Source organism: Geodermatophilus maliterrae (assembly GCF_041018925.1).
GTDB classification, from domain to species: Bacteria; Actinomycetota; Actinomycetes; order Mycobacteriales; family Geodermatophilaceae; genus Geodermatophilus; species Geodermatophilus maliterrae.
The window spans coordinates 57,672-110,135 of record NZ_JBFNXQ010000006.1 but is presented as its reverse complement, the minus strand read 5'-3'; the positions used below and the strand labels follow the sequence as shown (position 1 = coordinate 110,135).

At 75.6% G+C, this 52,464-nt stretch carries 49 protein-coding genes, 1 tRNA gene and 1 pseudogene; 25 read left to right on the top strand and 26 right to left on the bottom strand.

Annotation, left to right across the window (positions count from 1 at the left end; all coding sequences use genetic code 11):
* Nucleotides 1–959: pseudogene (locus tag ABQ292_RS03765) on the top strand (hypothetical protein); the annotation flags it as partial.
* Nucleotides 960–1,006: 47 nt separating this feature from the next.
* On the opposite strand, the gene ABQ292_RS03760 reads toward ABQ292_RS03765, so the two are convergent.
* A complete protein-coding gene (locus tag ABQ292_RS03760) occupies nucleotides 1,007–1,630 on the bottom strand; it encodes an SACE_7040 family transcriptional regulator (protein WP_369203363.1) in 624 nt (207 codons plus the stop codon).
* A 147-nt stretch (nucleotides 1,631–1,777) separates the two neighbouring features.
* Between ABQ292_RS03760 and ABQ292_RS03755 the strand changes: the two genes are divergently transcribed.
* Together ABQ292_RS03755 and ABQ292_RS03750 are read left to right on the top strand one after the other, a co-directional pair.
* Complete coding sequence (locus ABQ292_RS03755; RefSeq protein WP_369203361.1) at nucleotides 1,778–2,932, top strand: acyl-CoA dehydrogenase family protein; 1,155 nt, start codon at nucleotides 1,778–1,780, stop codon at nucleotides 2,930–2,932.
* A gap of 247 nt (nucleotides 2,933–3,179) precedes the next feature.
* The gene (locus ABQ292_RS03750) at nucleotides 3,180–4,010 is read left to right on the top strand and encodes a cyclase family protein (protein WP_369203359.1); all 831 of its coding nucleotides are present in this window, start codon (nucleotides 3,180–3,182) and stop codon (nucleotides 4,008–4,010) included.
* Between the two features lie 204 nt (nucleotides 4,011–4,214).
* Here ABQ292_RS03750 and ABQ292_RS03745 read toward each other — a convergent pair whose 3' ends face one another.
* The 3 genes from ABQ292_RS03745 to ABQ292_RS03735 are packed head-to-tail and all read right to left on the bottom strand — an operon-like array spanning nucleotide 4,215 to nucleotide 6,200.
* On the bottom strand, nucleotides 4,215–5,237 hold the full coding sequence (locus tag ABQ292_RS03745; protein WP_369203357.1) for an NADPH:quinone reductase: 1,023 nt from the start codon (nucleotides 5,235–5,237) through the stop codon (nucleotides 4,215–4,217).
* A 54-nt stretch (nucleotides 5,238–5,291) separates the two neighbouring features.
* Nucleotides 5,292–5,816: a GNAT family N-acetyltransferase gene (locus tag ABQ292_RS03740; protein ID WP_369203355.1), complete on the bottom strand. Its 525-nt coding sequence runs from the start codon at nucleotides 5,814–5,816 to the stop codon at nucleotides 5,292–5,294.
* A gap of 48 nt (nucleotides 5,817–5,864) precedes the next feature.
* On the bottom strand, nucleotides 5,865–6,200 hold the full coding sequence (locus ABQ292_RS03735) for a hypothetical protein (RefSeq protein ID WP_369203353.1): 336 nt from the start codon (nucleotides 6,198–6,200) through the stop codon (nucleotides 5,865–5,867).
* A 137-nt stretch (nucleotides 6,201–6,337) separates the two neighbouring features.
* Between ABQ292_RS03735 and ABQ292_RS03730 the strand changes: the two genes are divergently transcribed.
* On the top strand, nucleotides 6,338–7,240 hold the full coding sequence (locus ABQ292_RS03730; protein WP_369203350.1) for an ATP-grasp fold amidoligase family protein: 903 nt from the start codon (nucleotides 6,338–6,340) through the stop codon (nucleotides 7,238–7,240).
* Nucleotides 7,241–7,281: 41 nt separating this feature from the next.
* Here the strand turns inward: ABQ292_RS03730 and ABQ292_RS03725 are convergent, their stop codons facing one another.
* Nucleotides 7,282–8,796 (bottom strand): ArnT family glycosyltransferase, encoded by a 1,515-nt coding sequence (locus tag ABQ292_RS03725; RefSeq protein WP_369203348.1) that lies wholly within the window; start codon nucleotides 8,794–8,796, stop codon nucleotides 7,282–7,284.
* A 412-nt stretch (nucleotides 8,797–9,208) separates the two neighbouring features.
* Between ABQ292_RS03725 and ABQ292_RS03720 the strand changes: the two genes are divergently transcribed.
* Nucleotides 9,209–11,062 carry a putative bifunctional diguanylate cyclase/phosphodiesterase gene (locus tag ABQ292_RS03720; protein ID WP_369203346.1) on the top strand — a complete coding sequence of 618 codons (1,854 nt, stop codon included), beginning with the start codon at nucleotides 9,209–9,211 and terminating at the stop codon, nucleotides 11,060–11,062.
* An 82-nt stretch (nucleotides 11,063–11,144) separates the two neighbouring features.
* On the opposite strand, the gene ABQ292_RS03715 is transcribed toward ABQ292_RS03720, so the two are convergent.
* The gene (locus tag ABQ292_RS03715) at nucleotides 11,145–13,748 is read right to left on the bottom strand and encodes a bifunctional FO biosynthesis protein CofGH (RefSeq protein WP_369203344.1); all 2,604 of its coding nucleotides are present in this window, start codon (nucleotides 13,746–13,748) and stop codon (nucleotides 11,145–11,147) included.
* 91 nt (nucleotides 13,749–13,839) lie between these two features.
* A complete protein-coding gene (locus ABQ292_RS03710; protein WP_369203342.1) occupies nucleotides 13,840–14,343 on the bottom strand; it encodes a flavin reductase family protein in 504 nt (167 codons plus the stop codon).
* Between the two features lie 35 nt (nucleotides 14,344–14,378).
* Here ABQ292_RS03710 and ABQ292_RS03705 point away from each other — a divergent pair, with 35 nt between their 5' ends.
* From ABQ292_RS03705 to ABQ292_RS03695, 3 genes are read left to right on the top strand one after another with little or no spacing between them, the layout of a single operon-like run.
* Entirely contained in the window at nucleotides 14,379–15,803 is a 1,425-nt protein-coding gene (locus tag ABQ292_RS03705; RefSeq protein WP_369203340.1) for a dihydrolipoyl dehydrogenase family protein, read from the top strand.
* On the top strand, nucleotides 15,791–16,750 hold the full coding sequence (locus ABQ292_RS03700; RefSeq protein WP_369203338.1) for an NAD(+)/NADH kinase: 960 nt from the start codon (nucleotides 15,791–15,793) through the stop codon (nucleotides 16,748–16,750). The genes ABQ292_RS03705 and ABQ292_RS03700 overlap by 13 nt, the downstream gene beginning before the upstream one ends.
* Before the next feature lie 45 nt (nucleotides 16,751–16,795).
* Complete coding sequence (locus ABQ292_RS03695; protein ID WP_369203336.1) at nucleotides 16,796–17,596, top strand: SGNH/GDSL hydrolase family protein; 801 nt, start codon at nucleotides 16,796–16,798, stop codon at nucleotides 17,594–17,596.
* Nucleotides 17,597–17,659: 63 nt separating this feature from the next.
* On the opposite strand, the gene ABQ292_RS03690 is transcribed toward ABQ292_RS03695, so the two are convergent.
* A complete protein-coding gene (locus ABQ292_RS03690; RefSeq protein ID WP_369203334.1) occupies nucleotides 17,660–19,654 on the bottom strand; it encodes a putative bifunctional diguanylate cyclase/phosphodiesterase in 1,995 nt (664 codons plus the stop codon).
* A 132-nt stretch (nucleotides 19,655–19,786) separates the two neighbouring features.
* Here ABQ292_RS03690 and ABQ292_RS03685 point away from each other — a divergent pair, with 132 nt between their 5' ends.
* The gene (locus ABQ292_RS03685) at nucleotides 19,787–20,833 is read left to right on the top strand and encodes an LLM class flavin-dependent oxidoreductase (RefSeq protein WP_369203332.1); all 1,047 of its coding nucleotides are present in this window, start codon (nucleotides 19,787–19,789) and stop codon (nucleotides 20,831–20,833) included.
* A 90-nt stretch (nucleotides 20,834–20,923) separates the two neighbouring features.
* Here ABQ292_RS03685 and ABQ292_RS03680 read toward each other — a convergent pair whose 3' ends face one another.
* On the bottom strand, nucleotides 20,924–21,601 hold the full coding sequence (locus ABQ292_RS03680; protein WP_369203330.1) for a DUF4333 domain-containing protein: 678 nt from the start codon (nucleotides 21,599–21,601) through the stop codon (nucleotides 20,924–20,926).
* 217 nt (nucleotides 21,602–21,818) lie between these two features.
* Here ABQ292_RS03680 and ABQ292_RS03675 point away from each other — a divergent pair, with 217 nt between their 5' ends.
* A complete protein-coding gene (locus ABQ292_RS03675; protein WP_369203328.1) occupies nucleotides 21,819–22,523 on the top strand; it encodes an NRDE family protein in 705 nt (234 codons plus the stop codon).
* A 379-nt stretch (nucleotides 22,524–22,902) separates the two neighbouring features.
* Here ABQ292_RS03675 and ABQ292_RS03670 read toward each other — a convergent pair.
* Nucleotides 22,903–22,975: transfer RNA gene (locus ABQ292_RS03670), tRNA-Arg, on the bottom strand.
* A 190-nt stretch (nucleotides 22,976–23,165) separates the two neighbouring features.
* Between ABQ292_RS03670 and ABQ292_RS03665 the strand changes: the two genes are divergently transcribed.
* Both ABQ292_RS03665 and ettA read left to right on the top strand, forming a co-directional pair.
* Nucleotides 23,166–23,684 carry a single-stranded DNA-binding protein gene (locus ABQ292_RS03665; protein ID WP_369203326.1) on the top strand — a complete coding sequence of 173 codons (519 nt, stop codon included), beginning with the start codon at nucleotides 23,166–23,168 and terminating at the stop codon, nucleotides 23,682–23,684.
* Between the two features lie 106 nt (nucleotides 23,685–23,790).
* Nucleotides 23,791–25,461 carry an energy-dependent translational throttle protein EttA gene (gene ettA / locus ABQ292_RS03660; protein ID WP_369203324.1) on the top strand — a complete coding sequence of 557 codons (1,671 nt, stop codon included), beginning with the start codon at nucleotides 23,791–23,793 and terminating at the stop codon, nucleotides 25,459–25,461.
* A gap of 73 nt (nucleotides 25,462–25,534) precedes the next feature.
* Here ettA and ABQ292_RS03655 read toward each other — a convergent pair whose 3' ends face one another.
* Nucleotides 25,535–25,963, bottom strand: a complete 429-nt coding sequence (locus tag ABQ292_RS03655) for a protein-tyrosine phosphatase family protein (RefSeq protein WP_369203322.1) — start codon at nucleotides 25,961–25,963, stop codon at nucleotides 25,535–25,537.
* A 70-nt stretch (nucleotides 25,964–26,033) separates the two neighbouring features.
* Here ABQ292_RS03655 and ABQ292_RS03650 point away from each other — a divergent pair, with 70 nt between their 5' ends.
* On the top strand, nucleotides 26,034–26,456 hold the full coding sequence (locus tag ABQ292_RS03650; protein ID WP_369203320.1) for an acyl-CoA thioesterase: 423 nt from the start codon (nucleotides 26,034–26,036) through the stop codon (nucleotides 26,454–26,456).
* Between the two features lie 21 nt (nucleotides 26,457–26,477).
* Here ABQ292_RS03650 and ABQ292_RS03645 read toward each other — a convergent pair whose 3' ends face one another.
* The 9 genes from ABQ292_RS03645 to ABQ292_RS03605 all read right to left on the bottom strand — a co-directional run bounded on the left by ABQ292_RS03645 (nucleotide 26,478) and on the right by ABQ292_RS03605 (nucleotide 34,552).
* Nucleotides 26,478–26,897, bottom strand: a complete 420-nt coding sequence (locus tag ABQ292_RS03645; RefSeq protein WP_369203318.1) for a YccF domain-containing protein — start codon at nucleotides 26,895–26,897, stop codon at nucleotides 26,478–26,480.
* A 191-nt stretch (nucleotides 26,898–27,088) separates the two neighbouring features.
* Nucleotides 27,089–27,619, bottom strand: a complete 531-nt coding sequence (locus ABQ292_RS03640) for an MOSC domain-containing protein (RefSeq protein ID WP_369203316.1) — start codon at nucleotides 27,617–27,619, stop codon at nucleotides 27,089–27,091.
* The gene (locus ABQ292_RS03635) at nucleotides 27,616–28,275 is read right to left on the bottom strand and encodes an energy-coupling factor transporter transmembrane component T family protein (protein WP_369203314.1); all 660 of its coding nucleotides are present in this window, start codon (nucleotides 28,273–28,275) and stop codon (nucleotides 27,616–27,618) included. Before ABQ292_RS03635 ends, ABQ292_RS03640 begins: the two co-directional genes overlap by 4 nt.
* Nucleotides 28,272–29,012 (bottom strand): energy-coupling factor ABC transporter ATP-binding protein, encoded by a 741-nt coding sequence (locus tag ABQ292_RS03630; protein ID WP_369203312.1) that lies wholly within the window; start codon nucleotides 29,010–29,012, stop codon nucleotides 28,272–28,274. Before ABQ292_RS03630 ends, ABQ292_RS03635 begins: the two co-directional genes overlap by 4 nt.
* Entirely contained in the window at nucleotides 29,009–29,572 is a 564-nt protein-coding gene (locus ABQ292_RS03625; RefSeq protein WP_369203310.1) for a biotin transporter BioY, read from the bottom strand. The genes ABQ292_RS03630 and ABQ292_RS03625 overlap by 4 nt, the downstream gene beginning before the upstream one ends.
* Before the next feature lie 90 nt (nucleotides 29,573–29,662).
* Nucleotides 29,663–30,097, bottom strand: a complete 435-nt coding sequence (locus tag ABQ292_RS03620; protein WP_369203308.1) for a globin — start codon at nucleotides 30,095–30,097, stop codon at nucleotides 29,663–29,665.
* Entirely contained in the window at nucleotides 30,094–31,401 is a 1,308-nt protein-coding gene (locus ABQ292_RS03615) for an MFS transporter (RefSeq protein ID WP_369203306.1), read from the bottom strand. Before ABQ292_RS03615 ends, ABQ292_RS03620 begins: the two co-directional genes overlap by 4 nt.
* Nucleotides 31,398–32,417, bottom strand: a complete 1,020-nt coding sequence (locus ABQ292_RS03610) for a mechanosensitive ion channel family protein (protein ID WP_369203304.1) — start codon at nucleotides 32,415–32,417, stop codon at nucleotides 31,398–31,400. The genes ABQ292_RS03615 and ABQ292_RS03610 overlap by 4 nt, the downstream gene beginning before the upstream one ends.
* Nucleotides 32,418–32,449: 32 nt before the next feature.
* Complete coding sequence (locus ABQ292_RS03605) at nucleotides 32,450–34,552, bottom strand: prolyl oligopeptidase family serine peptidase (protein WP_369203302.1); 2,103 nt, start codon at nucleotides 34,550–34,552, stop codon at nucleotides 32,450–32,452.
* Nucleotides 34,553–34,782: 230 nt separating this feature from the next.
* Between ABQ292_RS03605 and ABQ292_RS03600 the strand changes: the two genes are divergently transcribed.
* The 4 genes from ABQ292_RS03600 to ABQ292_RS03585 all read left to right on the top strand — a co-directional run bounded on the left by ABQ292_RS03600 (nucleotide 34,783) and on the right by ABQ292_RS03585 (nucleotide 38,331).
* The gene (locus ABQ292_RS03600) at nucleotides 34,783–35,310 is read left to right on the top strand and encodes an HNH endonuclease (RefSeq protein ID WP_369203300.1); all 528 of its coding nucleotides are present in this window, start codon (nucleotides 34,783–34,785) and stop codon (nucleotides 35,308–35,310) included.
* A gap of 64 nt (nucleotides 35,311–35,374) precedes the next feature.
* Nucleotides 35,375–36,235, top strand: a complete 861-nt coding sequence (locus ABQ292_RS03595) for an SCO6745 family protein (protein ID WP_369203299.1) — start codon at nucleotides 35,375–35,377, stop codon at nucleotides 36,233–36,235.
* A 285-nt stretch (nucleotides 36,236–36,520) separates the two neighbouring features.
* Nucleotides 36,521–37,675, top strand: coding sequence for an LPXTG cell wall anchor domain-containing protein (locus tag ABQ292_RS03590; protein ID WP_369203297.1), 1,155 nt, complete (start codon nucleotides 36,521–36,523; stop codon nucleotides 37,673–37,675).
* Complete coding sequence (locus tag ABQ292_RS03585; protein WP_369203295.1) at nucleotides 37,675–38,331, top strand: class F sortase; 657 nt, start codon at nucleotides 37,675–37,677, stop codon at nucleotides 38,329–38,331. The genes ABQ292_RS03590 and ABQ292_RS03585 overlap by 1 nt, the downstream gene beginning before the upstream one ends.
* Before the next feature lie 104 nt (nucleotides 38,332–38,435).
* Here ABQ292_RS03585 and ABQ292_RS03580 read toward each other — a convergent pair whose 3' ends face one another.
* Entirely contained in the window at nucleotides 38,436–39,701 is a 1,266-nt protein-coding gene (locus ABQ292_RS03580) for a kynureninase (RefSeq protein ID WP_369203293.1), read from the bottom strand.
* 37 nt (nucleotides 39,702–39,738) lie between these two features.
* Here ABQ292_RS03580 and ABQ292_RS03575 point away from each other — a divergent pair, with 37 nt between their 5' ends.
* From ABQ292_RS03575 to ABQ292_RS03565, 3 genes are read left to right on the top strand one after another with little or no spacing between them, the layout of a single operon-like run.
* Complete coding sequence (locus tag ABQ292_RS03575; protein ID WP_369203291.1) at nucleotides 39,739–41,178, top strand: amidase; 1,440 nt, start codon at nucleotides 39,739–39,741, stop codon at nucleotides 41,176–41,178.
* A gap of 30 nt (nucleotides 41,179–41,208) precedes the next feature.
* The gene (ctaJ, locus tag ABQ292_RS03570; protein WP_369203289.1) at nucleotides 41,209–41,574 is read left to right on the top strand and encodes an aa3-type cytochrome oxidase subunit CtaJ; all 366 of its coding nucleotides are present in this window, start codon (nucleotides 41,209–41,211) and stop codon (nucleotides 41,572–41,574) included.
* A gap of 60 nt (nucleotides 41,575–41,634) precedes the next feature.
* On the top strand, nucleotides 41,635–42,087 hold the full coding sequence (locus ABQ292_RS03565) for a DUF5130 family protein (RefSeq protein WP_369203287.1): 453 nt from the start codon (nucleotides 41,635–41,637) through the stop codon (nucleotides 42,085–42,087).
* 124 nt (nucleotides 42,088–42,211) lie between these two features.
* Here ABQ292_RS03565 and pepN read toward each other — a convergent pair whose 3' ends face one another.
* Nucleotides 42,212–44,761 carry an aminopeptidase N gene (gene pepN / locus ABQ292_RS03560; RefSeq protein ID WP_369203285.1) on the bottom strand — a complete coding sequence of 850 codons (2,550 nt, stop codon included), beginning with the start codon at nucleotides 44,759–44,761 and terminating at the stop codon, nucleotides 42,212–42,214.
* Between the two features lie 132 nt (nucleotides 44,762–44,893).
* Here pepN and ABQ292_RS03555 point away from each other — a divergent pair, with 132 nt between their 5' ends.
* Both ABQ292_RS03555 and ABQ292_RS03550 read left to right on the top strand, forming a co-directional pair.
* The gene (locus ABQ292_RS03555) at nucleotides 44,894–45,556 is read left to right on the top strand and encodes a mycothiol-dependent nitroreductase Rv2466c family protein (protein ID WP_369203283.1); all 663 of its coding nucleotides are present in this window, start codon (nucleotides 44,894–44,896) and stop codon (nucleotides 45,554–45,556) included.
* A 72-nt stretch (nucleotides 45,557–45,628) separates the two neighbouring features.
* Entirely contained in the window at nucleotides 45,629–46,384 is a 756-nt protein-coding gene (locus tag ABQ292_RS03550; protein ID WP_369203281.1) for an SDR family oxidoreductase, read from the top strand.
* Nucleotides 46,385–46,387: 3 nt separating this feature from the next.
* On the opposite strand, the gene ABQ292_RS03545 is transcribed toward ABQ292_RS03550, so the two are convergent.
* The 3 genes from ABQ292_RS03545 to ABQ292_RS03535 all read right to left on the bottom strand — a co-directional run bounded on the left by ABQ292_RS03545 (nucleotide 46,388) and on the right by ABQ292_RS03535 (nucleotide 48,406).
* A complete protein-coding gene (locus tag ABQ292_RS03545) occupies nucleotides 46,388–47,236 on the bottom strand; it encodes an alpha/beta fold hydrolase (protein WP_369203279.1) in 849 nt (282 codons plus the stop codon).
* Nucleotides 47,233–47,592, bottom strand: coding sequence for a MarR family winged helix-turn-helix transcriptional regulator (locus ABQ292_RS03540; RefSeq protein WP_369203277.1), 360 nt, complete (start codon nucleotides 47,590–47,592; stop codon nucleotides 47,233–47,235). Before ABQ292_RS03540 ends, ABQ292_RS03545 begins: the two co-directional genes overlap by 4 nt.
* A gap of 145 nt (nucleotides 47,593–47,737) precedes the next feature.
* Complete coding sequence (locus ABQ292_RS03535) at nucleotides 47,738–48,406, bottom strand: DUF429 domain-containing protein (protein WP_369203275.1); 669 nt, start codon at nucleotides 48,404–48,406, stop codon at nucleotides 47,738–47,740.
* A gap of 26 nt (nucleotides 48,407–48,432) precedes the next feature.
* On the opposite strand from ABQ292_RS03535, the gene ABQ292_RS03530 reads away from it, so the two are divergent.
* Complete coding sequence (locus ABQ292_RS03530; protein WP_369203273.1) at nucleotides 48,433–48,924, top strand: ribose-5-phosphate isomerase; 492 nt, start codon at nucleotides 48,433–48,435, stop codon at nucleotides 48,922–48,924.
* Here ABQ292_RS03530 and ABQ292_RS03525 read toward each other — a convergent pair.
* The gene (locus ABQ292_RS03525) at nucleotides 48,921–50,159 is read right to left on the bottom strand and encodes a GNAT family N-acetyltransferase (protein WP_369203271.1); all 1,239 of its coding nucleotides are present in this window, start codon (nucleotides 50,157–50,159) and stop codon (nucleotides 48,921–48,923) included. The genes ABQ292_RS03530 and ABQ292_RS03525 overlap by 4 nt on opposite strands.
* Nucleotides 50,160–50,231: 72 nt before the next feature.
* On the opposite strand from ABQ292_RS03525, the gene ABQ292_RS03520 reads away from it, so the two are divergent.
* Nucleotides 50,232–50,654 (top strand): winged helix DNA-binding protein, encoded by a 423-nt coding sequence (locus ABQ292_RS03520; protein ID WP_369203269.1) that lies wholly within the window; start codon nucleotides 50,232–50,234, stop codon nucleotides 50,652–50,654.
* A 140-nt stretch (nucleotides 50,655–50,794) separates the two neighbouring features.
* Nucleotides 50,795–52,411, top strand: coding sequence for a hypothetical protein (locus ABQ292_RS03515; RefSeq protein WP_369203267.1), 1,617 nt, complete (start codon nucleotides 50,795–50,797; stop codon nucleotides 52,409–52,411).
* Nucleotides 52,412–52,464: the final 53 nt, after the last annotated feature.

Sequence of the window (52,464 nt, the reverse complement as noted above, 5' to 3'; positions counted from 1 at the left end):
TCGGCGCCCTGCCCGTCCCGGTCGGGGCACCGTCGGCCCCCGCGGCGCCTCCCTCCGCCCCGGCCGCGTCCCGGGGGTGGGCGCCCACCGCCCGCTTCGCCACGCCCGAGCCCGACGTGCTCCCGGCCGCGGGCGCGCCCGAGGTCCCCGCCGACGAGACCGGCGGCATCGGCGGGCTCTTCGGCGGCGGCGGGCACGACCCCGGGCCGGCCGCGCCCGGATGGGCTCCCGCGGCGCCGCCTCCCGAGCCCTCCGTCCTGCCGGTCGACGGGCCCGCGGACCCGCCGGTCCCGCTGGTCGGCCCGCGCCGCCGGTCCCCGGCCGTTCGGCGCCGGCTCGCGCTGCTGGTCGCCGGGGCGCTGGCCCTGCTCGTCGGCGTGGTCGGCACGGTCGTCGGCCTGACCGGCGACGACGACAGCGCCTCGGCGACACCGGAGCAGCCCACCTCGGTCAGCGCGTCGCCGGCCGCCCAGGTGCCGCCCGGGCCGCAGCCGGGCCAGCGCACGGTGCTCGACGGCACGACGTTCGTCCTCCAGCAGGTGCGCACCGAGGGCACCTGCACCGGCAACGCCTACGGCGCGGTGGCCGACTTCTTCGAGCGGCGCGACTGCGCCGGCCTGTCGCGGGTGCTCTACGCCACGGACGTCGCCGGCCGGGCCGCGGTGGTCTCGGTGGTGGCGGTGGACATGGGCGACCCCGCCGGTGCCGGCGCGCTGCGGGCCCTGGCCGACCGCGACGGCAGCGGCAACGTCAGCGACCTGCTGCGCGAGGGCGCCCGCTACGCCGGCGGCCCCGCCGAGCTCTCCGGCGCCGAGTACGCCAGCGCGGTGGAGGGGTCCGTCGTCACCATCGTCGAGACCGCGTGGGCCGCTCCCGGCGGGACCGGCACCTCGGCCGACCTCGACCTGGTGGCCGGCACCGCCCTCGCCCTGCCGATGCCCGCCCCCGCCGGCGGCTGACGCCCGGACGCGCCTCGCGCGCTGACGGCACCTCCCGGCCACGCGGGTCAGGCGGTGGCGGCGGCCTCGGCCATCGTGGCGAGCAGGGCGGCCATCGCCGGCCGCGGCAGCCGCCCGGCGCTGTGCGGCGTGGAGTTGACCAGCCCGAAGACGGCGTGCGCGCGGGCCCGGCTGGCGTCGGTGCCCTCCTCGGGTCGCAGCCGGGTCAGGACGTCGACCCACACCTCGACGTAGCGGCGCTGCAGCCGGCGCACGGTCGCGGCGTCGGCGGGCGGCAGCGAGCCCAGGTCGCGGTCCTGCACGGTGATCAGCGCGGGGTTGTCGAGGGCGAAGTCGACCTGGAAGGCGACCAGCGCCCGCAGCTGCGCGGCCGGGTCCGGGCCGGCAGCGGCCACCTGGTCGCTCGCGCCGGCCAGCAGCCGCTCGCTGATGCGCAGCAGCATCTCGGCCAGCATCGCGTCCTTGCTGGCGAAGTGGCGGTAGATGGCCGGTCCGGTCACACCGACGGCGGCCCCGACGTCGTCGACCCCGACCGACCGGGACCCGCGCTCGGCGAACAGCTGCGCGGCCGCCCGCAGGATCTGCTCGCGCCGGGAGGGCCGGGCCGCATCGGCCGCCAGCGCCGTGTCGGTCCCGGCCCCGGTCCCGCGGTCGGGCGCGCTGGCGATCACGCCGCGGATGCTAGCCGCCGTCCCGCCGGCGCTGGACCCCGATGTGAACCGTCGTTAACCTGGCGTCGAGTGGCCGGCCGACCGGGCCGGCCGCACGGGCGGCACCGCGGTGACCCCGCCGGCGCCCGCGATCACCAGGGAGCACACGTGCTGGACTACCGGCTCGACGAGGAGACCGAGGCCCTGCGGCGGACCGTCCGCGACTTCGCGCAGGAGGTGGTGGCGCCGCAGATCGGGGACTTCTACGAGCGCGAGGAGTTCCCCACCGAGATCGTGCGGCAGATGGGCGAGCTGGGGCTGTTCGGCCTGCCCTTCCCCGAGGAGTACGGCGGCTCGGGCGGCACCTACTTCGACCTCTGCGTGGCGCTGGAGGAGCTGGCCCGCGTGGACAGCTCGGTGGCCATCACGCTGGAGGCCGGCGTCTCGCTCGGCGCCATGCCGGTCTACCGGTTCGGCTCCGAGGCGCAGAAGAAGCAGTGGCTGCCCCGACTGTGCGCGGGCGAGGCGCTGGCCGCCTTCGGGCTGACCGAGCCCGGCGGCGGCTCGGACGCCGGCGCCACCCGCACCACCGCGCGGCTGGAGGACGGCTGCTGGGTGGTCAACGGGTCGAAGGCCTTCATCACCAACTCCGGCACCGACCTGACCGAGCTGGTCACCGTCACCGCGGTCACCGGCACCCGTCCCGACGGCGGCAAGGAGATCTCCGCGATCGCCGTCCCGTCGGGGACGCCGGGGTTCACCGTGGGCCCGCGCTACTCGAAGGTCGGCTGGAACGCCTCCGACACCCGCGAGCTGTCCTTCGCCGACGTCCGCGTGCCCGAGGAGAACCTGGTCGGCGAGCGGGGCCGCGGCTTCGCGCAGTTCCTGTCCATCCTCGACGAGGGCCGGGTGGCGATCTCCGCGCTCGCCGTCGGCCTGGCGCAGGGCTGCGTCGACGAGTCGGTGCGCTACGCCGCCCAGCGCGAGGCGTTCGGGCAGCCGATCGGCCGCAACCAGGCCGTGCAGTTCATGATCGCCGACATGGAGGTGCGGGCCTCCACCGCCCGGCTGGCCTACTACCGGGCCGCGGAGAAGATGCTGCGCGGCGAGCCGTTCCGCCGCGAGGCCTCGATCGCCAAGCTCTACAGCTCGGAGGTCGCGATGGACAACGCCCGCTACGCCACCCAGGTGCACGGCGGGTACGGCTTCATGAACGAGACGCCGGTCGGCCGCTTCTACCGCGACGCCAAGATCCTCGAGATCGGCGAGGGCACCAGCGAGGTGCAGCGGATGCTCATCGCCCGCGACCTCGGCGTCGGCTGAGGGAGGACCCCCTCAGGGCCCGCACCCGGCGAGATCGCCGGTCTCGTACGCACCGGAACTCCCAGCCGTGCCCGAGCGGCGATCCCCCGGGTCGGGGCGTCGCCTGCGCGGCGGTGGGCACCGCGCGGCAACGGGCGGTCCCGCGGCCGGTCCCCAGGGCTATGGTGCGCGGGCACCCGAGCCCAGGGGCACCCGGTCACGACGGGGACGACGGGGAGCGCGCATGTGCACGGAGCACACAGGCAGGGTGGCGCAGCAGGAACGCGCCGGGACCGGGGCCGGCTTCTCCCGGCGGGCAGCGCTGGTGGGCGGGGCGGCCGCGGCCGTGACCGCTGCGCTGGCCGGTACCGCTCGGGCCGAGGACCGGACACCGCGAACCCCGAGCTGGGGCGGGCGCGGCCTGTGCGACCTCACGCACCCGTTGACCACCAGTCTGCCGATGTTCGTCCCGGCCGAGGCGCCGTCCCGCCGCACCGTCGTGACGATCGAGGAGGATGGCTACTACCTGCAGGAGTGGCGCGTCTTCGAGCACACCGGCACCCACGTCGACGCGCCGGGACACTTCACGCCGGGCGGTCGCCTTGCGCCCGAGCTGCGGATCGACGAGCTCGTCACGCCCGCCGTCGTCATCGACATCAGCACGCGGGCGGCGGACGAGCCCGACACCGTCGTGACGATCGACGACGTCCACGCGTACGAGCAGCGCCACGGCCGCATCCCGGACGGCGCCGCCGTCCTCATGAACTCCGGCTGGGGCACCAGGATCGCCGATCCGGGGGCCTACCGCGGCGCGGACGCGGTGGGGACGCTGCACTTTCCAGGCTTCGGTGCGGACACCTGCGAGTGGCTGCTGGAACGCCGGCGCATCCGCAGCCTCGGCGTCGACACGCTCAGCATCGACCCGGGCGTGTCCACGACCTTCGACACCCACCTGGTGCTCACCGGCGCCGACCGCTACGGGCTGGAGAACCTCGCCCACCTCGACCGCATCCCACCCACGGGCGCGACGATCGTGGTCGGCCTCATCCCGTTCGAGGAGGGTTCGGGCGGTCCCGCGCGCGTCTTCGCCTCCTGGTGAACCGGCGGGCGCGGCGCGCCAGCCCGCCTGGAGTCTCCGTCAGGCCGGGGCCGCACCCGGGGTCGGCAGGTGCTCGGCGGCGACGCGCTGTGCGAGGCGTCCGAGCAGCGGGCCGGTGGTGAACCCGCGTCCCACCGCCGCGGCGGTGGGCGATCCCCCGGACCCGTCCAGGGAGACGAGGACGCGAGGCGCGTCGCGACCCCGTCAGGCCGTCACGTCGACCAGCACCTTGCCCACGGCGCCGTCCTCCACGGCGCGGTGGGCCTGGGCGGTCCCGGCCAGCGGGAAGACGTGCAGCGGCAGCCCCGCCTCCTCACCGACCCGCACCGCGCCGTCCAGCACGGCGGCGTTGACGTCCTCGACGGCGATGACCTTGGCGCGCTCGGGCTCGGTGTAGACGAGCACGAAGTGCCACTGGGCGTTGGGGCCCATCTGCGTGCGGACCGGCACGGTCACCTCGTCACCGCCGTTGTTGGCGTACACCGCGACCGCGCCGTGCGGGCCGATCACCTGCGCGTCGACGGCGGCGTTGACGGCCGGGGCGACCTCGGCGACGACGTCGACGCCCTTCGGGGCGACCTTGCGGACCTCGGCGACGACGTCCTGCTGCCGGTAGTCGACGACGTGCGAGGCGCCGGCCGCCGCGGCCAGCTGGGCCTTGTGCGGGCTGCTCACCGTGGCGACGACGGTGGCGTCGGCCCAGCGGGCGAGCTGGATCGCGGCGTTGCCGACCGCCCCGGCGCCGCCCTGCACGAGCACCGTGCGGCCGGTGAGCGCGCCGGGGCCGAGCCGGTCGGGCAGCGACTCGCCGAGGGTGAGGCAGCGGTGCGCGGTGAGGAAGGGGATGCCCAGGGCCGCGCCGAGCTCGAACGGCGCCTGCTCGCCCAGCAGCACCGCTTGCCGGGCCGGGACGACGGTGTACTCGGCCGCCGTGCCCCAGCGCCGCTGCCAGGCCGCCTCCCACACCCACACGCGCTGGCCGGTGACCGCCGGGGTCACGCCCTGCCCGACCGCCTCGATCACGCCGGAGCCGTCCTGGCCGGGCACCTGGGCCTCCCCGGCCGGCGCACCGGCGGTGGCGCCCGACCGCGACTTCCAGTCGGTGGGGTTCACGCCGGAGAAGGCCAGCCGGACCCGCACCTCGCCCGGGCCGGGGTCGGGCACGGGCAGGTCGAGCAGTTCCAGGACGTCGGGGCCGCCGGTGCGGCGGTAGCTGATGGCACGCACACGGCCACCTTGCCCCTCGGCCGAGGAGGCTGCCGGTCGGGCTCCCCACCGGTGTCAGCGGGGCCCGCGGACCGCCACGCCGCGCAGGTCCTCGCCGTCCAGGCGCATGACCTCGATCTCGTCGAGGCCCCGGGCGTGCAGCCGCCGGTAGAAGCGCAGGGCCGGCTCGTTGGTCCGCAGGACCCACCACTCGAGCCGGCCGCAGCCGCGTTCGACCGCCACGCGTGCGAGGTGGGTGAGCAGGAGCAGGCCGGTGCCGGAGCCACGGTGGTCCGCGCGCACGTACAGGTCCTCGAGGTGCAGTCCGGGGCGACCCACCACGGTGCTGTAGGTCGAGTAGTACAGGGCGAAGCCCACCGGCTCGTCCTCGATCGTCGCGACCACGGCCTCGGCCACCGGGACCTCCCCGAACAGCGCCCGGTCGAGGTCCTCCGCCCGGGCCGTGACCTCTCCGGGGAACTGCTCGGTCTCGGCCAGCTCGACGACGAACATGTGCAGGACGTCGACGTCACCCGGATCGGCGGGCCGGATGCGCGGGAGCTCCTCCTCGACCGTGGGTGCTGCCGACGGGTCCGTCACGCCCGGGACCCTACGGAGCGCCGGGAGCGAGCCCGGACGACGGTCGGGTCAGGCGGTGGGCACGACCTCGGGGGCGGCGGCGCGCTCGGACTGGATGCGCCGCCAGTGGTACACGTACAGCGGCCCGGCGATCAGCAGCGTCGTCCCGGCGCCCACCACGCTGATCACCTCGTAGCGGCGCTGCGAGTCCAGCGACTGCTCGGCCAGCCGCTGCTCCTCCTCGTCGTCCAGCGTCGGGTCGCCGACGTAGCCGACGCCCGGGTCGGGGTAGGCGATCCCGACCACGCCCTGGACCAGCTGCACGGCCGCGAAGATCGAGATGACCAGCGTGACCAGGCAGACCACGTACAGGTAGACGTTGCGGAGGGTCAGGCGCTCGGCCACGGGGGCTCCCGGTCGTCGACCGGCGTCGGCTCGCCGGCGGTGCGCGTCATGATCCGGACGGCGGGGCGCGAGCGGCGCCGGTGCGACCTCTCGCGGCCGAACCGTTACCGCGGCCCCGCCGGGGTAGGACGGCGCCCGTGACGGTCGAGGACCCCGCCCGCCTGGCCCGCGTCGTGCCACCGCTGCGCCGCGCCCTCCTCTACCGGCGCCACCACGGGCGGCTGCCGCCGCTGCGGGACCCGCGGACCTTCACCGAGAAGCTGAACTGGCGGATCACCCGCGACCGCCGCCCGCTGCTGGCGCCCACGTGCGACAAGCTCGCGGGCAAGGAGCGCTTCGCGCGCCGGGCACCCGGACTGGTGCGGGTCCCCGAGACGTACTGGGCGGGCACCGACGTCGCCGGGCTGGCCGGCGCCGACCTGCCCGCGCGGTGGGTGCTCAAGCCCAACCACTCCTGCCGCCGGGTGCTCGTGGGGGAGGGGCGGCCCGACGTCACCGACCTCGCCGCGCGGACCGCCGGCTGGGTCGGGGAGCGCTACTGGCGCAAGAGCGAGGAGTGGGCCTACCGGCACGCCCGGCCGCTCCTGCTGGCCGAGGAGCACGTGGGCGAGGCCGGCGAGGTGCCGGCCGACCTCAAGGTGCTGGTGTTCGACGGCGTGCCGCGGCTGGTCGGCGTCCACACCGGCCGGCAGGGGGAGCACCGGGCGCGGCTGTACACCGCCGACTGGGAGCCGCTGCCGTGGACCTGGGGCTACCCGGCCGGCCCCGAGGTCCCGCGCCCGGACTGGCTGCCCGACCTGCTCGCGGCCGCCGCGGCCGTGGCCGCCGGCTTCGACATGCTGCGCGTGGACCTCTACCGGCACGCCGGGCGGCTGTGGGCCGGCGAGCTCACGCCCTACCCGGGCGCGGGGCTGGGCCGGCTCGAGCCGGACCTCGACGCGCTGCTCGGGAGCTGGTGGACGCTGCCGGCCGCGCACACCGCCCGGTCGCCCGCCGGCCGGTTGCTGCCGGCCCCGGCAGGTGTCCTCCTGCGCCGCTGACCGGAGGCAGACTCCGTCGTCGGCGGCGGTGTCGGGACCCGTCAGTCGACCGGGTCCTCGCGAGAGGGCTGCCAGACCACCCACTCGTGCCCGCCGTCCGGGGTGCGGACCACTGTCGTCTGCGTGTACCCGAGGCTCGCCATCCGGGGCTCGAGTCGCCGGCCGATGTCCGAGGAGCCGTCGAGGAAGACCACCCCGAGCTGCCCGTCCGAGAGCGCTCGCTCGAAGGCGGGCAGGTCGGACAGGCCCTCGTACCGGAACGCCCCGTCGTAGGTCGACACCCACTGCCACGGCTGCGTCTGTTCCTGCAGTGCGTACTGCAGCGGCTCCGGGTTCTCCCCAGCGATCCGGATCCCCGGCGTGCTCCGGACGATCGGCGCGAGCGCCTGCGCCAGCGGCGCGGTGTCCGGCCAGCTCGTGAAGATCCGCTCCGACACCGACGCGCCGTGGACCAGGGAGCCGAGGAGCGCGGCTGCGACGAGCGGGGTGCCCCACCAGCGGTCCACCAGTGCCGCGCACAGGCGGCCCGCCAGGGGAGCTCCGAAGACGAGCCCGAGGACCACGGTCTTGTGCAGCGAGACCGACTCGCCCGTGTGCACCTGGTACAGGGGGGCGGCGACGCTCGCGACGAGCAGGACCGCGCCGAGCGCGGGACGGCTGCGCAGGACCAGCAGGCCGCCCAGCAGCCCCAGGGCGATCATCGGGCCGGCGTCGCTGACGACCCTCCCGAGCAGCTGCGCCGTGGTCTCCGGCGCGAGGCTCTGCCGCCGGATGGTGCTGTCGATCACGCCCTGCACCAGTGGTCGCGCCCAGGTGGCCGCGCTGAGCGCCAGGACGGCGATCGCCGCCGACCCTGCGACCAGGCTCGTCATCAGCCCCCTCCAGCGCCGGGAGGCGCCGAGGCTGCTGGCGGCGACGGCGAGCAGGACGAAGGGCGCGTCGATCGCGGAGGCGTACTTGAGCAGCACCGCCAGCGCGAGGAGGCCGCCGACCGACACCGCCCACCACCGGCTCCGCTCACGCTCTCCGCAGGCGACCCAGACGCCCACCGCGAGCGCCCAGGCGACGGCGGCGTAGGACGGCGCGTCGTACGTGGCGAAGTGGGTCAGGACGAGGACGGGGCCGCTGACGGCGAACACCAGGGCCGCGAAGACGCCGACGCGCACCTGGCCGGGGCGCCCGAAGAGGCTGTTGGCCGTCCAGTGGACGGCGGCGGTCGCGCTGAGCAGGCACAGCGTCGAGAACAGCCGCGCCAGCTCCAGGCCGCCCACGCTGTCCAGCAGCGCGGCGAGCACGGGGTACAGCTGCGGGGCCCCGGTGAACCAGGCACTGGGGTTGCTGTAGAGGTCCGCGCCGTTCAGCCAGTGGTCGATCGTCCAGTGGCCGTAGTAGAGGTACAGCGCCTCGTCCTGGAATGCCGAGTTGCTCAGCCGGAGGCTCAGGACCGCCTGCAGCAGCAGGACGGCCGCCAGGGGCAGGAGTCGCAGGAGCCGCTCGCGAGCAGGGCGCGACGAACGCGAGGAGGTCGCAGCGACCTCCCGGGCGGGTGCGGCCACAGCGCCGACAGGAGGCGAGACGCTGGTCACCGCGTGTTCGTCACGGAGGTCATGGCAGGTTCCCCAAGGGATCGGCAGTGGAACGCCGGTGCCGACGGTGCGCGGCGCGGACGGGTCGGCTCTCGTGGTCGGGGACGGCGATCGGAGGCACGTCAGGCGACCGGGTGGGTCAGGTGGACACCCAGGACCGGATCGTCATCCGTGGAGCACGGTACCCGCGTGACCGCCGGGGCCGCGGCAGGTCCCGGGTACCTCCTGCCGGCCGGCTGCCCGATCGCTCGCCGGCCGGTCGGCTGCGGTCGGCGCTGCCCGGCGTGCTCGGCCCTCTGCCGCGCCGCTGACCCCTCACCCCCGCGGGTGAGGCGACCCCTCGCTGCCTGGAGCGGCCCCGCGGACGGGCCGATGGGAGGGCATGGACCTCCGCGTGCTCGCCCGCCTGCGCAGCCACCTCCCCGAGGGGCGGATGCTGCCCGAGGAGGTCTGGCGGAGCCGCCACGTGCTGCTGCTGCGGGTGTCCGCGGCGCAGGCCGCCGGCATCGGCGTGATGGCGCTCGGCCTGGGCCGCTCGGTCCTGGCCGCCGTGCTCATGACGGCCGCCACGGCCTACCCGCTGGCCTTCACGCTGATCCCCGGCGCCGGCCGCACGCTGCGGGCGGCCGGGACCACGGTGAGCCTGCTGACCGCCTCGGTGCTGCTCGTGCACCTGCTCGAGGGACTGACCGAGGCCCACTTCCACTTCTTCGTCGTCGTCGGCCTGGTCTCGCTGTACCAGAGCTGGGCGCCCTTCGGCCTGGCGCTGGGCGTGGTCGTGCTGCACCACGGGGTGCTCGGCACGCTGTTCCCGCACTCGGTGTTCGGGCACGCGGCCGGGCACCACAGCCCGTGGGTGTGGACGGGCGTGCACGGCGCCTTCGTGCTGGCCGCGAGCCTGGCCCACCTCGCGTCCTGGCGGCTCAACGAGCAGCAGGGCCTGCGCGACCCGCTCACCGGGCTGGCCAACCGCACGCTGGTGCACGAGACCACCGAGCGGCTGCTGGCCCGCCGCGGCGGCGCCGTCAGCGTGCTGTTCCTCGACCTCGACGACTTCAAGGACGTCAACGACACCCGCGGCCACGCGGCCGGCGACCAGCTGCTCACCACGGTCTCCGAGCGGCTGCAGGCCTGCACCCGCTCCGGCGACGAGGTCGCGCGGCTGGGCGGCGACGAGTTCGCGGTCGTCGTCGACGGCGGCGCCGAGGTGGCGACGGCGATCGGCGAGCGGGTGCTGGCCGCGCTCGCCGAGCCGGTCCTCGTGGGCGGGCGGCCGCTGACGGTGCACGTGAGCATCGGGGTGGCCGACACCGCCACCGCCGGCGACCGCCGCGCCGGGACCCTGCTCCGCAACGCCGACCTGGCCATGTACCAGGCCAAGTCGCAGGGCAAGAACCGCCTGGTCCGCTACGCGCCGGGCATGGCCCAGGCCGCCGAGGACAAGGCCACCCTGGCCGCCGACCTCGCCGTCGCCACCGCCGCCGGCCAGCTCGCCGTGCACTACCAGCCGACGATCGCGCTGGCCGACGGCCGCACCACCGGCTACGAGGCGCTGCTGCGCTGGCACCACCCCCAGCGCGGGATGGTGCCCCCGATGGAGTTCATCCCGATGGCCGAGGAGAACGGGCACATCGTCGAGATCGGCCGCTGGGTGCTCGAGCAGGCGGTGCGCCAGGCAGCCGTCTGGACGGCGGAGTCCGGCCGCCCCGTCGGCATGGCGGTCAACCTCTCGCCGCGTCAGCTGGCCGACGACGACGTCGTCGGGCTGGTCGCCACCGTCCTCGCCCGGCACGGCCTGCCCGCCGGCCAGCTCACCCTGGAGGTGACCGAGGGCGTGCTGCTGCGCGACGTCGACCAGGTCGTCGACCAGCTGCGCGACCTGCGCGGGCTGGGCGTGCGGATCGCCATCGACGACTTCGGCACCGGCTACTCGAGCCTGTCCTACCTGCGCCGGCTCCCCGCCGACATCGTCAAGATCGACCGCAGCTTCGTGCAGGACCTCGGCAGCGAGGGCCGCTCGACCACCCTGGTCGCCTCGATCATCGAGCTGGCCCGCAGCCTCCAGCTGGAGGTCGTCGCGGAGGGTGTCGAGACGCAGGAGCAGCACGCCGTGCTCGGCGACCTGGCCTGCTCGCACGCCCAGGGCTACCTGTTCGGCCGCCCACAGCCGGCGCCCGCCCACGACCACACGCCGTCCGCCGTCCCGGCACCCCAGCTCCCGGTCTCCGTCGGCTGACGAAGGACCCTCCTGCCCCCCGCCACTCGCCTGCTCGCGGCGGATCCCTGCAGGAGGGCCGTCGGCGCTGTCGGCCTCCGCTTCAGGCAGGGGCGATCGAGAGGGTGAGCCGGCGGCGGCCCTCGTCGGAGCGGGCGGTGGCCATCCGCTCCGCGGACGGCGTGCCGTACTCGGTGGTGCGCTGGCGCGCTGGCCGGCCGATCGACGCGGCGATCGCCTCGAGCTCGGCGATGGTCTTCAGCGAGCCGTTCTCGCTGCCGGCCATCCGGCTGATCGTCTCCTCCATCAGCGTGCCGCCGAGGTCGTTCGCACCGCCCTGCAGCACCGCCCGCGTGCCGGCCTCGCCGAGCTTCACCCAGGAGGTCTGGACGTTGCGGATCCGCCCGTGCAGCAGCAGCCGGGCGACGGCGTGCACGGCCCGGTTCTCCCGCACCGTCGGGCCCGGACGGGCGACGCCGGCGAGGTAGATCGGCGCGTTGTGGTGCACGAACGGCAGCAGCACGAACTCGCTGAACCCGCCGGTCTCCTCCTGCAGGCGGCTGAGGGTGCGCAGGTGCGCCACCCAGTGCGCGGGGGTGTCGACGTGGCCGTACATCATGGTCGACGTCGTCGGCAGGCCCACCCGGTGCGCCGTCCGCACGATCTCCAGCCAGGTCGCCGCGGGCAGCTTGCCCTTCGTCAGCACCCAGCGGACGTCGTCGTCGAGGATCTCCGCCGCCGTCCCCGGCACGCTGTCGAGCCCGGCCTCCTTCGCCGCGGTGAGGAAGTCGGCGAACGACAGCCCGGTGCGGGCCGCGGCGTTGACGATCTCCATGGGGCTGAAGGCGTGCAGGTGGATGCCGGGCTGCCGGCGTTTCACCTCGCCGATCAGGTCGAGGTAGGCGCTGCCGGGCAGGTCGGGGTGGATGCCGCCCTGCATGCAGATCTCGGTGGCGCCGGCGGCCCACGCCTGGTCCACCCGGTCGCCGACCTCGGTGAGCGAGAGCGTGTAGGCGTCGGCGTCGGTGCGCCGCTGGGCGAAGGCGCAGAACCGGCAGCCGGTGTAGCAGACGTTGGTGAAGTTGATGTTCCGGTTGACGACGTAGGTGACGTCGTCGCCGTTGACGTCGCGGCGGACGGAGTCCGCGAGCGCCGCCAGGGCTTCCAGGTCGGGGCCGTCGGCGCCGAGCAGCGCCAGGTACTGCGCGTCCGACAGCCCGGCCGGGTCGCGCTCGGCGGCCCGCAGCGCGGCGTGCACCTCGGGGTCGCCGGCGGCCAGCGCGGTGGTGTGCCCGTCGCGCGCCGCCGTCGTCCGGTCGCGCAGCTCGGCCCAGTCGCCGTAGACGGCGTCGAAGTCGCTGCGCCGGTCGGCGGTCCGCCCGACGGTGTCCACCTCGACGTGCAGGTCGGTCCGGCCGGTCGACACCCAGGCCTCGTCCGGCTCCTGCCACGGCCGCCCGGCCGGGATCCGGCCCTCGACCGCCAGCCCGTCCGGGCCGGCCAGCGCGGTGACGTGCGGGCGCACCCGCGGGTCGAGCCACGGCTCGGGGGACAGCACGTAGGGCGGCTGGGCGGCCAGCCGCTCGCGCAGGGTGAACCCGCCCTCGGCGGTGAGCGCGGCCAGCTCGTCGACGTGCGGCCAGGGCCGCTCGGGGTTGACGTGGTCGGGCGTGAGCGGGGAGACCCCGCCCCAGTCGTCGACGCCGGCGCGCAGCAGCAGGCCCAGCTCGGTGGAGTCGCTGAGGTTCGGCGGCGCCTGCACCCGCGCCCTGGGCCCCAGCAGCAGCCGGGTGACGGCGACGGCGGCGACGTACTCCTGCAGTGCCAGGTCGTCGTGCGCGGCCATCGCGGTGCGCGGCTTGGCGCGGAAGTTCTGGACGATGACCTCCTGCACGTGCCCGTGCCGGGAGTGCGCGGCGCGGATCTGCAGGACGGCGTCGACCCGCTCGGCCGGCGTCTCGCCGATGCCCAGCAGCACGCCGGTGGTGAACGGGACGGCGGAGCGGCCGGCGTCCTCGAGCACCCGCAGCCGCACCCGCGGCTCCTTGTCCGGCGACCCGAAGTGCGGGCCGCCGGGCTGCGACCACAGCCGGGTCGCCGTCGTCTCCAGCATCATCCCCATCGAGGCCGACACCGGCTTGAGCCGCTGCACCTCCTCCCACGTCAGCACGCCGGGGTTGAGGTGCGGGAGCAGCCCGGTCTCCTCCAGCACCCGGATGGCCATGGCGCGCAAGTAGGCCAGCGTGGAGTCGAAGCCGTGCGCCGCCAGCCACTCGGCCGCGACCGGCCAGCGGTCCTCGGGCCGGTCGCCGAGGGTGAACAGCGCCTCCTTGCAGCCCAGCGCCGCACCGGCGCGGGCGACGTCGAGCACCTCGTCGGGGGAGAGGAACGGCGCCCTGCCCTCCTTGCGGAGCTGCCCGGGCGTGGTGACGAACGTGCAGTAGTGGCAGCGGTCGCGGCACAGGTGGGTGAGCGGGATGAACACCTTGCGGCTGTAGGTGACGATCCCCGGCCGCCCGGCCGACGCCAGCCCGGCGTCGCGGACCCGCGAGGCGGCGGTCAGCAGCCGGTCCAGCGGCTCACCGTCGCCCAGCCCGCGGGCCGACAGCAGGGTCTCGGCCTCGCCGGCGTCGAGGGTCACCCCCCGCTCGGCACGGGCGAGGGCGCGCCGGAGCGCGGACGGCACGGGGGTGGGTGGCTGGCTCATCGCCCCTGACGCTAGTTGAAGGACCCCCTGCTCCCCACCACTCGCAGGCTCGCGGCGGGACCCTGCAGGGGCCGGAGGTGTTCTCTGCGCGCTACTGGCGGCCGGGGGCGTCGACGTAGCGGCCGCGGAGGCGGAGGAGGGGCGCGGCGTCGGCGCGCAGCACCGGCACGTCCTCGACGAGCAGCAGTGCGAGCACGTGGTCCCCGGCCGGGACGAGCCGGTCGAGCCGGCAGTCCAGCGCGACGACGCCGCCGTCGAGCACGATCGCCCCGCTGCGGTCGGCCCGCGACCACGGCACCGACTCCAGCAGGTGCCGCGCCCCGGGCCGCCCCGCCGAGGAGAACCGGCTGGCGAGGATAGCCTGCCCGGCCGCCAGCACGGTGAGCGCGCAGCTGCCCACCGCCTCGAGCACCTCGGCCGGGTAGCCCTCGGCGGTCAGGCCGACCGCCACCAGCGGCGGGTCGGCCGACACGCTCATCACCGAGGTGACCGTGGTCCCGACGTCGTCGGTGTCGTCGCGGACGGTCATCAGCGCGACCCCGGCGGCGTACTGGCGCAGCGCGGCGGCGTAGGCGGCGGCGTCGACGGGGGGCATGGCGGCCAGTCGACCACACGACGAGGATCGGCCAGGTGAGCAGCACAGAGGAGAAGACCTACGACGTCGTCGTGCTGGGAGCCGGCTCGACCGGGGAGAACGTCGCCGACGTCGTCGTCCGCGGCGGGCTGAGCGCGGTGCTCGTGGAGGAGCACCTCGTCGGCGGCGAGTGCTCGTACTACGCCTGCATGCCGAGCAAGGCGCTGCTGCGCGGCACCGAGGCCATCGCGGAGGCGAGGGCGGTGAAGGGGGCGGCCGCCGCCGTGACGGGGGAGCAGGACGTCGCCGCCACCCTCGAGCGCCGCGACGCCATCACCCACGGCTGGGACGACGCCGGCCAGGTGAGCTGGGTCGAGGGTGCCGGCATCGACCTGGTGCGCGGCAGCGCGCGACTCGACGGCGAGCGCACCGTCGTCGTCACCCGCCCCGACGGCGGGACGGCGCGGCTGACCGCCCGGCACGCCGTGGCCGTCTGCACCGGCTCGGAGGCCGCCGTCCCGCCGGTCGAGGGGCTGCCCGACGTGCAGCCGTGGACGCCGCGCGAGGCGACCAGCGCCAAGGAGGCGCCCCGCCGGCTGCTCGTGGTCGGCGGCGGCTACGTCGGCTGCGAGATGTCCTTCGCGTGGCACGCCCTGGGCTCGCAGGTGACCCTGCTGCAGCGCGGCGAGCGGCTGCTGACCGGTGCCGAGCCGCAGGCGGGCGAGGCCGTGCTGGCCTCGCTGCGCGACCGCGGCGTCGACGTCCGGCTCGGCGCCGACGTGCGGGCCGCCCGCCGGGAGGACGACGAGGTGGTCCTCACCACCGCGGAGGGTGAGCTGCGCGGCGACGAGGTGCTGGTCGCGGTCGGCCGGCGGGCGCGGACCACCGACGTCGGCGTCGACACCGTCGGCCTCGAGCCCGGCCGCTACCTCGACGTCGACGACACCCTCCAGGTGCGCGGCCTGCCCTGGATGTACGGCGTCGGCGACGTCAACGGCCGCCGGCTGCTCACCCACATGGGCAAGTACCAGGCCCGCCAGGCCGGCGCGGCGATCGTGGCCCGCGCCCGCGGGGAGGAGGTCGCCGTCGAGGACTGGTCGCCGCACACCGCCACCGCCGACCGCGCCGCCACCCCGGCCGTGGTCTTCACCGACCCGCAGGTGGCCAGCGTGGGCCTGACCAGCGCGCAGGCCCGCGAGTCGGGCCGTCCGCACCGCGTCGTCGAGTACCCCATCGGCTCGGTGGCCGGTGCGACGATCTTCGCCGACGGCTACGAGGGGACGGCGATCGCCGTCGTCGACACCGAGCGCGAGGTGCTGCTCGGCCTCACCTTCGTCGGGCCCGCGGTGGCCGAGCTGCTGCAGGCGGCCACGATCGCCGTCGTCGGGGAGGTGCCGATCGCCCGGCTCTGGCACGCCGTCCCGGCCTACCCGACGGTCAGCGAGATCTGGCTGCGGCTGCTCGAGGCGTGGCGCGGCTGAGCGGGACGGACCGCGGCGGGCCCGGCGTGGCGCGCATCGGGCTGGTCCTGCACCCGACGCGGGACTGCACCGCGGCGGTCGGGCAGGTCACCGCGTGGACCGGGGACGCCGGCGTCGAGCTCGTGGCGAGCCGGGCCGACGTCGCCCGGCTGGGGCTCAGCGGCGTCACCGCCGTCACCGAGGAGGAGCTGGCCGGGTCCTGCGACGGGCTGATCGCGCTCGGCGGCGACGGCACCATCCTCGGCGCCATGAGGCTGGTCGGCGCCCGGCCGGTGCCGGTCCTCGGCGTCAACCTCGGCCACCTGGGCTTCCTCGCCGAGGTCGAGGGGCGCGAGCTCGGGGAGGCGCTGGCCACCATGGCCGGGGGCCGCTCCACCACCGAGTCGCGCGGTTGCCTGGTGGTCGGGCACCCGGACGGGGAGGAGCTGGCCTTCAACGACGCCGTCCTCGCGCGCGTGCCGGGCGAGGGCATGGTCACCGCCGAGCTCTCCGTCGGCGGCCAGCGCTACGGGCACCTCCGCTGCGACGCGGTCATCCTCGCCACGGCGATGGGCTCGACGGCCTACAACTACGCCGCGGGCGGGCCGGTGGTCAGCCCGGAGGTCCACGGCATCCTCGTCACGCCGGCGGCACCGATGCAGGGCATCTCCCGGACCGTGCTGCTCGGCGGCGGGGAGACGCTGCAGCTGGCGATCAGCGCGGGGAGCCCCGCGGTGGAGCTCGACGGCGTGCTGGGCGGCCGGCTGCACCCCGGCGACGAGCTGACCGTCTCCTACCGGCCCGACGCCGGCCGGCTCGTGCGACTCGAGGGGTCCCGCTCGGCCGCGCGCAGCCGGGCCAAGCTCTCGCTGCTGGACCTGCCGTTCCTGCCCGGCGAGCTGGTGGAGTTCCTGCCCCCCGACGTGCGGGAGGAGCTGCGCGAGGAGCCCGACGAGCGCACGTCCTGAGTGCCCGGCGCGGAGGCCGCCGTCCGGGCGTGCTGGAGTGGTCGCGTGCCCGTCCCGTCCCGCACCTCCTGGCGCCGCTACGTCGCCCTCGGCGACTCCTTCACCGAGGGGCTGGCCGACCCCGACCCGGAGCGTCCCGGCGGGTACCGCGGCTGGGCCGACCGGCTGGCCGGGCACCTGGCGGCGGCGCGGCCGGACGTCGACGTCGAGTACGCCAACCTCGCCATCCGGGGGCGGCTGCTGCCGCAGGTGCTCGCCGAGCAGGTGCCGGTGGCGCGGGCCGCGCGGCCGGAGCTGGTCAGCCTGGTGGCCGGCGGCAACGACCTGCTGCGCCCCGGCGCCGACCCCGACCGGCTGGCCGCGGCGCTGGAGGAGGCGGTGGCCGGCTTCCGGGCCGACGGCGCCGACGTCCTGCTGGCCACCGGCGTCGACCCGCGGCAGACGCCGGTCATCCGGCGCACCCGCGGCCGGGTCGCGGTCTTCAACGCCTCGCTGTGGTCGGTCGCCGCCCGGCACGGCGCCGTCGTCCTCGACCAGTGGGGTGCCGGCTGGCTGCAGGACTGGCGCATGTGGGACGGCGACCGCATCCACCTCACCGCCGAGGGGCACCGGCGCACCGCACTGGCCGCGGCCGAGGCGCTCGGCGTGCCGGTCGCCGACGGCGGCGACTGGCGCACCCCGCTGCCGCCGGCCCCGCCCCGGGCGCTGCGGGCGGCGCTGGCCGAGGAGGCGGCGTGGGTGCGCGGCTTCGTCGCCCCGTGGATCGCCCGCCGGTTGCGCGGGCGCTCCTCCGGCGACGGCCGGGAGCCGAAGCGCCCGGTGCCGCTGACGCTGGCGCGGGGCTGACGCGGCCCTCCTGCAGGGGCCCACTGCGAGCGTGCGAGCTGTGGGGGGGCAGGAGGGTCTCCTTCAGATCCGGGGGCCGTCCTCGTCGTCGGCGGGCACGTCGTCCTCGACGACCACGAGGAACGGGTGCGGGAGCGGGGGCTTCACGGCGTCGTCCAGCAGGAAGACGTCGAGCCCGTCGGCGCCGGCCGGCGGGGGGACCGGGGGCAGCTCGGCGGCGACCGCCTCGAGCTCGCCGGTGACCGCCTCGAGGACCGCGGCGGCCTCCTCGGCCGCCTGCTCGACGAGCACCTCGGCCATGAGCGCCTCGGCGCGGCTGGGCAGCGGCGCGGGCCGGCCGAACGCGTAGCCCTGCGCCATGGCGCAGCCGTGCCGGCGCAGCCACTCGGCCTGGTCGAGGTCCTCGATGCCCTCGGCGATGACCTGCAGGCCCATGCCCCGGCCCAGCTGCAGCAGGCCCTGCACCAGCGCCGCGGTGGAGGGCCGGGTGACGACGTCGGCGACGAACGAGCGGTCGATCTTGACGGTGTGGATGGGCAGCCGGTGCAGCGCGGTGATCGCCGAGTAGCCGGTGCCGAAGTCGTCCAGCGCCAGCGTCACGCCGCGCGCGGTCACCTCCGACACCGCCTTGAGCGTCGCCTCCTCCGCGAACAGCGCCGTCGACTCGGTGATCTCCAGCTCCAGCCGGTCGGGCGCCAGCCCGGACTCGGCCAGCGCGGCGTCGACCAGGTCGCTGAAGCCGGGCTCGGCGAGGTGCCGGGCGGAGACGTTGACGTGCACCCGCAGCCCGGCCGGCCAGCCGGCGGCGTCCACGCAGGCGCGGCGGAGCACCCAGGCGCCCAGCCGGGAGGTCAGCCGGTTGTTCTCGGCGGCGTCGAGGAAGGCGCCCGGCGGCAGCAGGCCGCGGGTCGGGTGCTGCCAGCGGATGAGCGCCTCGTAACCCAGCAGCGTCTCGTCGGAGAGGTCGACGATCGGCTGGTAGAACAGCCGCAGCTCGTCGCCGTCCAGCGCGCGGCGCAGGTCGGCCTCCAGCTGCAGCAGGTCGACCTCGTCGTCGGTGAGCACCCCGTCGTGCACCTCGATGCGCGCCCGGCTGCCGTCGCTCTTGGCGCGGGTCAGCGCGCTGTGCGCCTGGCGCAGCAGGTCGTCGGGAGCGACGTCGGAGCCCAGGGTCAGGCCCACGCTGGCCGAGAGCACGATCTCCCGGCCGCCCACCTGGAACGGGTCGTCGAGCACCGAGAGCAGCCGGTCGGCCAGTGCGCGGAGGCCGTCGAGGTCCTCGACGTCCTCGGCGAGGATGAGGAACTCGTCGGCGCCCAGCCGGACGGCGGTGTCCTCCACACGGGTGCTCCAGCGCAGCCGGTCGGCGACCTGGCTGAGCAGCTGGTCGCCGGCCTCGGTGCCGAGGGTGTCGTTGACCGCCTGGAACCGGTCGAGGTCGAGGTGCACCAGGCCGACCTGCAGCCCGCGCCGGCGGGAGAGGGCCAGCGCGTGGTGCAGCCGGTCGGTGAGCGCGCGGCGGTTGGGCAGTCCGGTGAGGGCGTCGGTGAAGGCCCGGCGGACCAGGTCCTCCTCCGCCCGCCGCCGGTCGGTGACGTCGACCAGCGACAGGACGACGAACTGCGGCTCGCCGCTGCTGCGGTGGACGACGTCGTGCGACTGCTGCACCCACAGCTCGCTGCCGTCGGCGCGGCGCAGCCGGCGCTCGCCGTCCTGGCGCAGCCACGGGTCCAGGCGCAGCTCCCCGGTGAGCGGCTCGTCGCCGTCGGGGAGCGGAGCCTCGTCGGGGTGGGCGAGCAGGTCGACGTGCCGGCCGACCATGTCGTCGATCCCGCGGCCGGCCATCGCGCACAGCGCGTCGTTGACCACGAGCAGGTGGCCGTCGAGGTCGACGAGCGCCTGGGGGACCGGCGAGGAGAGGAACAGGGCGCGGAACATCTGGCCCCGGTCGGCCAGCAGCGTGTCGATGGCCCGCAGTCTCGTCCCCGTTCGCGCACTGCCGGGCTGCCCGGGCTGGTCGTCCCGGGGCCGCGGCACGTGGGGAGCGCTGAGAGTCACCCGGACAGGGTGGCCGACCGGACGCCCGGAGCGACGGAACCCGTACACGGAGAGTCGTGGTCGACCGGTCACGGGTGGTGACGAACCCGTCCCACCGGGAACACCCGCCCCGATGGGCGCGCTGGTCGGGCCATGACCACCGGCACGGAGAAGCGCATCGGGTTCCTGTCCTTCGGTCACTGGCAGCCGATCCCCGGCTCGCAGGTGCGCACCGCCCGCGACGCGCTGGTGCAGAGCGTCGAGCTCGCCGTCGCCGCCGAGGAGCTCGGCCTGGACGGGGCCTTCGTCCGCGTGCACCACTTCGCCCGCCAGCTGGCCTCGCCGTTCCCGCTGCTGGCCGCCATGGCCGCGCGGACCTCCCGGATCGAGCTGGGCACCGGCGTCGTCGACATGCGCTACGAGAACCCGCTGTACATGGCCGAGGAGGCCGCGGCGACCGACCTGCTCGCCGACGGGCGCCTGCAGCTGGGGGTCAGCCGCGGCTCACCGGAGACGGCGCTGCGCGGCTCGGAGGCCTTCGGCTACGTGCCGCCGGAAGGGTCCTCGGACGCCGACCTGGCCCGGGAGAAGACGGCGCTGTTCCTGGCCGCGGTCCGCGGGGCGACCGTCGTCGACGCCGACCCCGGGATGACCGGTGGCGCCCGCGGCCGGCTGGCCGTGCAGCCGCAGTCGCCGGGGCTGGCCGACCGGATCTGGTGGGGCTCGGGCACCCGCGCCACCGCCGTCTGGACCGCCGAGCAGGGGCTGAACCTGATGAGCTCGACGCTGCTGGTCGAGGACACCGGCGTGCCCTTCGACGAGCTGCAGGCCGAGCAGATCGCCCGCTACCGCGCCGCCTGGGCCGACGCCGGCTGGGAGCGCGAGCCGCGCGTGTCGGTGAGCCGCAGCGTCGTCCCGGTCGTGTCCGACCTCGACCGCGGCTACTTCGGCAGCGAGCGGTCCTCGACCGACCAGGTCGGTCTGCTGGAGGGGGTGCGCGCCCGCTTCGGCAAGAGCTACGTCGGCGAGCCCGACCGGCTGGCCGAGGAGCTGGCCAAGGACGCCGCCGTCCGCGAGGCCGACACCCTGCTGCTCACGGTGCCCAACATGCTCGGCGTCGAGTACAACGCCGCGCTGCTGGAGAACGTCGCCCGCCACGTGGCCCCGGCGATCGGCTGGGTGCCCGCCGGACAGCGCTGAGCGCCGGGCCCCCGCGAGGGAGCCCGGCGCCGGCCTCCCTGCAGGGTCCCGCCGCGAGCGTGCGAGTGGTGGGGGCAGGGAGGTCCTTCTTCAGGAGGCGTCGAAGGTGACGTTGCCCTCGGCGTCGAGGAGGGCGGTCACGGTGCCGGTGTCACTGGGGTCGTCGACCAGGCTGGCCTCGCAGGTCAGCTCGAGGCCGTCGGCGGCGACGAGGACGGTGCGGTCACCGGCGTCGCAGGTGGAGACCACCGACAGGCCGGCCTCGGTGGCGAACTGCTCGGTCAGCGCCGTCTCGACGTCGGCCACCGGCACGAAGACCTGGTCGCCGTCGATGCGGACGTTGCCCTCGTCGTCGGTCTGCTCGACGGTGTAGGTGACCTCCTGGCCCTCGACCTGTGCGGTGCAGGTGGTGACGGTGCCGGCGGCGAGCTCGACGTCGTCCGGGCAGCTCACGTCGGTGACGGTGACGCCGGTCTGCTCCTCGGTGATCGAGACGATCTGCCGCTCGGCCTCGGCCGTGTCCAGCTGCTGGCTGCCGAAGAGGAAGAGGGCGCCGACGCCCAGACCGGCCAGGACGACGATCGCGCCGATCACGCCGAGGACCCTGGGGAGGGCGCTCCTGCTCGGCGGGGCCGGCGGCCGGTCGTAGCCGAAGCCGCTCGGTGCGCCGAAGCCGTTCGGGACGCCGTGGCCGGGGGCCGGCTGGGCGTACGGGTTCTGCGCGTGGGGCGGCTGGCCGGGCTGGCGGGGGTCGTGGACCTGCGTCATGGCGGGCTCCTCGGTCGATCCCGGGGCCGTCCCCGGGTGCTCGGGGAGCACCGTGCCGCCGCCGACTTGCAGCGCCCTGGCAGCCCACTTGCAGCGCACCGGACGACGACCCGCCCGCGCTCGGCAGGCACGGCCTGGAGCCCGCGGGAGTGGCCTGGAGCCCGCGGGAGGTGCCCGGGCCGGCCGGACCGCCAGTGGCTGGGGTCAGGCTGCGATCATGGGTCGGGTGTGCACCGTCGTCGTGCGCTGGTCTCGTGGACAGCCGCCCCATATCCTGGCTCTGCGTGACGAGTTGACCACGCGCGACTTCGATGACCCCGGCTGGTGGTGGCCGGAGCTCCCGGACGTCGTCGGGGGGCGGGACCGCAGCGCAGGCGGCACGTGGTGCGCCACCCGGATCGCGACCGGGGCGACGGCGCTGGTGGTCAACCGGCCGCACAAGCAGCTCGCCGATCCCGGCGCGCCGAGTCGGGGAGTCCTCCCGTTGCTCGCGGTCGAACACGGCACGGGCTGGCTCGACCACGTCGAACTCGGCGGCATGGCCAGCTTCGCCCTCCTCCTCGCGACGCCGCACCAGGTCACCACGTGGGACTTCGACGGCCAGGGGCTCGTGACGACGGAGCACCCGGAGGGAACTCACATGCTGACCTCCGGCGGGCCGGAGGACCGCAAGGCGGACGGTCACCTCAGGGCCTTCGAGGAGGCCGGCTTCCCGCACGGCTGGCGCCGGCTCGTCGGGATCCGACCTCCCCAGGACGACCCGGCCGCTCTGGTGGTCCGCCACGAGCGGGACGGTCAGGTGTTCGCGACCGTCTTCGGTGAACTCATCGAGGCCAGGCCGGGTGGGCTCCGCCTGGAGTACAGCCGCCGGCCGTGGACGAGGGAACCGTGGCCCGTCCTGGCGACGGGCGGGACCGGCTGAGGCCTGCTGACGACCGGACTCACGGCCTCGTGTCCCCGCCGGGCGGCGGCCGCGGTCGGCTTCCCCTCCAGAACGACGTGGGACTCCTGCGCGGGGACTCGCACCGGACCTCCTACGCGCCTCTGGCACCCACTCCTCCTCGATGGGCCTCCACGCGCGACGAGGGAGGTCTGACGACTCCGGTGCCAGGACCTGACACAGGGGCAGGGTGGTCGCATCCGAAGACGGTGCCGCGGTGTCGCAGCTGCCGCCTCCGGATCCCGATCCGCCGTCGCTCTCGGGCCCGCAGCCGGGTCGCCGAGGGCACCGGGTTGACGGAGCTGCCGCCGCCCCCGGGGCCGAAGACCCCTCGTGCGGGCATCCCGCAGCTCGAGGTGCGCGCGCCCGGCAGGGATCGAACCTGCGACCAAGTGCTTAGAAGGCACCTGCTCTATCCGCTGAGCTACGGGCGCTCGGCCGCCGATGATGACATCTCCCGGCGCGGCCGTGCGGCACGCACCTGCTGACGACGTCCCGGCACCCCGCCGTCCACAGGCGGCGGCTCCTCCACAGCCTCGTCGCAGCGCCGCCCGCACGCTCCCGGCGGAGCGAGGGTCGACCCGGGCCGGCACGGTGCCGGCACCCACCGACCCGAGGAGCACCGTGAGCGCCACCGAGATCACCGTCATCGGCAACATCGTCACCGCACCCAGCCGCGTCCGCACGCAGAACGGCAGCGTCACCAACTTCCGCCTGGCCTCCACCGAGCGCCGCTACGACAGCGCCACGCAGGGGTTCGTCGACGGCGCCACGTTCTTCGTCGACGTCGAGTGCTGGGGCGAGCTGAGCGGCAACGTGTCGCACAGCGTCAGCAAGGGCGACCCGGTCATCGTCCGCGGGGTGATGCGCACCCACGAGTGGGAGTCCGAGCACGGCCGCCGCACCCGGCCGGTGGTCAAGGCCGAGGCCGTGGGCCTCAACCTGAACCGGGGCACCGCGGAGTTCCGGAAGACCCAGCGCCCCTCCGTGGCCGCGCCCGCGGAGCAGGAGCCGCCGGCCGCCCACGAGCCCCCCGGGGACCGGGACTACGCGGCGGGGGAGCGGGCGTTGTACGAGCTGGATCACGACCAGTCCGGCGTCGACGCCCCGCTCGACGCCCAGCCGGAGCCGGCCCTGCACTAGCCGACGGCGAACTGGGAGGATCGACGACCGAGAACGCACGGGGGCCGGGCCGGCACGACGGCCGGCCCGCCCCTCCTCGCGCACCGACGGAAGGCTCGAACGCCCAGTGGCTCAGTACATCTACTCCATGGTCCGTGCCCGCAAGGCGCACGGCGACAAGGTGATCCTCGACGACGTCACCCTGTCCTTCCTCCCCGGCGCCAAGATCGGTGTCGTCGGGCCCAACGGCGCCGGCAAGTCGACCGTCCTCCAGATCATGGCCGGCATGCAGCAGCCCTCCAACGGCGACGTGATGCTGGCGCCGGACGCCACGGTCGGCATCCTGCTCCAGGAGCCGCCGCTCAACGAGGAGCTCGACGTGCGCGGCAACGTCGAGGAGGCCGTCAAGCCGCTCCGCGACGCGCTGACCCGCTTCGAGGAGGTCAGCGCGGCGATGGGCGAGCCCGACGCCGACTTCGACGCGCTGCTGACCGAGCAGGGCGAGCTCATGGAGGTCATCGAGCAGCACGACGGCTGGGAGCTCGACGCGCGCATCGAGCAGGCCATGGACGCGCTGCGCTGCCCGCCCGGCGACGCCGACGTCACCGTCCTCTCCGGCGGTGAGCGCCGCCGGGTCGCGCTGTGCAGGCTGCTGCTCGAGGCGCCGGACCTGCTGCTGCTCGACGAGCCCACCAACCACCTCGACGCCGAGAGCGTGGCGTGGCTGGAGCAGCACCTGGAGAAGTACGCCGGCACCGTCGTCGCCGTCACCCACGACCGGTACTTCCTCGACAACGTCGCCCAGTGGATCCTCGAGCTCGACCGTGGCCGGGCCTACCCCTACGAGGGCAACTACTCCACCTACCTGGAGACCAAGGCCGCCCGGCTCAAGGTCGAGGGTGCCAAGGACGCCAAGCGGCAGAAGCGGCTCAAGGACGAGCTCGAGTGGGTCCGCTCCGGCGCGAAGGCCCGCCAGGCCAAGAGCAAGGCCCGCCTGGCGCGCTACGAGGAGATGGCCGCCGAGGCCGACAAGTTCCGGAAGCTGGACTTCGAGGAGATCCAGATCCCGCCGGGCCCGCGCCTGGGCAGCGTCGTGGTCGAGAGCGCCGACCTCACCAAGGGCTTCGGCGACCGGCTGCTGATCGACGACCTGTCCTTCACGCTGCCGCGCAACGGCATCGTCGGCGTCGTCGGCCCCAACGGCGCCGGCAAGACCACGCTGTTCAAGATGCTGGTCGGCGAGGAGAAGCCCGACGACGGCGAGATCAAGGTCGGCGAGACGGTCAAGATCGCCTACGTCGAGCAGAGCCGCAGCGGGATCGACCCGAAGAAGACCCTGTGGGAGGTCGTCTCCGACGGCCTCGACCACATCAAGGTCGGCAACGTCGAGATGCCCTCGCGGGCCTACGTGGCCGCGTTCGGCTTCAAGGGCCCCGACCAGCAGAAGCCGGCCGGCGTGCTCTCCGGTGGTGAGCGCAACCGGCTGAACCTGGCGCTGACCCTCAAGCAGGGCGGCAACCTGCTGCTGCTCGACGAGCCGACCAACGACCTCGACGTCGAGACCCTCACCAGCCTCGAGGGCGCGCTGCTCGACTTCCCCGGCTGCGCCGTCGTGGTCAGCCACGACCGGTGGTTCCTCGACCGCGTGGCCACCCACATCCTCGCCTACGAAGGCGAGTCCACGTGGTTCTGGTTCGAGGGCAACTTCGCCGACTACGAGAAGAACAAGGTCGAGCGGCTCGGCCCGGAGGCGGCGCGCCCGCACCGCGCCACCTACCGCAAGCTCAGCCGCGACTGAAGCCGGTCCCCGTCCTCACGACGGGGCCGCTGACGGCCGGCCGGAGCACCCGCTCCGGCCGGCCGTCGGCGGCTCAGGTCTCGAACGACGAGACGAAGCGCGCCTGCCGCCGCGTCTCGACCGCGCGGGAGCGGTAGGTGCGGCGGACGTGGGCGACCGCGTCGGTGGCCGGTACCCCGTCCAGCACGGCCAGGCACGCCAGGGCCGTCCCGGTCCGGCCGGTGCCGCCCCCGCACGCCAGCTCGACCCGCTCGGTGGCCGACCGCCGCCACGCCTCGGCCAGCGCGGCCCGGAGGTCGTCGGGCGCGCTGGGCAGCCGGAAGTCCGGCCAGCGCACCCAGCGGCTCTCCCAGCCCAGCGCCGGCGGGGGATGGCCCAGCAGGTACACCCCGAACGCGGGGAGCGGCCCGTCGGGCAGCGGCGCGCGCAGGCCGCGGCCCCGCACCCGGCGTCCGGAGGGCAGCACGAGGACGCCCGGTGCGCCGGCGTCCCAGGGATCCACGACCGGCACGCTAGGGCCGCGACGTCCCGGCGGGGAGGTGCGTCGCCGCCCCCGTCGGAGGTGCGGCAGGGTGGAGGCCGTGCGGTACACGGTGCAGGTCCCGATGCGCTGGTCGGACATGGACGCCTACGGCCACGTCAACAACGTCGTCCACCTGCAGTACTTCGAGATGGCCCGCGTCGCGCTGTTCTTCGAGCGGGCGTCGCTGGAGGAGCGGACCGGCCTGCGCCGCGGCACGGTCGTCGCCGCACACGACATCCAGTACAAGCTGCCGGTCGTCTACTCGGCGCGCCCGCTCGACGTGCAGATCTGGGTGTCGGGCGTGCGGGCGGCCGCTTTCACCTGCCACTACGAGGTGTTCGACCACGAGCGGCTCGCCGTCACCGGCAGCACGTTGCTCGTGCCCTTCGACTTCACGATCGACCGCCCCCGCCGGCTGACGCCCGACGAGCGGGAGTTCCTCGGCCGCTGGGCCGACGAGCCCGCCGCCTGAGCGGCCGTCACCCGAGCCGGCTCAGTGGGCCGGCGCCCCGTGCACGACGCCGTGGCCGGCGTGCAGCCAGTCGCGCGGCGGTGCCGTCTCGACCACCCGCTTGCCCAGCGGGAACAGCCCGACGGCGGCGAGCTTGAACGACGCGATCCCGAACGGGATGCCGATGATCGTCACGCAGAAGGCGATGCCGGACAGCACGTGGATCAGCGCCAGCCACCAGCCGGCCACCAGGAACCAGACCAGGTTGCCCACGGCCGAGGCGATCCCGGCACCGGGCGCGCGCACCGTGGTCCGCCCGAACGGCCACACCACGAAGCCGGCCAGGCGGAACGCCGCGATGCCGAAGGGGATGGTCACGATCAGCGCGCAGGCGATCAGCCCGGCGACGGCGTAGGCCAGCGCGAGCACCCAGCCCTGCAGCACCAGCCACACCAGGTTCATCAGCGTCCGGAGTGTGTCCACACCTGTTCGACGGGCCGGGCCGCCGCGGGGTTCCGCCGCACCTCGTGCTCTGCCCCGCCCCGCGGACCAGAGCACGACGGCGCGGAGCACGACGGCGCGGAGCACGACGGCGCGGAGCACGACGGCGCAGAGCACGACGGCGCAGAGCACGACGGCGCGGAGCAGCCGGGTCAGACGAGCCGTGGCACCGGCCGGTCGGCCCCCGTCGGCGCCCCGCGGCGGGCGGCCTCCTCCTCGGACACGGGCCGGACGACGGCGCCCTCGGTGATCTCCGCTCCCTCGAACACCGCCGCGTTGACCCCGCCGCGGTGCACCATCGCCTTCACCAGCCGGGCGCCGGTCAGCCGCTCGAGGTGGGTGCACGGCGGGCAGCGCTTGGCCCCGAACAGCAGCGCGTCGCCGACGGCGAACCACCGGCCCACCAGCGAGGGCAGGTCGATCCCGGTGGTCACCAGGTTGCGGCGGGTGTCCCCGGGCGCCAGCGGCACACCCACCTCCGCGGCCACCGCGGCGACGTCGGCGGCGTCGATGAGCGTCAGCTGCTTCTCCGAGTCGGGGTACTGCGCCCACGTCCCGCCGCCCAGGGCGTAGCGGTCGCCGTCCAGACCCCGCCCGGCCAGCAGCCGCGCCGTCGGCACCCGCCGCATCGGCGCGGCCGCCGCCGGGGAGAGCCAGATCTCGAGCAGGGAGCCAGCGGTCACGGGACCTCCGGGGTGGGCGTGCGCCGGCGGCGCGCGGGAGGGACGTCGTCGGCGCCGCGGGCGTCGAGCGCCTCGCTGACGTCGTGGGCCATCTGCAGGACCTGCACGAGCAGCGGGGCGACCGTCGTCCGCAGCGCGCGGATCCCGCGGGGCGAGCCGCCGCGGGCCGCCTGCGCGGCGCGGATCCGGTCGGCGCGCTCGACCAGCACCGGGATGAACCGCAGCGCCAGGGTGATCACCAGGCCCACCCGCTGCGGCCGCACGCCGACCAGGCGCAGCGGGGCGCAGACGCGCTCGACCACCGCCACCATCGCGCTCACCCGCGTCGTCGCCGTCACCACGGCCGCGGCCAGCACCAGCGTCAGCAGCCGCAGGGCCACGTGCGCGCCGGTGAGGAGGTCCGTGGTCAGCGCGTGGACGACGAGCAGCGCCAGCAGCCACCACACCACCGCCCGCGCCTGCCGGGCGAGGACGGCGACCGGCAGCCGGGCGACGCCGAGCCCCACGGCCACCGTCGCCAGCAGCGCGGCGCCGACCGCCGGCAGCGTCGGCAGGACGAACAGCACGACGGCCAGGACGGCGAGGCCGAGCAGCTTCACGCCCGCCGGCAGCCGGTGGACGACGCTGGCCCGCGGGACGTAGAGGGCGAGGGTCACCGGCCGGCCATCAGTGCGCGGTAGGCGGCCACGGCGGGGCCGGGGGGAGCGTCCTCGACGACGCGGCCGCCGTCCACGACCAGGACGCGGTCGAAGCCGTCGAGCAGGTCGAGCTGGTGGGTGACGACGACCACGTGCTGCGCCAGCCCGTCGACCAGCTCGGCGACCCGGCGGGCGTTGACCAGGTCGAGCAGCGTCGTCGGCTCGTCGAAGACGATCCGGGCCGGCCGCATCACCAGCACGCCGGCGATGGCCAGCAGCTGCTTCTGCCCGCCCGACAGCAGGTGCGCCGGGTGGTCGGCGTGCCCGGCCAGGCCGTAGCGCTCCAGCACCTCGGCGACCCGGGCCGCGCGCTCCTCGGGCGGCACGCCCTGGTTCTCCAGCCCGTAGGCGACGTCCTCGGCCACCGTGGGGTGCACGATCTGCGCGTCGGGGTCCTGGAAGACGAAGCCGACCCGGCGCCGCACGGCGCGCCCCTGTGTCCGGGTGTCCAGCCCGTCGACCAGCACCTGTCCCTCGGTGGGGACCACCAGGCCGTTGAGCAGCCGCGCGAAGGTGCTCTTGCCCGACCCGTTGGCCCCGATGACGCCGACGCGCGCCTCGGTCAGCGTCAGGTCGACGCCGTCGAGCACCACCCGGTCGCCGTACCGGTGCCCGACCCCGCGCAGCTCGACGCCGCGGGCCGGGTCGGCGACGTCGGAGGCGGCGGGCGCCGCACCGGGGCGGCGGAACCTCACCGGGTCGTGGCGGTCCGCCGGGGACGGTCGATGACCGGGTAGCTGCGCCGCACGACGTCGGCGACGGCCGCGGCGACGAAGGCCTTGAACAGGTCACCGGGGACGAACACGGCGGCGCCGGTCCACAGCGCGGTGTCCCACGGCAGACCCGTGACGGCCTTGAGCACCGGGACGCCGATCGCGTAGATCACGACGATGCCGCCGAGGACGTTGAACAGCGTGCCGCGCAGGACGGTGTAGCGGTCCCAGGAGCGCTCGGTCAGCCAGCCGATGACGAAGGCGGCCACCGGCCAGCTGAACAGGTAGCCCGCCGTCGGCCCGGCGAACGGTGCCAGGCCGCCGGCACCGCTGGCCAGCAGGGGCAGGCCGACCGCCACCAGGACCAGGAAGAGCAGCACGGCGAGGAAGCCGCGGCGGGCGCCCAGGATGCTGCCGGCCAGCATGACGCCGAGGGTCTGCGCGGTGATGGGCACCGGGCCGACGTTGACGGCCGGCAGCGTGCCCAGCACCGCGATGATCGCGGCGAACAGGGCGACGTAGGCGAGGTCCCTGGTCTTCACGGCGTCTCCTCCCGAGGCGGCGAGCGCCAGGCCCGCGCGGGTCCCCGCGGAAGGTACCGGAGGGGGAGCGGACCCGGGACGGGGCCCTGGTCAGACGGGGGACAGGCCGCCGGGCGCCTCGTCGGGCCAGCGGTTCTGCATGCTGCGGGCGGCCATCTCCATGTACCCCCACAGCGTCGCGTCCTGCTCCTCGGTCAGGTCGAGGGAGTCGACGGCGTCGCGCATGTGCCGCAGCCACGCGTCGCGCTCGGCCGGGCCGATCGCGAACGGTGCGTGCCGCATGCGCAGCCGCGGGTGGCCACGCTGCTGCTGGTAGGTGGTGGGCCCGCCCCAGTACTGCTGGAGGAACATCCGCAGCCGGGTCTCGGCGCCGTCCCAGTCGTCCTGGGGGTACAGCCGCGCGAGGACCGGGTCGGACCGCACGCCGGCGTAGAAGCGGGCGACCAGCTGCCGGAAGACCGGCTCGCCGCCGACCTCCTCGTAGAAGGTCCGCGCCGTGGGCAGGGACCTGCGCGCCTCGCTCATGACACCGATGGTCCCGCAGCCGGGCCGTCCCCCGCCACGGCGGCCCGGGTCCGGGCGAACCCGAGCAGGGGCGGGACGACGGCGAGCAGCCCGAGCCCGCCGGCCGCGGCGACGACGGCGCCCGGCGGCACCCGCTCGGCCGCCAGGCCCGCGCCGAGCGCCCCGAGGCCCTGGACGCCGTAGAGCCCGCTGACCGCCACCCCGAAGGCGCGGCCGCGGTAGGCCGCCGGCACCGCCTGCACGAACGAGACGTTGAGCGGGATCGTCCACGACGCCCCGAGGCCGGCCACGAACAGCAGCGCCACGACGACCGCGTACGCCCCTCGCCCGGGTCCGGCGGCCACCGCCACCAGCCCGGCCAGCAGCACCGGCGCCAGCGAGAGGGCCACCAGCACCGGCATCAGCCGTTCGCTGCGCGCCGTCCCCAGCAGCCGGGCGACCACCAGGCCACCGACGGTCACCCCCAGGGGGTTGGCCGCCAGGAGCACGCCCAGCTGGGCGGGGCCCTCGCCGAGGGACTCGGTCAGCGGGACGGCGATGCCCTCGGCGGCGTTGGCGAACAGCGTCCCGGTCCACAGCAGCGCGATGATCGACAGCAGGCGGGGCGTCCGGCCGATCAGCCGCAACCCCTCGGCGGCGTCGCGCCACACCGACGACGGACTCCCGTCGCCGACCCCGTCGTCGAGCGCGGCCACCGGGGCCGGCCGGCGCTCCAGGGTCGCGGCGAGCCAGACCGCGGAGACGAGGAAGGTGGCCGCGTCCAGCAGCAGCACCACCGAGGGGTCGAGCACGGTGACCAGCCCGCCGGCGACGACGAAGCCCACCACCTGGGCCACCTGCAGGCTGACGTTGGTCAGCGAGGTCGCCACGGCGTAGCGCTCGCCCTCGAGCACGTCGGCCATCAGCGCCGAGCGGGCCGACTCGAAGGGCGGGGCCAGCAGCGACACCATCAGCAGCAGGACCAGCAGCAGGGCCAGCGGCATCCCGGGCAGCGCCATCGCGGCGACCAGCAGCGCGCGGACGACGTCGCTGGCGATGAGCACGCGGTGCCGTGGGAAGCGGTCGGCGAACGTGGCCAGCACCGGACCGCCGACCGCCCACGGCAGGAAGCTCAGGGCGAAGGTCAGCGCCGACAGCAGCGGCGAGTCGGTGCGCTGGTAGACGAGGACGGTGAGCGCCACCCGGGCGAGCTCGTCGCCGATCGTCGAGAGCGTGTAGGTCCCGAACAGCGGCCGGAACTCGCGGACGGCGAAGACCTCACCGAAGGTGGCCGGGCGACCGTCGCCGGTGTCGCCCTCGCTCACCGGGCACCCACCCCGGTCGGGGCGGCGCCGATCAGCGGCGGCGGGGTCCTGATGCCCTCGGCGACGAAGCGTTCCTTGAGGCGCATCCGCAGCTCGCGGCCGACCCGCCACTGGTCGGCGTTGGTCGAGCGCACCTGCACCCGCATGAAGACGCCCTCGGCCGTGATCTGCTCGACGCCGAGGGACTCGGGCTCGGCCAGCAGCGCCGTCGCCCACTCGTCCTCGGCGTACATCGAGTCGGCGACCTCCTGCATCACCCGGCGGCAGCGCTCGAGGTCGGTGTCGTGGGCGACGGGCATGTCGATGACCACCTGCGCGTAGCCCTGGCTCTTGTTGCCCACCCGCAGGATCTCGCCGTTGCGGGCGTACCAGACGACGCCGTTGACGTCGCGCAGCCGGGTGATCCGGAGCCCGACGGCCTCCACGGTCCCGCTGGCCTCGCCGAGGTCGACGACGTCGCCGACGCCGTACTGGTCCTCGAGGATGATCCCGATGCCGGCGATGAAGTCCTTGATCAGGTTCTGCGCGCCGAACCCCAGCGCCACGCCGACCACGCCGGCGCTGGCCACGATCGGTGCGAGGTTGATCCCGATCTCGCCGAGCACCAGCACGACGGCGATGCCCATGATCACGAACGAGGCGAAGCTGCGCAGGACCGAGCCGATCGCCTCGGCCCGCTGGGTGCGGCGGGCCGCGACCGGCTCCAGCGGGTCGCCGGACCCGGTGGCGCGGTTGCGCAGCGGTCGCAGGATCGTCGGCACCGCTCCGGTGGCCGTGCGGTCGGTCAGCCGGCGGATCGCGCGGTGCACCAGCAGCCGGACGGTCGCGGCGAGGACGACGACGAGCAGGATCTTCGCCGGCTTCTCGATCAGCGCCTCGGCGTTGGTGGCCAGCCAGTCCAGGCCGGACAGCTCGTAGACCTTGGCGCACAGCGTCGTCGGGTCGTCGACGCAGGCGGGGACGTCGTCAGCCGGCCCGCTGTCGGCAGCGGCGAGCACGGAGGGTGAACCGTTCATCACTCACCATGGTGTCAGGTCGGGGCGATCGGTCAGGGACCCGCCGCGCCCCAGCCGGACAGGCCGGTGGCGGCGGCGAGGAAGGCCAGCTGGTCGGCGGCCAGACCCACGGTGCGGCTCACCGCCCGCGCGCCGTGGCCCACCGACGTCTCCCGCCGCAGCACGACCGGCGCCTCGGCGGCGGTGGCCGCCTGCAGGGCGGCGGCCAGCTTGCGGGCGTGCAGCGGGTCGACGCGGGTGTCGGACTCGAAGGTCGTGAACAGCACCGCCGGGTAGGCGGTGCCCTCCCGGACGGCGTGGTAGGGCGAGTAGCCCAGCAGCCAGCCCAGCTCGACCGGGTCGTCGGCGGTGCCGTACTCGTCGTTCCAGGTCCGGCCCAGGCCGAAGCGCTCGTAGCGCACCATGTCGAGCAGCGGGGCGCTGCAGACGACGCCCGCGACCAGGTCGGGCCGCTGGGTGAGGGTGGCGCCCACCAGCAGGCCGCCGTTGGACCCGCCCATCACCGCCAGCTGCGCCGGCGTCGTCCAGCCCCGGGCGACCAGGTGCTCGCCGGCGGCGGCGAAGTCGTCGAAGACGTTCTGCTTGCGCTCGCGCATGCCGGCGCGGTGCCACTCCTCGCCGTGCTCGGAGCCGCCGCGCAGGTTGGCCACCGCCCACACGCCGCCGGCGGCGACCCAGGCCAGCGCCTGCGCCGAGTAGGACGGGGTGAGCGCCACGTTGAAGCCGCCGTAGCCGTAGAGGACGGCCGGCCGCGGGGCGTCCGGCTCGCCGGTCGCGGACAGCACGAACAGGTGCACCGGCGTCCCGTCGGCCGAGGTCGCGTGCGTCTCCACGACGGTGACCGCCGGCACCTCGCCGGCCACGGGGGCGCGCTCGTCCGGCGTCAGCGACTCGGGTGTCGCGGCGTCCCAGCGCAGCACCGACGGCGGCGTCGCGTGGTCGGTGTAGCCGACCCACGCGGTGGTGCCGCCCTCCGGCGGTGCGCTGACGCCCGAGACGTTGCCGGCGCCGAGGCCGGTCACGTCGGCCAGCCGCCCGGACCCGTCCCCGGCCCACACGGTGAGCCGGTCGGTGGCGTCGACCGAGTGGACGGCGAGCACCCGCAGCCACCCCTCGGGGTCGTCGACGAGGGCGACGTCGGACAGGACGCCGTCCGCCTGCTCCGGGACGACGTCGCGCCACGCCTCCGGCGCCCAGGTCGCGGGGTCGGCGGGGTCGGCGACGGCCAGCCGCCAGCGCGGGGTGCCGCGGTCGCTCGTCAGCCACAGCCGGCCGTCGCGGGCGACCCAGGCCGCGGTCTGGGCGTCGACGCCGACCTGCAGGTCCTGCAGGGGTGGGCGGGTGCCGGGGACGGAGCCGCCGAGGTCGGCCAGCCAGACGTCGTCGCGCGGTGCGGTCCCCGCCGAGGCCGAGACGACCAGCCAGCGGCCGTCGGCGCTGGTCCGCACCCCGTAGTAGTTGGTGGGGTCGAGACCCTCGCCGTGCACCAGGACGTCGCCGCCGGGGTCGGCGCCGACGCGGTGGCGCCACACCCGCCGGTGGAACTGCTCCTCCCCCGCGGGCACCTGCTCCGGCGCCAGGCGGCGGACGTAGAAGAGCTCCTCCCCGCCGGGCAGCCAGGCGACGGGGGAGTAGCGGCAGCGGTCGACCGGCCCGTCGAGCTGCTTCCCGGTGGCGACGTCGAGGACGTACAGCCGCGACTCCTCGTCGCCTCCGGTGGACAGCTGGTAGGCCAGCCGGTCGCCCTCCCAGGACGGCGACCAGGCGTCGAGCGTCGTCGTACCCGACGGGTCCACGGCCATCGGGTCGACCAGCACGCGGAGGGTGCCGTCGGGCTCGCGGACCCGGAGGACGGCGTGCTCCTGGCCGGGGTCGCGACGGGTGGAGAAGGCCCGCCCGCCGCGGTGCACCGGGACGCCGACGGCGCCGGCGTGCACGAGCTGCTCCAGGCGGGCGGCGAAGTCCGCGCGCAGCGGGAGGGCGCCGAGGACGTCGGCGGCCAGGGCGTCCTCGGCCGCCGTCCAGGCCCGGGTACGCGGGTCGTCGGGGTCCTCGAGCCAGCGGTAGGGGTCGGTCACGCGGTGGCCGTGCAGGTCCTCGACCAGGTCGAGCTTCTCGGCGTGGGGGTGGCGCACCCGGTCCACCGTAACGGCGGCCGCGGCCCGCTCCCGGACGTCCCGGTTCCTGCACCCGGGCTTCCCGCGCGCGCCGGAGGGCCTGACCGGGGCAGGATGGGGAGGCCCGCGGGCCGCCCCGGTACGGCGGTCCGGGCGTCCGGAGGTGATCCGTGCCGCGTTCTGCGCCCGGGTCGGTCGCAGGCCATCCAGGTCCGCGCCGCGACCCCGTCGTCCGACCCCGGCTGCCCGTGCCCTCGTCCGGCACCACGGCGGCCACGCTGCTGCTCAACGCCACCTACGAGCCGCTGTGCGTGGTCTCCAGCCGCCGCGCCATCGTGCTGGTGCTCGCCGAGAAGGCCGAGCCGGTGGACACGGCCGCGGAGATCGTGCACGCCGAGCGGCTCAGCCTCGCCGTCCCCGTGGTCGTGCGGCTGACCCGCTACGTGCGGGTGCCCTACCCTGCGCAGGTGCCGCTCTCGCGCCGGGCGGTGTTCACCCGCGACGGGCAGACGTGCGTCTACTGCGGCGGGTCGGCCACCAGCATCGACCACGTCGTGCCGCGCAGCCGCGGCGGGACGCACACCTGGGACAACGTCGTGGCCGCCTGCCGCCGGTGCAACCACACCAAGGCCGACCGGTCGCTGGCCGAGCTGGGGTGGAAGCTGCCGAACCCGCCCCGCACCCCGAGCGGGGCGGCGTGGCGGCTGCTCGGGGCGCGCACCGTCGACCCCCGCTGGCGCGAGTGGCTCGGCGTGCCGGAGAGCGTGAGCGCATGAGGGAGGACCCTCTGCCGCCCACCACCCGCACGCTCGCGGCGGGGCCCTGCAGGGGGCCTCTCCGGTGACCTCGCCGGGGACGGCGCGGCGGCTGTGGGCGCTCGGCGAGCCGTACCACGCGCTCACCTACTTCGCCGACGAGGCCCGGGCGGCCGGGGAGGCCGCGGGGCTGCGCGGCTTCTGGGCGGTCTACTTCGCCCTGCGGGCGGCGCCGCTCGGCCCGGTGGGGTCGGAGGTCGTGACGGCGACCTTCTACAACTTCGCGCCGGCCTTCGTCGCCCGCCGGGTGCCCGGGGTGTGGTCGTCGGTGACCCCGGCCGCGGCGCTCGACGCGCGGCTGGCCGGCGTGGACGCCGCGGTGCGCCGGGTGCTGGGGGAGTGGGCGACCTCGGCGGAGGCGCGCGAGGCGGCGGAGCTGGCCGGGGTGGCAGCGGCGGCGGTCGACCTGCCCGGGCGGCCGCTGGCGGCCGCCAACGCGGGACTGGACCGGCCCGGTGAGCCGCACCTGGCGCTGTGGCAGGCGCTGACGACGCTGCGCGAGCACCGCGGGGACGGGCACGACGCGGCCCTGCTCGACCGCGAGGTGTCCGGCGTCGGCGCGCACGTGCTGGCCGCGGCCGCCGGCCGCACCGACCGGGAGTGGTTGCAGCGCGCCCGCGGCTGGGACGACGAGGCGTGGACGGCCGCGGCCGAGGAGCTGTCCGCCCGCGGCTGGCTCGACGGCGAGGAGCTCAGCGCGGAGGGACTGGCCATGGTGACGGCCATCGAGGCCGACACCGACCGGCTGGCGCTCGGGCCGTGGCGGGCACTCGGCGACGCCGGCTGCGACCGGCTGGCCGAGCTGCTGACCCCGGTGCGCCGCGCCGTCGTCACCGCCGGGCTCTTCCCCGACCGCAACCCGATCGGCGCCCCCGACCCCTCCTGACCCGGCACGGGAACCGGTGCACACGCCTCAGCGCCTCGGGACGGGTCTGTCGGTCCCCTGCCTCGTGGACCAGGCGACGCGCAGTGCCTCAGGTGCGCACCTGACGAACCGCGACCGACCCGTTGGACAACATCTGGTGTTCCGCGTGGGGCTGGTGTGACAGGTGAGCACCGGCGCATCCGCGCAGGTCGTTCCGCGTGTCAGAGAGCTACCCGGCCGAAGCCGTCTCTCTAAGTTGCGATCAACTCGCTCAGCGTGAGCGACGCCACGGAGAGGCGCCCACCCATGTCCACGCACACCCTGTCCCGCCACCACCACCGCTGGGGGACCGCCCGCGTCGGCGTCGTCGGCCTGGCCGTCATGGCGTCCATGGGGCTGGCGATGCCGTCCGCCGGTGCCGCGCCCGCCGTCGCCCTCCCGCTCGAGCCCGGCGAGGTCCTCCTGTCCGCCTTCCCGGTCGAGAACGCCGGGGCGATGGACGCCATGGGTGAGCCCACCGGCGCCGGCCCGACCGAGGTCGCGGTCCAGTACGGCGACACGCTCACCGTGCAGTTGCCGTCGTACCTGGACACCACGGACGTCGTGGTGATGCTGGGGCGGGACGACGACGGCAACGGCAGCGACGAGACGACCTACTCGTCGGAGCCCGGCGCGCCCACGCCGCTCGGCGTGACCGGTGAAGGAACCAGCAGCATCGCAATCACCCTGCCGAACAACGCCCCGGTCGACGGCGCGCTGGGCACGCTGACCCTCGAGGGCCTCACGACCACCACTGCGTTGGGGCCGGAGTACACGTCTGACGGCGTGGTGGAGTACCTGCTCGAGTTGAACACCGAGGCGCTCGCTGACGAGACGCTCGAGCCCGAGGTGCTCGCGCTGTCCTCGGAGCCCTGCGACCTCACCTCGGCCACTCCCTGTCCCGTCACGGCGACGGCCGGCACCGTGGTCACGCTCGACCTGACCGCCGGCTCGGCGCTCCGGGACCTCGGCCTCACCGACCTCACCGGCGTGGAGGTCGCCCTCCAGGCCCTCGACGCCACCGGGAACCCCGTGGGTGCCCCGGTGGCGCTCACCGTCCAGGTCACCGGCTCGACGGCGACCTTCGAGATCCCCGCCGGGACGGCGGCCGGGTCCTACGGCCTCCTCATCGGCCAGCCGACCCCGACCGGCGTCTCCCTGGTCCTCGCCGACCTCGTCGTCGCCGCGCCGGCCGCCGCGCCGGTCGCCGCCCCGCCGGCCACCGCGGCACCCAGCACGCAGGCCGTCGCCGGCAACGTCGGGCTGCGCTCGAACACCGGCGTCACGGCCCCGGCCACCGGGAGCAGCACCGGCACCGTCGCCGCGGGGGCCGGCCTGCTGCTCCTCGCCGGCGCCGGTGGCCTCGCCGTCGCCCGCACCCGCCGCCGTCCGGCGGTCGAGACCGGGACGGACGAGGTCTGATGCGGCCGGGGCGGCGCACCGCCACGATCGCGGCGGTCGCCGCCCTGGGGATCGCCGGGAGCGCCGTACTCGCCGTCGGCCTGACCGACGGCTGGCAGCCGGTCGCGGCCACCGGGTCCTCGCCCCCGGTGGCCGTGGCCGGCGCCCCGGCCGAGCCGGCGCAGCCGACGCTCCCACCGGAGGGGACGACGCTGCCGACCCCGTCGTCGGACGTCCACGTGACCGTCCCCGCGGTGGGCCTGGACCTGCCCGTGCTGCCGCTGACCCCGGCCGGCGGCGTCATCAACCCCCCGGCCCTGACCGCGGCCTACTGGATCGAGCCCTACGGCGACCCGGTCGGCACGGCCGGGGAGGCGGACAACACGCTCTACCTGGCCGCCCACGCGACCGGCACCGGTGAGTACGGCTTCGACTCCCTGGTGGACGCCGACTCGGGGGGTAGCACCCTCATCCCGGGCGACGTGGTCGAGGTCAGCACCCCGGGCGGGACGGTCGACTACACCGTCCAGCGGACCGAGCGGGTGGCCAAGGGCGAGCTGCCCGACGCGACCGACGTCTGGGAGGCGGCACCGGGACGGCTGGTGCTCATCACCTGCTTCCAGCGCGACACCACGCGAGCGGCCACCGAGAACCTGGTGGTCTTCGCGCAGTCCTGACCGCGCACCCACGGACGCCCCGGCCGTGCACCTCCGCGGAGGTGCACGGCCGGGCGTCTGCGGTGAGTGCGGAGACACCCCGTGCGTCCCCGCGGGGTGCGCGCTCAGGTCACGCGGGCGCGCTCCTCGGGGTAGCCGGTCCAGCCGCCGTCCTCGAGCAGCCCGCGGAAGCGGTCGACGGCGTCCCAGACGTCGACGAAGCGGGTGTAGAGCGGCGCCGGGCCGAACCGGACGCGGTCGGGCGTGCGGAAGTCGGGGACGACGCCGCGGTCGACCAGCGCCTGGGTCAGCTGCCACGCCGCCGGGTGGGCGAGGGTGACGTGCGCGCCGCGCCGGGCGGGGCCGCGCGGGCTGGCGAGGGCGACGCCGTGCGCCGCCAGGTGCTCGTCGGCCAGGGCCACCAGCAGGCCGGTCAGCGCTCGTCCCTTGGCCGCCAGCCGGTCGATCCCGGCCTCGGCCACCAGCCGCGCGCCCACCTCCACCGCGGTCGCCGCCAGCACCGGCGGCGTGCCGGCGGCGAGGCGCCCGATCCCCGGCACCGGGTCGTAGACCGGGCCCATGGCGAACTGGTCGCGCTGGCCGAACCAGCCCCAGATCGGCTGGCGCAGCGACTCCTGCAGCTCCCGCCGCACGTAGAGGAAGGCCGGCGACCCCGGCCCGCCGCACAGGTACTTGTACGTGCAGCCGACGGCGAGGTCGACGCCGTTCGCGGTCAGGTCGAGCGCGACGGCGCCGGCCGCGTGCGAGAGGTCCCACAGCACCAGGGCACCGGCGTCCCGCGCCGCGGCCGTCACCGCCGCGACGTCGGCCAGCGCCCCCGACCGGTAGGCCACCGCCGACAGCACGACGACGGCGACCCGCTCGTCCAGGGCAGCGCCCAGCACGGCCGGGTCGAGCCCCGCGTCGAGATCCGCCGGCACCTCCCGCACCGCCATGCCCCGCGCCGCGGCCACCCCGGCGACGACGTAGCGGTCGGTGGGGAAGTCGTCGGCGCAGCACACCAGCACGTCGCGGCCCGGGCGGGCGCCGGCGGCGGCCACCAGCAGCTGGTAGAGGTCCACGGTGGTGGAGTCGGCGATCAGCACCTCGCCGGGGCGCGCACCCAGCACTCCGGTGCCGACGACGTCGCCGACGCGGGTGCCGACGTCGATCCACGACGCCCACGACCCGACCAGCCCGCCGCCCCACTCCTGCTCGGTCACCCGCGCCAGCGCCGCCGGCGTCTCCCGCGGCATCCGGCCCAGCGAGTTGCCGTCGAGGTAGAGCAGCCGCCCCGGTCCGTCGTCGTCGGTGCCGGCGAACCGTGCGCGGAACCCGGCCAGCGGGTCGGCGGCGTCGAGCGCCCCGGCGGCGGCGCGGGTGAGGTCCACGGCGCCTGTCTACCGGTCGCCGCTAGCGTCCCCGACCGTGACCGGCACACAGCTGCACGAGCTCACCGCGCTGGAGCAGGCGGCCGCCGTCCGCGCACGGGAGGTGAGCCCCACCGAGCTCGTCCGCCACGCCCTCGCCCGCGTCGAGGCCCTCGACGCCGGCCTCGGCGCCTTCGTCACCGTCACGCCCCAGCGGGCGCTGGCCGCGGCCGCGGAGGCCGACTCCCGGGTGCTGCGCGGCGGGGAGCTGCCGCCGCTGCTCGGCGTCCCGACGGCGATCAAGGACCTCAACAACACCGCCGGCGTCCGCACCACCTTCGGCTGCACGGTGTTCGCCGACTTCGTGCCCGAGGTCGACGACGCCGTCGTCGGCAAGCTGGCCGCGGCGGGGACGATCAGCCTGGGCAAGACCAACACCCCGGAGTTCGGCTTCCCCTGCTACACCGACAACGACCTCGTCGGACCGGCCCGCTGCCCGTGGGACCCCACCCGGCTGGCCGGCGGGTCCAGCGGCGGCGCGGCGGTGGCCGTCGCGGCGGGAATGGTGGCGGTGGCGCAGGGCAGCGACGGCGGCGGCTCCATCCGCATCCCGGCCAGCGTCAACGGCCTGGTGGGCATCAAGCCGAGCCGCGGCCGGGTGAGCAACGCCCCGCTCGGCGGCGACGTCACCGGCCTGGGCACCAACGGCCCGCTGGCCCGCACCGTCCGCGACGCCGCGGCGGTGCTGGACGCCATGGCCGGCCCGGTGACCGGCGACGCCTCGTGGGCGCCTCCGCCACCGCCGGGGGAGACGTTCCTCGGCTACGCCGGCCGGCCGGTCGGCCGGCTCCGGATCGGCCGGACGCGGGAGTCGCCGATGCCCGGCGCCGTCCTCGACGCGGAGGTCGCCGCCGCCTTCGACGACGCCGCGCGGCTGCTCGAGGACCTCGGTCACGAGGTGGTCGACGTCCCGGCCGGCCTGTTGGGCCCGGACGTGCTCGCCGCCTTCGAGCGGGTGTGGTCGCTGTCGGGGACGACGCTGCCCGTGCCGCCCGGGCGGGTGGGGGAGCTGCGGCCGCTGACCCGGGCGCTGCGTGCCCGCGGCCTGGCGCTGTCGGCGCGGGGGGCGATGGAGGCGCTCACCGCGCTGCGTCTCTTCTCCCGCCGTTACGTGCAGGCCACCCACGGCTTCGACGTCCTCCTGGCGCCGGTGACCACGATGACCCCGCGCCCGCTCGGCTGGTTCGACGCCGACGGCGACGGTGCCGCGGACTTCGAGCGGCAGAAGGCCTACGCCGCCTTCACCGCCCTCTACAACGTCACCGGGCAGCCGGCGGTGAGCCTGCCGCTGTGGTGGACCGACGACGGCCTGCCGATCGGCACGATGCTCGTCGGGCGGCCCGCCGACGAGGCCACGCTGATCGCGCTCTCGGCCCAGCTGGAGGCGGCCCGGCCGTGGTTGCGACGCCACCCGCCGGGTTGGGACACGAACGCGTAGTCCAGGGGTCGTGGCGGTAGGTTGTCCGGCGTGACCGTCGTCGAGACCCTGCTCGTCTTCCTGGGTGCCCCGCTGGCCGTCTACCTCCTGCTGTGGGCGTTCACCTACCTGCCCGGCGGGCGGCAGCGCAAGGGCGTGCAGTACAAGCCGGGACAGCCCTGGGACCACGAGCCGGTCTGGTACGAGCCCCAGCCGGCCAACGCCCCGTCGCACACCGCGGGCGAGGGCGACACCCAGGCGGTCGGGTCCTCGCTGTACGGCGAGACCGCGGGCATCGGCTCGTCGGACGGCCACCGTGCCCTGCCCGCCGGGTCGCAGGGCGCCACCGCGGTCTCGGCCGGCGCCCCCGTTCCGGCGGCCGGCGGCCCGCTCGGCGGCGCCCGCGGGACCTGGTGACCGCACCGCGATGACCGCCTGCACCCCCACCCACCCCGCGACCGTCCCCGGAGGCCGGCGATGACCCGCGTCCTGCACGCCGAACCCCACGACACCGGGACGAAGGACACCGCGCCCAACCGGGCCGACGAGGCCTACGACACGGTCTTCAGCTACCGGGAGCTGGCCCGGCTCGACGAGGCGCTCACCATGTCCTCGCGCGAGACCGGCCTGCGCTTCACGCTCTACATCGGCGACCTCGGGCCGCAGACCCGCCTGCGCGCCGAGGAGCTGCACGCCCGCGGCGGCGACCCGGCCGACTCCGTGCTCCTGGCCGTCTCGCCCGGGCAGCGGGTCATCGAGGTGGTCACCGGCTCCTCCGCCGCCCGCCGGCTGCCCGACCGCGCCTGCGCCCTGGCCGTGCTGTCGATGACCAACTCCTTCTCCGCGGGCGACCTCGTGGGCGGCATCGTCAACGGTCTGCGGCAGCTGTCCGACCAGGCCGGCCACCCCCTCGGCGCGCACACGCGCTGAGGGGAGGACCGCCTCGCGGGCTCGGGGTGCGCGTCCGAGTGCCTTCGTAGCGCTGCCGGCACCACCGGCGTGCAGGCGGAGAGGGGCCCGGGGACGACGTCCCCCGGGCCCCTCTCGTCCGTCCTCAGCTCTCCGCGGCGTCCCGCTGCCGGGCGTGCAGGGCGCGGGCGATGCCGTCGCGGCCCTCGGTGACCAGCCGGCGCAGGGGCGCGGGGTGGTCCTCCTCGGCCAGCCACGCGTCGGCGGCCTGCAGCGTGCGCTCCTCGACCACCGGCGGGAAGAGGTACTGGACGGCGTTCTTGGCGATCTCGCCGGGACGCCGTTCCCACATCGGGCCGATCTCGGCGAAGTAGCGGTCGACGTAGGGCGCCGTCAGCTCCCGCTGGGCCGGGTGCCAGAAGCCGGCCACCAGCGCCTCGTGCACGGCGTTCGGGACGTCCGCGTCGTGGAACGCCCGCTTCCACGCCTCCTCCTTGGCCTCCGCCGTGGGCCGCAGCGCCCGCGCGGTCGCCGCCCGGCGCACGCCGGTGGCGGTGGCGTCCCGCTCGGCCTCGGCGTCGATCTGGGCATCGGCTGCCGCGCCGATGGCCACCAGGCCGTTGAGGAAGGCCCACCGGGCGTCGGCGTCCACCGAGAGTCCCTCGACCACCCGCGAGCCGTCGAGCAGGCCGCGCAGCACCGCGGCGTGCGCCTCCGTCCGGGCCGCCGCCGACAGCGTGCGCGACCACTGCAGCTGCTCGTCGCCGCCCGGCCCGGCCGCCTCCAGCGCCTGCAGCGCCTTGTCGGCCAGCGCCGTCCACCCCGTCGGGGCCCACGCCGGGTCGGCGTAGGAGGTCAGCGCCGTCTGCACGCGGGCCAGCAGCGACTGCACCACGCTGATCTCGGTCTCGGCGTCGATGCCGGCCAGGACCAGCTGCACCCACTCGCGGGCGGGCAGCTCGGCGTCGCGGGTGGTGTCCCAGGCCGCCGCCCAGCACAGCGCACGGGGCAGCGAGTCGGGCATCACGCCGATGTCGGTGCGCAGCGTGGCCAGCGAGCGCTCGTCGAGGCGCAGCTTGGCGTAGGTGAGGTCGTCGTCGTTGACCAGCACGAGGTCGGCCGCCGGGTGGCCCACCAGGTCGGCGACCTCGGTGCGCGCGCCGTCGACGTCCAGCTCCACCCGCGTGCTGCGCGTCAGCCCGCCGGGCCCGCGGTCGTAGAGACCGACGGCCAGGCGGTGCCGGCGCAGCACCGGGTGCTCGGGGACGGCGGTCTGCTCGATGGCGAAGGACGCGTAGCGGCCGTCGTCGGTGAGCTCGTACACCGGCCGCAGGGTGTTGACCTGACTGGTCTCCAGCCACTGCGCGGACCACTCGGTGAGGTCGCGTCCGGTGGCCTCCGACAGCGGGTCGAGCAGGTCGGCCAGCGTGGTGTTGCCGTACTCGTGGGTGCGGAAGTAGCGGCGGATGCCGGCGAGGAACTCCTCCCGGCCGACGTAGGCCACCAGCTGCTTGAGCACCGAGGCGCCCTTGGCGTAGGTGATCCCGTCGAAGTTCACCTCGACGGCGGCGACGTCGACCATGTCGGCGGCGATCGGGTGGGTCGAGGGCAGCTGGTCCTGCGCGTAGGCCCAGGCCTTCTCGGTGTTGGCGAACGTCGTCCAGGCGGTCGTGTACTCGGTGGCCTCGGCCTGGCACAGCGTGCTGATGTAGGTGGCGAAGGACTCGTTGAGCCACAGGTCGTCCCACCAGCGCATGGTCACGAGGTCGCCGAACCACATGTGCGCCAGCTCGTGCAGCACCGTCTCCGCGCGCCGCTCGTAGCGGGCCCGGCTGGTCCTGGAGCGGAAGACGTAGTCCTCGAGGATGGTCACCGCGCCGGCGTTCTCCATGGCCCCGGCGTTGAACTCGGGCACGAAGAGCTGGTCGTACTTGTCGAACGGGTACGGGTAGTCGAAGACACGGTGGAAGAAGTCGAAGCCCTGCCTGGTCACGCGGAACAGCTCGTCGGGGTCGAGGTGCTCGGCCAGCGAGGCGCGGCAGTACAGGCCGAGCGGGATGCCCTCGTGGTCGTCGGTCACCCGCGCGTAGGGCCCGGCGATCAGCGCGACGAGATAGGTCGACAGCCGCTTCGTGGGCTCGAAGTGCACCAGCTGCGAGCCGCCCGGGCCGGCCTCGATGGTGCGCCCGCCGGCGTTGGAGACGACCTGCCAGTCGAACGGCGCGACCACGTGCACCGCGTGGCTGCCCTTGAGGTCGGGCTGGTCGAAGCAGGCGAAGACGCGCTTGGCGTCGGCCGGCTCGAACTGCGTGTAGAGGTAGACCTGCCCGTCCTCGGGGTCCTCGAAGCGGTGCAGGCCCTCGCCGGAGTTGGAGTAGCGGCAGTGGGCGACGACCTCGAGCGTGTTGTCGGCCGCGAGGTCGGGCAGCGGCAGGCCGCCCTCCTCGGTGTAGGTGCCGACGTCGAGCGCCACCCCGTTGAGCGTGGCCGAGTGCACCCGCTCGGCGACCAGGTCGATGAACGAGCTCGCGCCCGGCTCGCGGCAGGTGAAGCGCACGGTCGTCGTCGAGGCGAAGGTGCCCGTGCCCGGGCGCCCGGTGCCGTCGGTGAGGTCGAGGGAGAGGTCGTAGCTGTCGACGGCCAGCAGCCGCGCGCGGGCGGCGGCGTCGTCGCGGGTCAGGTTGGGTACGGCCACGCCCGGCAGCTTCCCACGGCGCGCGGACACGCCCGGCGACGCGGGGAACAACCGCCCGGCCGGGGCACTTGCCAGCGGACAGCGGGTCCGGCGGGACAGGCGGCCGGACGACGACGAGAGCGAAGGTGAGCGATGACCGAGGCAGTGCAGAGCGCCCCGACCACGGCACGGGTGGACTTCTGGTTCGACCCGCTCTGCCCGTGGGCCTGGCTGACCAGCCGCTGGGTGCTGGAGGCCGCGAAGGTGCGTGACATCGACCTGCACTGGCACGTCATGTCCCTGGCGGTGCTCAACCGCGGCCGCGACCTGCCCGAGGAGTACCAGCAGATGATGGAGCAGGCGATCGGCCCGGTGCGGGTGGCGATCGCCGCCGCCCAGCACCACGGCGACGAGGTCCTCGGCGACCTCTACACCGCCATGGGCACGTTGCGGCACCACGAGGGCGAGGAGCTCGAGGACATCATCGCCCCGGCGCTCGAGCGGGTCGGCCTGCCGGCGTCGCTGGCCGAGGCCGCGACCTCGACCGACTACGACGAGGCGCTGGAGAAGAGCCACCACGCCGGCATGGACCCGGTCGGCGACGACGTCGGCACGCCCGTCGTGCACATCGACGGCGTCGCGTTCTTCGGCCCCGTGATCAGCAAGGTGCCCACCGGCGAGGACGCCGGCAAGGCCTTCGACGGCGCCGTCCTGCTGGCCAACCTCCCCGACTTCTGGGAGCTCAAGCGCACCCGGACGTCCGGCCCCGACATGGACTCCGTGCCCGCCGACGCCCTCGAGCTCACCCGGCGTTGAGCCTCCGGTGCACCCCGGTGGACCGGTTCGGTCCACCGGGGTGCACCGCGGGCGGGCTGGCATGCTCATCCCGTGCCGCGACCCGTCCGCCAGCGCATCCTGATCACCGGTGCCAGCTCCGGCCTCGGCCGCGGCATGGCGCAGCGCTTCGCCGCGAGGGGCCGCGACCTGGCGCTCGTCGCCCGGCGCACGCACCTGCTGGAGGAGCTGCGGAACGAGCTGCTGGCCGCCCACCCCGGCACCCGGGTGGTCACCGCCGCCATGGACGTCGACGACGCCGAGGCCGTGGCCCGCGGCGTCCCGGAGCTGGCCGCCGAGCTCGGCGGCATCGACCGCTTCGTGGCCAACGCCGGGATCGGCAACGGCACCCCCGTCGGCACGGGGGCCGCCGCGACCAACCGGGCCATCCTGGCCACCAACGTGCTGGGCACCCACGCGCAGTGCGAGGCCGCCGTCGAGCTGTTCCGCGCCCAGGGCGCGGGCCACCTCGTGCTCATCAGCTCCGTGGCGTCGGTCCGCGGCATGCAGGGCACCCGCACCGCCTACGGCGCGAGCAAGGCCGCGCTCAACGCCCTGGCCGAGGGCATCCGCGCCGACCTGCTCGGCACCGGCATCCGGGTGACCACGGTGCTGCCCGGCTACATCGAGACCGACATCAACGTCGGCCGCCGCGGCCCGTTCACCGTCGACCTCGACACCGGCGTCGACGCGCTGGTCGCCGCCATCGAGCGCGAGCCGGTGCGCGCCTACGTGCCCGAGTGGCCCTGGCGGCCGGTCTCGGCGCTGCTGCGGGTGCTGCCGCTGCCGGTGCTCCGCCGGCTCACCTGAGACTCACCCGGACGGCGTCGTCTCGAGGAAGCGGCGAACCCGCGTGCCGACGACGTCGGGCGCGTGTTCGTCGGGCGCGTTGTGATCCAGGCCGTCGAGGAGCTCGATCGACGCGCTCGGGAGGACCGCGCGCAGGTGCTGCAGGGTGTCCACGGTCGCTGGCTGCGGGCTCCGGCTGCCGCCGAGCAGCAGCACCTGCGCGGCGACGGCCGCGAACGCGGTGAGGTCACCGTCGAGGCGACGGACCTCCTCGTGCTCCGCGAGGTTGCTCGCCAGCAGCGGCTCCATCCGCCGCCACTGCGGCGCGCGGACGACCAGGCGCAGGACGGTGCGCAGGTACCAGAGGGGGAGCCGCGCGACCGGACCGGGCGCATGGCCCGAGCCGCGGACGAAGTGCGCGAAGGCCCCACGAGGGTCGCCGACCCCGAGCAGCTCCCGGTACCGGGGCATCCACGCCGTGGGGATCGAGCCGCCGACGGAGACGCCGGGTTCGTAGACGGCGATCCGGTCGAAGACCGGGGCGCGTGCGGCGGTCCGCAGCGCGACCAGACCGCCGTAACTGTGCCCGAAGACGCGCACCGCCCCGGTGCTCGCCTGCAGCGCGAGGACGTCGTCGCACTCCCGGGCGATCGAGTGGTCCGGTCCCTGGGGTCCGCTCGAGCCGCGGCCCCGTCGGTCGATCAGGTGCACGCTGAACCGCGGGGTCAGCGACCGGGCCAACGGCAGGTAGTCCTCGGCCGTGCGCATCCTCCCGCCGACCAGGATCACCGGGTCGCCCTGGCCGACGGTCAGGAAGGCGATGGTGGTGCCGTCCGCCGATGTGACGGTGCTCGGCCGTGGCGCCGCTGTCACGACGCACGCCCGGCCGTCCCGGTGACGCCGGGCTCGAGGGCGGCGAGCAGCTGCCGGGTGTGCCGTGGGTGCTCCTCGTAGGGCACGCCGCTGCTCTCGACGAGCGCCACCAGCCGGCCTTCCAGTGCGTCGCGGCAGCGGTCGACCAGCTCCTCGCCGGCGGGGGTCAGCTCGAGGCGCCGCCGGTTCCCGCCGGTCGCGGCCGCGTCGGCCGCGGGCAGGCCTTCGTCGACCAGCACCGCCGCCATGCGGCTGACCGACGGTTCGGTCAGGCCCAGTCGGTCGGCCAGCGCCCGCTGCGTCGTGCTGCCCGACGCCCCGACGGTGTGGAGGGCCCGGAAGCGCCGGTACGACACGTCGTGCTCGGCTCGGAGGATGCGGTCCGCCGCCCGGTCGAGTCGGGCCGTCAGGGAGTGGAGGGCGTAGCTGAGATCCGGCTCCACGAACTCAACTCAGCACGCTGAGTTGGCAATGCAAGGGGACGCTCGCGCGCGAGCACGCTCACCAGCAGATCCGCATCGGGCGGCCGCGGGCGTCGATCGCGCCGTCCCCGACGCACTCCGCGGCGCCGTCGGCGACCCGCCGGGCCGACCACGCCGCGGCGCAGGCGTCCAGCGCGTCGACGAGGGGCACCCCCGGAGGCGAACCGGCGAGCGCGTCGAGGACGTCGACGACCGGCTCGAGCGCCCGGATGCGCTGGGCCTGTCCGCGCGCGCCCGACTTCGGGTCGCCCACCCGGTCGTCCAGCGCGCGGAAGGCCAGCTCCGGGTGCACCTCGACGACGTGCCCGAGCGGCGGGTCGCCGAGGGCGTCGTCGAGGGCCGCGATCGAGCGCACCAGCTGGAAGGACTGGGCCGACAGCGAGCGGCCCCCCGTCGCCTCGACCGACAGCCGGCGCGCCTCGGCGTAGTCGCGGGCGCGCAGGACCGCCCGCACCGGCGCGGGGAACACCGAGCTGCCGGCGCGGCCGAGGCGGCGCCGCGCCGCCACGTCACAGGCCCGCACGCCGTCCTCGGACAGCCCGATCGGCATGTCGATGCCGACCACCTCGACGTCCGGCACCGCGAGGACGGCGGCGACGTCGGCCAGCGCCAGCAGCGTCACCGACCGGCCCTCGAGCAGTGCGCCGACCCATGCCCCGCGCCACCCGTCCACCCCGAGCACCGGCACGCCCCGACCCTGACAGACTCGGGTCCATGCGCGTCTTCGTGGGGACCGATCACGCCGGGCTGGAGTTCAAGGAGCACCTCAAGCAGGCGCTCACCGACGCCGGGCACGAGCCGGTCGACTGCGGTGCCTTCGAGTACGACGCCCAGGACGACTACCCGCCCTTCTGCTTCGAGGTCGGCGAGCGCGTCGTCGTCGAGCCCGGCACCCTCGGCGTCGTCATCGGCGGCTCGGGCAACGGGGAGCAGATCGCGGCCAACAAGGTGCCCGGGGTCCGCGCCGCCCTGGTGTGGAACCGGGAGACCGCGGAGCTCGCCCGGGCGCACAACGACGCCAACGTCTGCGCGATCGGTGCCCGGCAGCACTCCGTCGAGGAGGCCACCGAGCTGGTGCTGCACTTCCTGGCCGCACCGTGGAGCGGCGAGGAGCGGCACGTCCGCCGGATCGGCCTGATCCACGACTACGAGCAGAACCGGCACCGCCCGGCCGGCGGCCTGCCCACCCGCGGGGACGTCGTCTAGAAGGGGTCGGGGCACCACGGGGTCACCGGCCACGAGAACGCCGTCGCCGCCAGCGCGACCGCCCCGGGGCTCACCTCGGTGACCCGCCCGGCCGCGTGCAGCGTGCCCAGCGAGACGCCGCCGAGGTAGGCGGCGGCCAGCGCACCGGCGTCCACGACGAGGTCGGGGTCGAGGTCGGTACGGCCGCAGTAGCCACCGGCCGGGTGCCCGGCCACCCGCCAGCGCCCCTCGTTCCAGGGACAGAACTCGTCGCGCACGTCGACCACCAGGTCGATCGGCGTGGGGTAGCGGCGCGCCGACAGCGCCCGGTCGACGTCGACGAGCCGCAGCCACAGCCCGTCGACCGGCCGGGGGAGCAGGGCGCGCGCGTCGGCCAGCAGGTGGCGCAGCGGCTCGTCGGCGGAGGCGTGGGGGTACTCGACCGTGCGGATCAGGTCGAGGTCGAGCAGGTACCGCCACAGCGCCGCGTACGCCGGGGTGCCGCGGCCGCGCACCTCGTCGACGAGCACCGTGCCGTCCGGCTCGCCGTCGGCGGTCTCCCGGGCGCGGACGCGGAAGGCCGCGTACCCGGTGACCGTGCCGTCGGCCTCGGTGTGCAGCAGGTACCGGCGGGCGGTGGCGCCGTCCCGCCGGTCCGCCGGGTCGCGCAGGAGACGCTGCCACCAGCGCTCGTCGCGCTCGAGCGCGCCGGGCACCCAGCGGCGCAGCGCCTCGTGCACGCGGGGGGCGGCGGCCCGGTACGCCCCGACGTCGACCGGCGTCACCGTGCCGGTGCCCAGGTCGACGCCCGGCCGGAACGCCGTGCGCCGGGTCCGGCCGGTGAGGTTGCCGCGCAGAGCGGCCGGGGCGTAGCCGAAGCGGCCGTAGATGCCGCCCTCCGAGGCCCACAGCGCGGCCAGCGGCTCGCGCTGCCGCTCGTGCAGCTCGGTGAGCTGACGGCGCATGATCGCGGTGAGCACGCCGCGACGGCGGTGGGTGGGGGAGACGGTCACCCAGGTCACGCCCGCGCAGGGGACGACGGCGCCCGGCACGGTGAGCGTGCGGCTGTAGACCCCCGACGTCGCCGCCACCCGGTCGCCGTCCCACAGGCCCAGCGTCCGGTCGAGCTCCGCGGTCGCCGGCGGGCGCTCGACGAACGAGCTGTCCATCTCCTCGCCGAAGACGTCGGACATGGCCTGCGCGAAGGCCGGCCACTCGTCCGGCGACACGGGGCGCAGCGCGGCGGGATCGGTCACCCCTGCTGTCTACCGGGCCGGTGCGACGCTGCGCGACCGCGTTCCGTCGGCGGGACCTGCCACCCTGCGCGCGTGGACGGACGGCGGCCGGTGGGGTGGTGGGTCAGGCGGCTCGACGAGCTGCTGGAGCAGGGGCTCGACGACGTCGTCGCCGCCGAGGGCCTGGGCCGCCGGCACTGGCAGGTGCTGCAGTCGGTGGCCGAGGGGCAGGCGGACCGGGCCGCGGTGTCCGCGTCGCTCGCCTCGTTCGCCGGTGCCGGGGAGCTCGACGGCGTCCTCGCCGACCTCGGCGGACGCGGCTGGCTGACCGCGGAGGGGGAGCGACTGCAGCTGACCGCCGACGGCCGGACGGCGCACGCCCGGCTCGCCGCGGCGGTCGGGGCCTTCCGCCGCTCGGTCGCCGCGGGGATGACCGAGGAGGAGTACGCGCAGACCGTCGCCGGCCTGGCCCGGATGGTCGCCAACCTGGAGCGCACCCGGGCCGGCGGCGGCTGACCGACCGGCGAGGGGTGCCCCGGCGCGGACGTCGGTAGGGTCCCCCGGGTCGGGCGCGCCGACGGCGTCGCGCCACCCGTGCGACCACGTGCCCGGCGGACGGAGGTCCCCGCGTGCGACCGAGGACCGTGCCCATCGCCGTGAGCGCGCTCCTGCTCGCCGCCGGCTGCACCTCGTCCGCCGGCGGCGGCGGGGACGACGCCGGTGCCGCCGCGGTCGCCACCTCGGCCCCCGACCAGCGGCTCTCCGTGGTCTCCGACGCCGAGCCCGCCGCCTCCGCGGTCAGCACCAGCCGCGCGCTGTTCGACGAGGCCGGCGTCGTGGTGGTCGCCCCCGACGGCGACCGCGCCGCGGCGCTGCTGGGCTCCTCCGCCGCGGTCGGCCTGGGCGTCCCGCTGCTGCTCGACCCCGAGGGCGACGGTGCCGGGGACGACCCGGTCGCCGCCGAGCTCGACCGGCTGGGCGTCACGACGGTCCTGGCCGTCGGCGGGGACGCCGCACCGGGCGGGGGCGACCTCGACGTCGTCACCGTGCCGGCCACCGCCGAGGCCGTCGCCGCCGCCACCGGCCTGGACCTCGCCGAGGGCGACCCCGTGCCGGCCGACGGCGACGCGGCCGCCGTCGCCGGGCTGGACCCCGACGCGCCTGCCGCGCTGCTGCCCGAGGACGCCGCCGCCGTCGACGGGGAGGCGTCCGGGGAGCTCCCCGAGGTGACCCGGGCCGAGCCGCTGGAGGACACCGTCGTCCTCGCGTCCGGCACCCCCGACTCGCTGGCCGGCGTGGCCACCGCCCGGGCGGCCGGCGCGCGGGTGCAGCTGACCGGCGGCTCGACCGACCCCCGGGGCTCGGCGGAGGCGGTCGACGCCGTGGCCGGCGCCGGCACCGTCGTGGCGCTGGGCGCGGGCTTCGCCGACGAGGAGGGCCTGGACTGGAAGCTCGAGACGGCGGCGACCGGCGCCCAGCTGCCCGGTGGCGGGCAGGTGCTCTTCCCGCAGCACTTCCTGGTCGCCCTCTACGGGCACCCGGGCTCCGGCGCGCTCGGTGTGCTCGGGGAGCAGGACGTCGCGGCCAGCATCCAGCGGGCCCGCGACACCGCCGCGCCCTACGACGCGCTGGTCGACGACGCGACCGTCGTCCCGGCCTTCGAGATCATCGCGACGGTGGCCTCGGAGTTCCCGACCGAGGAGGGGAACTACTCCTTCGAGGCGCCCGTCGAGCAGCTCCGGCCGTGGGTGGACGCGGCGGCGGAGGCCGGCGTCTACGTCGTCCTGGACCTGCAGCCGGGGCGCACCGACTTCGTCACCCAGGCCGAGCGCTACCGCGAGCTGCTCGCGCTGCCGCACGTGGGCCTGGCGCTCGACCCCGAGTGGCGGCTGGCGCCCGACCAGGTCCACCTGACCCAGATCGGCTCGGTGGACGTCGAGGAGGTCAACCGGGTGGTCACCTGGCTGGCCGACCTCACCCGGGAGAACTCCCTGCCGCAGAAGCTGCTGGTGCTGCACCAGTTCCGGGTGGACATGATCCCCGGCCGCGAGCGGGTCGACCTCTCCCGCGACGAGCTGGCGGTCATGGTCCACGCCGACGGGCAGGGTCCCCAGGGCAGCAAGCAGGAGACCTGGCGGGTCCTGCAGGGCATCGGTCCCGAGGGGCTCGCCTGGGGCTGGAAGAACTTCTACGACGAGGACGTGCCGATGCTCACCCCCGAGGAGACGATCGCCCAGGTCTCCCCGCGTCCGGAGCTGGTCACCTACCAGTAGGGCGAGCCCTCCCGGTTCTCCCGTTCCGTCGGTGGTCCGTGGTGGACTACCGC

Coding starts and splice junctions, on each gene's coding strand:
- ABQ292_RS03720 (WP_369203346.1), top strand. CDS start 9,209: ATGGACCTCCGCGTGCTCGCCCGCCTGCGCAGCCACCTCCCCGAGGGG.
- ABQ292_RS03715 (WP_369203344.1), bottom strand. CDS start 13,748: ATGAGCCAGCCACCCACCCCCGTGCCGTCCGCGCTCCGGCGCGCCCTC.
- ABQ292_RS03710 (WP_369203342.1), bottom strand. CDS start 14,343: ATGCCCCCCGTCGACGCCGCCGCCTACGCCGCCGCGCTGCGCCAGTAC.
- ABQ292_RS03685 (WP_369203332.1), top strand. CDS start 19,787: ATGACCACCGGCACGGAGAAGCGCATCGGGTTCCTGTCCTTCGGTCAC.
- ABQ292_RS03680 (WP_369203330.1), bottom strand. CDS start 21,601: ATGACGCAGGTCCACGACCCCCGCCAGCCCGGCCAGCCGCCCCACGCG.
- ABQ292_RS03675 (WP_369203328.1), top strand. CDS start 21,819: ATGGGTCGGGTGTGCACCGTCGTCGTGCGCTGGTCTCGTGGACAGCCG.
- ABQ292_RS03645 (WP_369203318.1), bottom strand. CDS start 26,897: ATGAACCTGGTGTGGCTGGTGCTGCAGGGCTGGGTGCTCGCGCTGGCC.
- ABQ292_RS03620 (WP_369203308.1), bottom strand. CDS start 30,097: ATGAGCGAGGCGCGCAGGTCCCTGCCCACGGCGCGGACCTTCTACGAG.
- ABQ292_RS03610 (WP_369203304.1), bottom strand. CDS start 32,417: ATGAACGGTTCACCCTCCGTGCTCGCCGCTGCCGACAGCGGGCCGGCT.
- ABQ292_RS03590 (WP_369203297.1), top strand. CDS start 36,521: ATGTCCACGCACACCCTGTCCCGCCACCACCACCGCTGGGGGACCGCC.
- ABQ292_RS03585 (WP_369203295.1), top strand. CDS start 37,675: ATGCGGCCGGGGCGGCGCACCGCCACGATCGCGGCGGTCGCCGCCCTG.
- ABQ292_RS03565 (WP_369203287.1), top strand. CDS start 41,635: ATGACCCGCGTCCTGCACGCCGAACCCCACGACACCGGGACGAAGGAC.
- ABQ292_RS03555 (WP_369203283.1), top strand. CDS start 44,894: ATGACCGAGGCAGTGCAGAGCGCCCCGACCACGGCACGGGTGGACTTC.
- ABQ292_RS03530 (WP_369203273.1), top strand. CDS start 48,433: ATGCGCGTCTTCGTGGGGACCGATCACGCCGGGCTGGAGTTCAAGGAG.